The sequence below is a fragment of the Nocardioides sp. Soil_C_8 genome (genome assembly GCF_057656315.1).
The window spans coordinates 55,902-111,344 of sequence record NZ_JBDGKQ010000005.1 but is presented as its reverse complement, the minus strand read 5'-3'; the positions used below and the strand labels follow the sequence as shown (position 1 = coordinate 111,344).

Here is a 55,443-nt window from a genome sequence, read left to right as displayed (position 1 = left end):
GCCAGCATCTCGGTCGTGCGCGAGGGGTCGACGTGACGGGTGACGGACACGGTCACGGGGGCGCTCATGAACTCAAGTGTCGGGCGCTGGGGCTGTCCGCGCGAAGCCGGCAGCGACGAGATCCCCGCCACGCCGGTGCAGGTCTGAGGCACCTCGGTCGCCGACGGACCACCTCAGGCAGGCGAAGGCCAGGCGGAGATAAGGCGTCTGCCCGATGTGGGGCAGGGGGTCTTAGCCGCAGCGTGGAGTCATCCACCAGCACCCGGTCAGGAGCCCGTCATGAACAGCACCGCCATCGACACCACCGCCCGCATCGCCGGCTTCCACCGCGCCGACGTCGCCCGCGAGGTCGCCGCGGCCCGCGCCGCACGCCGTACGCGCCAGCCGGCCGAGCCGGTCGTCACCGAGGTGCCGTCGCCGCGCCGCAACGGGTGGAGCCGCTGGTTCCCGGTGCCCCGCCCGGCCCACTGATGCCGGTCGCACGTGCCGACCGTCCACCCGTGGCCAACGGCCTCCTCGCCTGCGACCATCGGCAGATGGTCGGGAGGCTCGTCGGCCGCGAGGCCGAGCTGGACCGGATCGCCGGGGCTGTCATGAGCACCCGCGGCGGCACCAGCCGCTGCCTGCTGGTCACCGGCGAGGCCGGCATCGGCAAGAGCCGGCTCGTCGCCGAGGCCGTGGGGAGCCTCGGCGACGCGCTGGTGCTCACCGGCCACGCCGTCGACATGACGACGGGAGAGATCCCGTTCGGCGTCGTCGCCGACACCCTGCGCGACCTCGTTCGGGTCGCCGGTGTCGACGTGTTGCGGCCCTCCGAGCGGGACGTGCTTGCGCCGCTGCTCCCCGGCGCTGCCCCGCGCCAGCAGGTCGAGCGCGTGCAGCTGCTGTCGACCTTCCTCGACCTGCTCGAGCGGCTGGCCCGCGAGCGCACCCTCGTGTGGGTCGTCGAGGACCTGCACTGGGCCGACTCGGCGACGCGGGACCTGGTCGGTCTGGCGGCGCGGACCCTGCCCGCGGGCCTGCTGATCGTCGCCACGGTGCGCACCGACGACCCGGAGCGCACGCCGTCCGCCGAGGCCGCGCTGACGTCGTACGTCGCCGGGCTGGCGCGGACCCCGGGGTGCGAGGTGCTGCCGCTGGCACGCCTGAGCACGGACGCCGTGCAGCGACAGCTCCGCGACCTGCTCGGCTCGCGCCCGTCGGCCGAGGTCGCCAGCCGCGTGGAGCGGCTCAGTGACGGCATCCCCTTCGTGGTGGAGGAGCTGGTGGCCGCCGCGGGACGGCCGGAGCTGACCACCGTGGCTGCCGTCGCCGCGGGGCGGCTGGGGAGCCTGGACCCCGAGACGCGGCGGCTGGTGGAGGCCGCGGCGGTCGGCGACGGCCACCTGCGGATCAGCCTGCTCGAGCAGGTCCTCGACGCCACCCCCGATGAGCTCGACGCGGCACTGGTGGAGGCGCAGCACGCGGGGATCCTCACGACCGACCCCGACCGCGACCTGGTGGGCTTCCGGCACGCGCTGCTGCGCGAGGCGACGAGCCGGGAGACCGGACCGGGTGCCCGGCGCTCGTGGCACCGCAGGTGGGCCGAGGTGCTGGAGGACAATCCCGGCGTGCTGGCGGGCGACCCGGCGCTCCTCGCGATCGCCGAGCACTGGCACCAGGCGCGCGACGTACGACGGGCGCTCGCCGCCACCGTCGCGGCGCTCCCCGCGGCCGAGCGGGTGTGCCGACCGGATGAGGAGACGGCGCTGTGGGTCCGCGTGCTCCGAGCCTTCGGTGAGGTGCCCGACGCGCCGGAGGTCGCCGGCATGTCGTTGCGCGACGCGTTCGCCCGCAGCGCCGTCGTCGCGCACGCGTCCCGGCGCCTCGGCGACTGGGTCGACGCAGTGCCGGCGCAGCTGCTGAGCCCCGTCGAGCGGCGCTACTTCTCGCTGGAGCACGAGGTCCACGGCAAGGGCGAGGGCAACGCGCACCCGCAGGACGAGATCGCCGCCATCGCCGACCTCGTCGAGGACGACCCGGTGGACCTCCTCTCCGTCCAGATGTGGTCGATCCTGGGGTCGGCGATGACGGACGACCCGGCGCGAGGCGAGCGGTTGTGCCTCGACGCGCGACGCGCCGCCGCCGTCCTGGGCAACATCCGTCTCAGCGTCGCGGTCGCGGCGACGGACTCCTACCGCGCCCAGGTCAACGGAGATCCCGAGCGGGCGGCTGCGTCGCTGCGCGAGGCGCTCGCTGAGTTCGGGCACGAGCGGTGGGACGGCGTCTTCCACCTCTGGGGCAACCTCGTGTGGTGCGAGACGATCTGCGGACACCACGAGGCGGCTGACGCTGCCGCCACCGAGTCGCTGCGCCGGTTCGACCACCCGTTCCTGTCCGTCAACGTGTGGGAGCACCTGGTCGAGAACGCCGCGTCGACGTGGCTGCTCACCGGCCAGTGGGCGCGTGCCCGGGCGCTGCTGGAGGAGTCCGCGCCCTGGTGGGCCGACGACCTGCGCTGCAGCAACCTCCACCTCACCCTGCTCGACCTCGCCCAGCAGGGGGCTGCCGACGTGTCGAGGTGGCGGCGCTACGCCGGTGCGCCCGCCAAGAGCGGCGCTCCGGAGTGCATGATGCGCCAGGCCGTCGCCGCCAGCGCCGCGGCAGCAGGCGACCTCCGGCAGATGCGCGCCGACCTGGCACCGCTCTGGCAGGGCGACCGCCTGGTGCTGGACAGCGACCACCTCTGGCAGTGCGTCCTCCTCGCCGCGCGGGCCGAGGCGGATGCCGCTCCGGAAGCGACCCCGGGCGACCTCGACGAGGCGCGCGAGCACGTCGCGGCGCTCGAGGAGGTGGCCGAGGTCCTGCGCCGTTTCGGCCCCCTAGGCGAGGTCTGGCCCGTCGACCTCGCCGCCCAGCTCGACCGCTTCCACGGGCGTGACGCGCGGCCGGCACTGCGGGCAGCACTGGAGGGGTGGGTGCGGATCGGGCACGTCCCGGACGCGGCCGTGACCCACCTGTCGCTGGCCGAGCAGGAGGCGGCCCAGGGCGACCGCGACGCCGCCCGGCACCACCTCGTCGCCGGTCGCGGGATCGCCGAGCAGTTCGAGGCGCGGCCGCTGCTCGCGCGCGCGGACGCGCTGGCGGAGAGGTGGGCGATCGGCCCGCGCGAGCGTCGTACGGACGGCGTGCTGACCGAGCGCGAGGTCGAGGTGCTCCGGCTGGTCGCCGAGGGCCTGACCAACGGGCAGATCGGCGTGAAGCTCGTCATGTCACCCAAGACGGCGACCGTCCACGTCTCGCACATCCTCGCCAAGCTCGGCGCCGCCAACCGCACCGAGGCGGCAGCCACGGCACGACGGCAGGGACTCCTGGGCTGACGCCCTCTGGCGCGGCATTGTCTAGTGATTTAGTCTACTAAGTCACAGCACCTCGTCCCCGGGAGGGATCGTGCCCCGAGCACCACGCCCCGACTTCCTCGTCATCGGCGCCCCCAAGGCCGGCACCACCGCGCTCCACGCCGCACTCGCGCAGCACCCCGACGTCTTCGTCTCCGACCCGAAGGAGCCGAAGTACTGGCTGTGCGACGGCGCGCCGCCGCCGGCCTGGCGGGGCCCGGGCGACAAGCACTCGCAGCAGGAGTGGATCTGGCGCGCGGACCGCTACTTCCCGCTGTTCGCCCCGGCCGCGCAGCACCAGGCGCGCGGCGAGAGCACGCCGTTCTACCTGTGGAGCCGCGGCGCGCACCGCCGCATCGCAGAGGACCTCCCCGACGTGCGCCTCGTCGCCGTGGTCCGCGACCCGGTCGACCGCGCCTACAGCAACTGGATGCACCTGTGGTCCGACGGCCTCGAGCCGGAGGCCGACTTCGTGTCGGCGTTCGGCCGCGAGGACGAGCGCGTGCGGGCCGGCTGGGCGCCCTTCTGGCGCTACCGCGAGCTCGGGAGGTACGGCGAGCAGCTCGCGCACCTGCACCGCTACGTCGACCCCGAGCGCATCCTCGTCATCCGCTACCGCGACCTCGTCGACGCCCCTGGAGCCACGGTCGACCGGGTGAGCCGGTTCCTCGGGATCCGAGAGGGCCTGGTCGACTCGATCCCCCGCGACAACTCGCGCAGCTTCGTCCCGCCCGGCTGGCGACCCAAGGTGTTCGGGCCGGTCGTGCGCAGCGGAGCGCGGCTCGGGCAGTTCGCGCCACCGCAGGTGTGGCGGGCGATCCACCCGCTGTCGCTGGGCCTGCTCGGCGACCACCGCGACGCGCACCGGCCCCGCCTCGACGCGACCAGCCGGCAGCACCTGATCGAGAGCTACGCGGACGACATCGCGCTGCTCGGCGAGCTCACCGGCCAGGACTTCGGCGACTGGCTCAACCCCGAGAGCCGCGGCTCGTTCGCCCAGCGCTCCGCGACGGTCACCCGCCTCGTCGAGCGCGAGAGCGACCCGACCCCGCCGTCCGGCGAGGCAGACGGAGTGGCCCGCGAGGTCAGCGCACGCAGGTGACGAGGTCGTGCGCGCCGTCGGGGCGCGCGGCCTCGACGTAGTAACGCACGCGGCCGTCCGGCAGCGGCACGGCAGTGGCATAGCGGAACGCGCCGTCGGAGTGCGGGGAGGCGATCGGCGGCTGGTCGAGCCGGGTCAGCGCGGTGCCGTCCCAGGTCGCCACCCCGGTGGTCTCGAACCAGTTGGACTCGGCGTCCGGCCGGCCGTCGTACAGCACCGTGCCGTCCGGCAGCACCGCACTCACCCGCGCGCCGCGGGCGTCCCACCGACCCTCGCGGCCGGCCAGCACCTCGCCGTGGTCCTCCCACGCCAGGCCGTCGACGCTGGTGAGCCGGCGGGTGGTCATCCGGTCCTCGTGGCCGGGCTCGTCGAGGGGGTGGCAGCACAGCCACATCTCGTAGCCGTGGTGGCCCACCGTGATGACAGGGTCCTTGACGCCGGTGTCGCGGTCGCCGTCGTGCACGCGACGTCGTACGCCGTCGGGCAGCCCCTCGACCGTGTCGGCGGACAGGCTGTCCACCCACCAGTGCTTGGAGCCGGGGGTCGCGCAGGACAGGTAGAGCCGCCAGCCGCCCTCGCGCAGCGGCACGAGCACCGGCCGCTCGAAGGACTCGGCGCCGAAGGCCTCGCGCGCCACCTCGGCGACCGGCTCGAAGGTGACGCCGTCGTCGGAGCGGGCGACGACCACCGAGACGCCACGCCCGTCGGTCAGCGGGCGGCGGACCCGCCAGGTCAGCCAGAACACCCCGTCGACCAGCACGGCGCTCGCGGCCCCGGCCCAGTTGCCGGCGCCCGGGCCGGGGGCGGGGACCACGACCTCGACGTCGTCGTAGGTCGGCGGCGCTGATGTCACGGTCGTCATGCGCCCACGATAGTCGACAAGATCACTACAGTTCGAGAGCGCGGCCGGTGACGTCAGCCGGTGACCTCGAACGACGAAGCGCCGCTCGGCGCCGCGTCGCGGGCGGCGACGTCGCGCACCCGCGCGGACGGCGGACCGTGCCGGCACCACTCCACGAGCGCATCGACGGCGTCGTCCTCGCCCTCGGCGTGCACCAGGACAGTGCCGTCCACCTCGTTGCGCACCCAGCCCACGACGCCGAGCTGCCGGGCCCGCTCCTGGGTGTGCCACCGGAATGCCACGCCCTGCACCTGTCCGGTCACCCGCGCCTGGATCGCCTTCATGACCCCATCCTGCCCCTCCCGTCGGGCGGTCCCCCGTGCTGGCACCGGGTGAGAGGCTGGCTCGGATGACCCAGGACGAGCAGGCCGCGCGCCCGAGCGGCGACGAGGCGGCGTACGAGCCGGACCCGCGGCGCTGGCGCGTGCTCGCCGTGTCCCTCGTCGTCGGCTTCATGTCGCTGCTCGACGTCACGATCGTCAACGTCGCCGTGCCGTCCATCCGGGCCGGGCTCGACACCTCCGCCGCGACCATCCAGTGGGTGGTGTCGGGCTACGCGCTGGCCTTCGGCATGACGCTCGTCGCAGGCGGGCGCCTCGGCGACGCCTACGTCCGTCGCCGGATGATGACCATCGGGCTCGTCGGCTTCGTCGTCTCCAGCGCCGCGGTCGGGCTCGCCCCGAACGCGGCAGCCATCGTCCTGGCCCGGCTCGTGCAGGGCGCCAGCGCCGGCCTGCTCACGCCGCAGAACTCCGGGCTCATCCAGCAGCTCTTCCGCGGCGCCGAGCGCGGCCGGGCCTTCGGCATGTTCGGCTTCACCGTGGCCGTCGCGTCGGCCACCGGGCCCCTCATCGGCGGCCTGCTGATCGGCCTCCTCGGCGAGGAGAACGGCTGGCGCTCCCTCTTCCTGATCAACGTGCCGATCGGCTTGGTCGCACTGGTGCTGATCCGCTGGCTGGTGCCCGACAACCACGTTGGCGCCGGCCCCGAGGGCGAGCCGAAGGACTCCCGCATCGACCTGGTCGGGGCGGCACTCCTGGGGCTGGCCGTGCTGGCCGTGCTGTTCCCGCTGATCAGCCTCGAGGGCGGCGCCGGGCGGCCGCTGCTCGTGCTGCTGGCCTTCCCGCCACTGGCATGGGCGTTCGTGCGGTGGGAGGCGCGGACCGTCCGGCTCGACCGGCCGCCGCTGCTCGACGTGTCGTTGCTGCGCGGGCTGCCCGGCTACGCCAACGGCCTGCTCGTCGGCACCCTCTACTTCACCGGCTTCACCGGCATCTTCCTGGTGCTCTCGGTGCACCTGCAGGAGGGCGAGGGCTTCTCACCGCTCCAGGCCGCCTTGCTCATGACGCCGTTCGCCGTCGGCGCCGCCACCACCTCGCCCCTCGCCGGCCGGCTCGTCGGCCAGCTCGGACGACGGGTCACCCTCGTCGCGCTCGGGGTGATGATGACCGGCACCGCGCTCGCGGCCTGGCTGGTGACCTCGCCGACCGACACCCTGTGGTGGACGCTCGCGCCCGCGATGTTCCTCGCCGGCATCGGCGGCGGCGGCGTGATCTCGCCCAACTTCACCCTGTCGCTGGCCGAGGTGCCGCCCGCGATGGGCGGGGCGGCCGGCGGCGCGCTCCAGACCGGCCAGCGGATCGGGTCGGCCCTCGGCGCCGCGCTGCTGATGACCGTCTACCAGGCTGTCGGCACCGCGACCTCGGCGCCGGTCGCGGCCCGCGCGGCCCTCCTCGCGGCCCTCGCCGTGCTGTCGCTCGCCTTCGCCGCCGCCGTCCGCTCGTGGCGGCTCGGCGACTGACGTACACCGTGCAGGCAGTTCGGCCGCACGAAGGCTGCGCTGAGCGTGCCGACGGGCGGACGAACCGCGAACTGCCTGCGTGGTGTCAGAGGATCGCGCCCGGCGAGTACGACGCCGCGGCGGGGTGGTGGGCCGCGAGCGCCTCGACCCGGGCGACGACCGCGCGGGTCTGGGCGACGGCAGCGCCGGTGAACTCGATCGGGTCGGCGACGAGCGCGTCGATCTGGTCCCTCGTGAGCCCGAGCCGCTCGTCGGCGGCGAGCTTGGCGAACACGTCGTTGTCGGCCTGGCCGGCGCGCATCGCGAGCGCGGTGCCGACGGCCGCCTCCTTGATCGCCTCGTGAGCGGCCTCGCGGCCGACGCCGTTGCGGACCGCCGCCATCAGCACCTTGGTCGTGGTGAGGAAAGGCAGGTAGCGGTCGAGCTCGCGCTGGATGACGGCCGGGAACGCGCCGAACTCGTCGAGCACGGTGAGGAAGGTCTGGAAGAGCCCGTCGGTGGCGAAGAACGCGTCTGGCAGCGCGACGCGGCGCACGACCGAGCACGAGACGTCGCCCTCGTTCCACTGGTCGCCGGCGAGCTCGCTGACCATCGAGAGGTGGCCGCGGACGATGACGGCGAGGCCGTTGACGCGCTCGCACGAGCGCGTGTTCATCTTGTGGGGCATCGCCGACGAGCCGACCTGGCCCTCCTTGAACCCCTCGGTCACCAGCTCGTGGCCGGCCATCAGCCGCACGGTGGTGGCGAGGTTGGACGGGCCGCTGACCAGCTGCACCAGCGCGGAGACGACCTCGAAGTCGAGCGAGCGGGGGTAGACCTGGCCGACGCTGGTCAGCACCTGCTCGAAGCCCAAGTGGCGCGCGACCCGCTCCTCGAGCTCCTCGAGCCGGGAGGCGTCGCCGTCGAGCAGGTCGAGCATGTCCTGGGCGGTGCCCATCGGCCCCTTGATGCCCCGCAGCGGGTAGCGCGCGAGGAGCTCCTCGATCCTCTGGACCGCGATCAGCATCTCGTCGGCGATCGTGGCGAAGCGCTTGCCGAGGGTGGTGGCCTGGGCGGCGACGTTGTGCGAGCGGCCGGCCATCACGGTGGCCTCGTGCTCGGCGGCGAGCCGGCCGAGGCGGACCAGCGTGGCGACGGCGCGGTCGCGCAACACCTCGAGCGAGCGGCGTACCTGCAGCTGCTCGACGTTCTCGGTGAGGTCGCGCGAGGTCATCCCCTTGTGGATGTGCTCGTGACCGGCGAGGGCGGAGAACTCCTCGATGCGGGCCTTGACGTCGTGGCGGGTGACCCGCTCGCGTGCGGCGATCGAGTCGAGGTCGACCTTGTCGACGACCGACTCGTAGGCCTCGACGACGCCGTCGGGCACGGCGATGCCGAGGTCGCGCTGGGCCTTGAGCACCGCGATCCAGAGCTGTCGCTCGAGGACGATCTTGTGCTCGGGCGACCAGATCTCGGCGAGATCGGCGCCGGCATAGCGGGTGGCCAGGACGTTGGGGACGGTCACGTCCCGATTGTCCCATCCGCGGGGGTCCAGCCGTCCCACGGTGCCCACCAGCGGACGTCGCGCTCGAGGAGGTCCGCGACCTCCGCGGCCGCTGCGAGCGTCGCGTGGAGCTCGTGCTGCGTGATCCGGCCGGACGCCAGGCACGGGGCCAGGTGCTGCACGTCCTTCCAGCGCCACGCGCCGTCCGGATCGATGACGACGTCGAGCTGGAGGTCGTTGACGTCGACCCCGTCGGCGGTGCGCACGACCGGGGTCTCGAAGTTGACGTACCAGGACAGGAAGGCGCCGTCGGAGGCGAAGAACTTCCAGACGGAGTACCAGTCGCCGGTGCGTCGCAGCTTCAGCACGTTGGTGCCGGTCCAGGCCTCGAGGTGGCCCCACGGGTGCGGCACCGGGTGCGCGGGGAAGGCCATCGGCGTCCCGTCTACCTTGACCGTCGCGAGCACCACGCCGTCGTCACCGACCACGCGCTCGTCCCACGACGCCCACTCGGCACCGTGCAGCACCTCGCGCACCCGCATGTCGGACCCGACCGCGAACGGCTCAGTCACGGGACGCGGCACCCTCGACCACCCCGAGCGGCTCGGCGGCGATGTCACGGCGCCACTGGGCGCCCGGGAAGCTGATGGTCGAGATGCCCTCGTACGCCTTGGCGCGGGCGTCGGCGACGTCGGCGCCGGTCGCCCGGACGGCGAGCACCCGGCCACCGGCCGTCACCAACCCGGCGTCGGTCCGTGCGGTGCCGGCGTGGATCACGTCGACGTCGTCCTCGACGGCCAGGGTCTCGGTGCCGACGACGACGTCGCCCGTGCTGGAACCCTCGGGGTAGCCCGCACTCGCCATCACCACCGACACCGCGGCTCCGTCGGCGAAGGTCGGCTCGGGCACCGCGGAGAGGTCACCGTCGGCGGCGGCGCGCAGCAGGGTGCCGAGCGGTGAGGTCAGCAGGGCGAGCACCGGCTGCACGTCGGGGTCGCCGAAGCGGCAGTTGAACTCGATGACCTTCGGGCCGGCAGCGGTCAGCGCGAGCCCGACGTAGAGGCAGCCGACGAACGGCGCACCGCGCTGCTGCATCTCCGCCAGCGTCGGCGCGACGACGTCGGCCATCACGGTGTCCACGACGCCGTCGGGCAGCCAGGTCAGCGGGGCGTAGGAGCCCATGCCGCCCGTGTTGGGTCCGAGACCGCCGTCGAAGATGCGCTTGAAGTCCTGCGCCGGCAGCAGCGGTCGTCCCACGGTGCCGTCGCAGACGACGAAGATCGAGAACTCCGGTCCGTCGAGGAACTCCTCCACGACGACGCGGCCGCACCCGGCGGCGTGGGCCAGCGCCTCGTCGCGGTCAGTCGTCACGACGACGCCCTTGCCCGCCGCGAGCGCGTCGTCCTTGACGACGTACGGCGCCCCGAAGGCGTCGAGGGCCGCGGCGACCTCGTCCGGCGTCGTGCAGGTGCGGGAGCCGGCGGTCGGCACGCCGGCGGCCGCCATGACCTCCTTGGAGAAGGCCTTGGACCCCTCGAGGCGGGCGGCGTCGCGGGACGGGCCGAACACCGCGATCCCCGCTGCGCGGACGGCGTCCGCGACGCCTGCGACCAGCGGGGCCTCGGGACCGACGACCACCAGCTCGGCGCCGATCGACGTGGCGAGGGCGGCGACGGCCGGGCCGTCCATCGGGTCGACAGGATGCAGGGTGGCCACCTCGCCGATGCCGGGGTTGCCCGGGGCGGCGTGCACCTCGGTCACCGCGGGATCGGCGTCGAGGGCGAGCGCGAGGGCGTGCTCGCGGCCGCCGGTGCCGACGACGAGGGTCTTCACCCGTGGACCACCACGGTCTGCTCGCGGCCCGGTCCCACCCCGACGCCCCAGATCTTCGCGCCCGACATCTCCTCGAGCGCCTGGACGTAGGCCTGGGCGTTCTTGGGGAGGTCGTCGAAGGAGCGGCAGCCGGAGATGTCGCTCTTCCAGCCGTCGAAGAACTCGTAGACCGGCTTCGCGTGGTGGAACTCGGTCTGCGTCATCGGCATCTCGTCGACCCGCTCGCCGTCGATCTCGTAGGCCACGCACACCGGGATGCGGTCCCACGCGCCGAGGATGTCGAGCTTGGTGAGGAAGAGCTCGGTGAGGCCGTTGACGCGGCTGGCGTAGCGGGCGACCACGGCGTCGTACCAGCCGCAGCGACGGGTGCGACCGGTGGAGACGCCGATCTCCCCTCCGAGCGTCTGCAGCTGGACGCCGTCCTCGTCGAAGAGCTCGGTGGGGAACGGGCCGGAGCCGACGCGCGTCGTGTAGGCCTTGATCACGCCGATGACCCGGTCGATCCGGGTGGGCCCGATGCCGGCGCCGACGCAGACACCGCCGGCGACCGGGTTGGAGGACGTGACGAAGGGGTAGGTCCCGTGGTCGACGTCGAGCATGGTGGCCTGGGCGCCCTCGAAGAGCACTGTCTGGCCGGCGTCGAGCGCCCGGTTGAGCAGCAGCGAGGTGTCGCACACCATCGGCTGGAGCCGGTCGGCGTAGGACAGCAGCTCCTCGACGACCGCGTCGACCTCGATGGCACGCCGGTTGTAGACCTTGGTGAGGAGGTGGTTGCGCACGTCGAGGGCGGCGTCGATCTTCTCGCGCAGGATCTTCTCGTCGAAGAGGTCGGCGATCCGCACGCCGACGCGGTTGATCTTGTCGGCGTAGGCCGGGCCGATGCCGCGGCCGGTGGTGCCGATCTGGTTCTTGCCGAGGAAGCGCTCGGTGACCTTGTCGATCGTGGCGTGGTAGCTCGCGATCACATGGGCGTTGGCGCTCACCTTGAGGTCGGCCACCTCCACGCCGCGAGCGACGAGGCCGTCCAGCTCGCGGAACAGCGCCTCCGGCGAGACCACGACGCCGTTGGCGATCACGGAGGTGGCGCCGGGCGTGAGGATTCCGCTCGGCAGCAGGTGGGTGGCGTACTTCTCGCCGTTGACCACGATGGTGTGGCCGGCGTTGTGGCCGCCGCTGGTGCGGACCACGAAGTCGATGGGGTCCGTGGTGGCCAGCAGGTCGGTGGCCTTGCCCTTGCCCTCGTCGCCCCACTGGGCGCCGAGCACGACGATCGCGGGCATCTCAGCCCTCCTCTGTCATTCGGCAGAAAGAAAACAGCTCCGGCACAAGGCACCGGAGCTCTTGCGACGCCACGTTACCGCACCCCGGACCGCATCCCCGACCGTCGGCTAGGGTCCGGACGTGCGCTCCCTGCTGGTCATCACCAACGCCGACGCCGGCACCTCCGACGAGGAGCGGCTCGCCGAGGCCCTCGTCGTCCTCCGGGAGAAGGCCTCGGTCGAGGTCGCCAAGACCTCCAACCCCGGCGAGCTCGACGGGGTCCTCCACCGCGCCGGCGGTCGTACGGTCGTGGTGGCCGGCGGCGACGGCAGCCTGCACGCCGTCGTGACGGCACTGCACAAGCGCCGCGAGCTCGACCAGACGACCCTCGCGCTCCTCCCGATGGGCACCGGCAACGACTTCGCGCGCGGCAACGACATCCCGCTGGAGATCGAGGACGCGGCGCAGCTCGTGCTGTCCGGCGAGCCCCGCCAGGTCGACCTCATCGTCGACGAGACCGGCAACGTCGTGGTCAACAACGTGCACGTCGGGGTCGGCGCGCAGGCCAGCCGCAAGGGCGCGAAGTGGAAGACCCGGCTGGGCGCCGTCGGCGTCGGCAAGGTCAACCTCGGCAAGCTGGGCTACCCGATCGGCGCCGCGCTCTCCGCCTTCCACCCGCCCAACTGGCGCCTGCGCGTCGAGCTCGACGGCGACGTGGTCAACGACGTCGACCGGCCGGTGTTGATGGTGGCCATCGGCAACGGCGGCAACGTCGGCGGCGGCACCGAGCTCAACCCCGACGCCGACACCGAGGACGGGCTGCTCGACGTGATGATCAGCCGCGCCGTGAAGCCGAGCGCCAAGCTCGGCTACGTCCTGCGGCTGCGCAAGGGCGAGCACGACGAGCGCGACGACGTGGTCACCCTGCGCGGTACGTCGGTGAAGGTGAGCGGCGACGAGTTCTGGCTCTCCGCCGACGGCGAGATCTCCGGGCCCGAGCGCAGCCGCAGCTGGCGCCTCGAGCGGGCGGCGTACACCATGATCCTGCCGCGCTGACCGTCACAGCCAGCCGCGGCGGACCGCCTCGACGCCCGCCTGGAAGCGGGTGTCCACGCCGAGCTCGGTCATGAGGCCCGCGATGCGTCGCCGGACGGTGCGCAGGCCGATGCCGAGCTTGCGGGCGATGACCTCGTCGGTGGCCCCCGCCATCAGCTGCTCGAGCAGGAACTGTCTCCCGTCCGGGCTCACCCGGCCGGCCTCGAGCTCGGGCACCGGCGCGGCGCGGTCCCACAGCGACTCGAACCACATCGTCAGCGCCGCCACGATCGAGCGCTGACGCACGTGCACCCGCGGCTCGTCGGTGAAGCCGATGGGCTCGGGGATCACGGCGTGGCTGTCGCCGAAGATGAACAACCGGGTGGGCACCTCGGAGATGATCCGCACCTGCTCCCCCAACCCGGCCCGCACACGGAGGGCGTCGGGCGCCTCCGTCACCGCGCGCGCGGGATAGATCGCGCGGGAGCGGCGACCGGTGGCCATCGCCTCGGCGAGCAGCTCGCTGACCTGGGACTCGCGCGGCATGGCCCAGGCGTCGGGGCGCAGCCACAGCATGTCGCCCCGGCTGGTGCGCAGCATCAGCTGCAGCAGCTCCAGCGGGTTGCCGCCCGAGCTCAGCTCGCCGTCGAGCGGGTGGACCTCGGTGACGTGGCGCGGGTCGGGGCGCGTCGTCGAGGCCACGAGGTGCGGCACAGCGCTCGAGAGCTGGGCCAGCATGGCCGCCGACGACGCCGCCGAGCGCGCCTGGCGCAGCACCAGCTCGGAGACCGCGTCGGCCAGGGGCGGCACCACGATCCGCTCGTCCGACACCACGACCAGCCCGCGCTCGACCAGCGGGGCGAGGCTGCGCACCAGCTGGTCGGGCCGCTCCTGCACCAGCTGCGCGACCCCGACGACGGTGTGCCCGGACACCGGGGCCAGCCGGAAGTAGAGCTGCTCGGTCCTGCGGTCGAGGCCGAGGGCCGCTAGGGCAGAGGACGGGTCGCCGGGCATGGTGGCAGTTTAGTGCCATCGGCACTCATGATCCGCGTGGCAACGAACGGCCAGTCGATACTGTCCTCGCCGGCCGCCGCGGGGGTGTGCGGCTGGCCCGCTCCTCGGAGCACGGCGTCGGAGCCGCCACGGGGGTCGGCTCCGGCGCCATACGGCGTCCCTTAGCCTTGCGCGCATGGCGCGAGGACGGCAACAGGGTGATCCGGTCGACTGGGTGACGCGCGCGGCGGACGACGCCGTACGCCACGCGGGCGAGGGCAACCTCGTGACCGTCGCGTCCGGTGCGTCCCCGAGCGGGCCGATCCACCTGGGCAACCTGCGCGAGTTCATCACCCCGCACTTCGTGGCCGAGGAGCTGCGGCGCCGCGGCGTCCCGGTCCGCCACCTCCACTCGTGGGACGACTTCGACCGGTTCCGCAAGGTGCCCGCCGGCGTGCCGGCCGAGTGGGCCGACCACATCGGGCGCCCGCTGACCGCCGTGCCCGACCCCTGGGAGTGCCACCCCAGCTGGGCCGACCACTTCAAGGCACCCCTCCAGGAGTCGCTGCGCGAGCTGGGCGTCGAGATGGAGGAGATCTCGCAGACGCAGATGTACACCTCCGGCGCCTACCGCGAGCAGGTCCTCGAGGCCGTCTCCCGGCGTGACGAGATCGAGGCGGTCCTGGCCAAGCACCGCACCAAGAAGGTCGCCCCCGCCGAGGACGCGTCCGAGCAGGAGGCCGCCGACCTCGCTGACTCGGTCGCCAACGAGGACGACGAGGAGGGCGACCCCACCGCGGCCTCCTCGGCCGACGCGATCGCCCGCTTCCCCTACCGCCCCTACTGCCGCCAGTGCGGGCGCGACACCGTCACCACGACGGCGTACGACGACGCCACCACGACGCTGTCCTACACCTGCTCCTCGTGCGGCTTCGAGGGCACGACCGACCTGTCCACCGACACCGACGGCAAGCTCGTCTGGAAGGTCGACTGGCCGATGCGGTGGGCCTACGAGAAGGTCGACTTCGAGCCCGCCGGCCGCGACCACATGACTCCCGGCTCGTCCTACACCGTCGGCACCGAGATCGTGTCGTCGATCTTCGACTGGAAGGCGCCCGCCCGGGTCATCTACGCGTTCGTCGGCTTCGCCGGCGTGCAGAAGATGTCGTCGTCGGCCGGTGGCGTGCCCACGGCCACCGACGCGCTGCGCATCCTCGAGTCGCCGATGCTGCGCTGGCTCTACGTCCGCCGAGCGCCCACCCAGGCCTTCGACATCGACTTCGGCGCCTCCGTCGTGCGGCTCTACGACGAGTGGGACGCACTGGGCCGCAAGGCCGCCGACCCGACCAGGGCCGACGTCGCGACGCTCGCGTGGCACCGCGCGTCCGAGACGGCGTCCGCCGGCCGCCTGCCCACCCCGGCGGTCCCGGTCCCCTTCCGGGCCCTGTCGTCGGTCGCCGACGTGACGGCGGGGTCGGCCGACCTCATCTCGCGCATCATCGAGTCGTCGGGCTACGCCCACGACTCCGTCGCCGACCTCGAGCCGCGGCTGTCCAAGGCGATGCAGTGGACCGCCGAGCACGTGCCCGCCGACGAGCGCACCACGGTGCGCGAGGCTCCGGACACCGAGCGGCTGTCCTCGCTCAGCGAGGACGAGGAGCTGTGGCTGCGGATCTTCCTCGACCGGCTGCCCGACGACGGCGACCTCGACGCCGTCACGTCGGTCGTCTACGGCACGCCCAAGGTCGCCCGCGGCCTCGGGTTCGACGACGCCCCCACCGACCAGGTGAAGGCGGACCAGAAGGACTTCTTCCGGCTGCTCTACAACCTCCTGGTCGACGCCGACCGCGGCCCGCGCCTGCCCACCCTCGTGCTGGCCCTCGGACCGGCGAAGGTGCGGCAGCTGCTCGGCGCCTGAGCCGGCTTCCGGAAATTCGGGTAAGTCCCTCTACCGTCGCTTGCCCTCCGCCGAGGGGTGGTGCCATGCAGGAAAGGCACCAACCCCCGGAGGACTGTCATGCTCACCAACGCACTCGGCTCGGTCCGGCGCGGTGTCCCGGCGATCGCCATCGCCGGCACCCTCGTCGTCGCCGCGGCCACCAGCGGCGCCACCGCCGCCCTCGTCATCACCGGCAACGACATCGAGAACGGCACGGTGACCACCAAGGACATCAAGAAGAACAACCTGACGTCCAAGGTCATCAAGAACGGCACACTCAAGAAGGAGGACCTCTCATCGGGCGCCGTCTCGTCGCTTCGCGGCGCAACCGGTCCGGCCGGCCCCACCGGCGCGCCTGGCATCTCCGGCTACCAGATCGTGACGGAGACCAAGTCGCTGCCTCCGATGTCGACCACCGAGGCGTCAGCCACGTGTCCCGCGGGCAAGCGGGTGCTGAGCGCGGTCGGGTGGCTCACGACCACGTACGAGGGCGCGGCGGTCAACATCGGCGCGACCAGCGCCACGGCCGCCGCCTTCAACAGGAACGAGCTGGCCACTGCCACGCTGACCATCCAGGTGGTCTGCGCGTTCGTCAGCTGACCTGTCGCGGTGGCCGCGTCAGCGGCGGAAGCCGACCGGGTCGCCGAGGTAGTGCTCGAGGTCGGCGCGCACGGCGTCGCTGATGGTCCACGCCGACTGGGCGTGGTGGTCCCAGAGCACGTTGACGCACTCCCAGACAGCTGCCGGGCCGCCGCCCGCCTCGACCCGGAGCTCGGCCGCGACGGTGAAGGACGAGCGGCCGATCCGGGAGACCCACAGCGAGGCGAGGAACGGCTGGTAGGGAACGAACCGCATCTCGGAGTGGTACTCGATCGTCTGCGAGGCGACGAGCTCGGAGACGTCCGGGGCGGCGCCGTGGAGCAGCCCCGTCGCCCCGGCGGGGAGGCCCGGCAGGCGGGCGAAGCGGAGGAACTCGTAGCGCGCCTCGTCGAGCACCCGGACCGCCTCGACGTTGTCCACGTGACCGGCGAGGTTGATGTCGCGGTAGCGCGCCTGGATCTCGGTCGTGAAGGTCTGGGCCATGGGAGAAGTCTCTCGGACCCCCACCTAGGGTTGGCCCATGACCTCCGGTTCCTTCGGCGGCGACCTGATGGCCGGTCCCCCGCCCACCCACCTGCCCGCCGACCCCGCCGACGCCGAGCTCGCCGGGGGCGACGCCCCTGCGGCCGTCGTACGCCGCCACCCGGACTCCCCTGCCGCCTGGGCCGCCCTGGCACAGCAGGCCCAGGAGGCCGGTGCCGACGACGTGACCGTCTACGCCTACGCCCGCGTCGGCTACCACCGCTCGCTCGACCGGCTCCGACGCAACGGCTGGAAGGGCCACGGCCCGGTGCCGTGGGAGCACGAGCCCAACCGCGGCTTCCTGCGCTCCCTCGCGCTCCTCGCGCTGGCCGCCCGGGCGATCGGCGAGACCGACGAGTGGGAGCGCTGCTCGACCTTCCTGCGCGACTCCAGCCCCACCGCGGCCGACGAGCTGCTGGGCTGACGCCCGACCGTTCGTCGCCCCAGACCGACCGCTGGTCGCGACACCCCGAGGGAGGGGTGACGGTCGTCACCGCGCGAGTAAGGTCGCGCGGGTGAAATCCGGGAATCCATCACCTCAGTCGCGCCCTGAAGACCCGGGCGTCCCCCCGACCGACAAGGGCAAGATGGCGCTCGCCGCCGTCCTGCTCGCGATCCCGATCGTGGTGCTCCTCTGGGTGCCCCACTACGCCAAGGAGGACCCGAAGCTCTTCGGGTTCCCCTTCTTCTTCTGGTACCAGTTCCTCTGGGTGTTCCTCTGCTCGGCCCTGACCTACACCGCCTTCCGGCTCACCCTCTCGGCCCGCGGCAAGACCACGCACAAGGTGGGTGAGGACCGATGACCCCCCACCTCACCGTCATGGCGTCCGACACGAGCGGCGTCAACTGGGTCGCCCTCACCGTCCTGATCGCGCTCTTCGCCCTCGTCACCGTGGCCGGCTTCATGGCCACCCGCTTCAAGCAGGCCGACTCGATGGAGTCCCTGGAGGAGTGGGGCCTCGGCGGCCGGAAGTTCGGCACCTGGATCACGTGGTTCCTGCTCGGCGGCGACCTCTACACGGCGTACACCTTCGTCGCCGTCCCGGCTGCGATGTTCGCCACGGGTGCGGTCGCCGGCTTCTTCGCCGTGCCCTACACGATCATCCTCTACCCGATCATCTTCATCTTCATGGCGCGGCTGTGGTCGGTGAGCCACCGCCACGGCTACGTCACCCCGGCCGACTTCGTCCGCGGCCGGTACGACGACCGCGGGCTGTCGCTGGCCGTCGCGGTCACCGGCTTCGTGGCCACCATGCCCTACATCGCGCTGCAGCTCGTGGGCATCCAGGCGGTGCTCGAGGTGGCCGGGCTGGGCGGCGGCGACAACATCATCGCCAAGGACGCACCGCTGTTCATCGCCTTCGCGGTGCTGGCGGCGTACACCTACTCCAGCGGCCTGCGGGCCCCGGCGGTCATCGCGTTCGTCAAGGACATCCTCATCTACCTCGTCATCATCGTCGCGGTGATCTACCTGCCCGGGCAGGTCGGCGGCTGGGACGCGATCTTCGGCGCGGCCGAGGACAAGATGGCCACGACCAACGCCGCCTCGGTCGAGGCCGGTCTCCCGCCGACGGCGTCGTTCATCCCCGGCTCGGCGGCGTTCTGGGCGTACGCGACCCTGGCCCTCGGCTCGGCGATGGCGCTGTTCATGTACCCCCACTCGGTCACGGCGTCGCTGTCGTCCAACTCGCGCAACACGATCCGCCGCAACGCCTCGATCCTGCCGGCGTACTCCTTCGTGCTCGGCCTGCTGGCCCTGCTCGGGTGGGTCGCCATCGCCGCCGGCACGCAGCCGATCGGGCTGGACGGCGAGCCCAACGCGCAGCTGGTGATCCCGCAGCTGTTCGAGGACATGTTCCCGTCGTGGTTCGCGGGCGTCGCCTTCGCCGCGATCGCGATCGGCGCCCTGGTGCCGGCCGCGATCATGTCGATCGCCGCGGCCAACACCTTCAGCCGCAACATCTACAAGGAGTGGATCAACAAGACCGCCACCCCGGCGCAGGAGGCGAAGGTCTCCAAGCTGATGTCGCTGGTGGTGAAGGCGTTCGCGCTGATCTTCGTGCTCACGCTCGACAAGCAGAACGCCATCAACTTCCAGCTCCTCGGCGGCATCTGGATCCTGCAGACGTTCCCGGCCATCGTGTTCAGCCTCTTCACGCGCTGGTTCCACCGCTACGGGCTGCTGCTCGGGTGGGCGGCCGGCATGGTCTACGGCACGATCGAGGCCTACAACGTCGTCAACCCCGTCACCGGCAAGCACTTCGGCGGCTCGACGGCGCTCATCCCGGGCCTGGAGAAGATGGGCTACATCGCGGTGACCGCGTTCGTGCTCAACGTGGTCGTCGCCGTCGTCGTGACGGCGGTCCTGAAGGCGACCAACGTGTCCAACGGGCGCGACGAGACGATCCCGTTCGACTACTTCGCCGACGCCGACGACCCGCGGGTGCAGAAGGACCTCGCGGAGCACGGCAGCCACGACTCGCCCTACGGCGACGCGGACGACATCCCCGGCAACGCAGGGGCGCGCTAGCGGCGTACGCCACCCACCACCGCCCGAGCGGTGCGTGAGGAGGACCTCCGGCACACGGAACCCTCCTCGCGCACCGCTCGTGGCACGTCCGGGGGTGCGGAATCGATGTCGGCCCCGCGGTGTTCACTGGGATCGTGACTGCACCGACTCGGGCCGAGGCGCCCACCGACGAGACGCACGCGTGGCCGGCCCTCTGGGCCCTGTGCATCGGGTTCTTCATGATCCTGGTCGACACCACGATCGTCAGCGTCGCCACCCCGGCGATCATCGAGGACCTCCAGGCCGGGGTGAACGAGGTCGTGTGGGTGACGAGCGCCTACCTTCTTGCCTACGCCGTCCCGGTGCTGATCACCGGGCGGCTCGGTGACCGCTACGGCCCGAAGAACCTCTACCTCGTCGGGCTGACGGTCTTCACCGTCGCCTCGCTGGCGTGCGGCCTGACGACGACGATCGAGGGCCTGATCGCGGCGCGGGTGGCGCAGGGCCTCGGCGCGGCGATGATGACTCCGCAGACCATGGCGGTCATCACCCGCATCTTCCCGATCGAGCGACGCGGCTCGGCGATGGCGCTGTGGGGGGCCGTCGCCGGCGCCGCCACGCTGGTCGGCCCGATCCTGGGCGGCGTGCTGGTCGACAGCCTCGGCTGGGAGTGGATCTTCTTCGTCAACGTCCCGGTCGGCGTCGTCGCCTTCGTCCTCGCCTGGCGGCTCGTGCCTCGCCTCGAGACCAACCAGCACCGCTTCGACTGGCTCGGCGTCGCGCTGAGCGGGGTCGGCATGTTCCTGCTCGTCTTCGGCATCCAGGAGGGCGAGCAGTACGACTGGTCGACCATCACCGGACCGATCACCGTGTGGCACCTCATCATCGGCGGCGTCGTTGTCCTCGCCGCCTTCGTGTGGTGGCAGCACCGCAACCGCAACGAGCCGCTCGTGCCGCTGAGCCTGTTCGAGGACCGCAACTTCTCGGTGTCCAACCTCGCCATCACGACCGTCTCGTTCGCCTTCACGGCGATGGGGTTCCCGCTCATGCTGTGGGCGCAGCTGGTCCGCGGCTACTCCCCGACCGAGGCCGGCCTCGTGCTGGCGCCGATGGCGATCGTGTCGATCGTCCTCGCGCCCGTGGCGGGGCGCCTGACCGACCGGCTGCACCCGCGAGTCCTGACGCTCGGCGGCTTCGCGGCGCTCGGCGTCGCGCTGCTGGTGCTCAGCCTCGTCCTCGCTCCCGACACGCCGCTGTGGGTGCTGGTGCTGGTGTTCTCCCTCATGGGCGTGGGCAGCTCGTTCCTCTGGGGCCCGCTCGCCACGACGGCCAACCGCAACCTCCCCCCGCAGCGCGCGGGCGCCGGGTCGGGGGTCTACAACGCGACGCGCCAGGTCGGGGCCGTGCTGGGCTCGGCCGCGATCGCCGTGCTCATCGACGCCCGCCTGGTCGCCAACGGGCTGGCCTTCTCCCCGTCCGAGGGGTCGGCCGGCGGCGGGGCGCTGCCCGCGCAGGTGGCCGGGCCCTTCACCGACGCGATGGCGCAGTCGCTGCTGCTGCTCCCGGCGGTGCTGCTGCTCGGCCTGGTCGCGGTGTGCTTCTTCGAGCGGCCGCGCCACTTCGGCGCCCGCCCGGGCGCGCGCGAGCAGGAGCCGGCCGCCGCGGCGGGCCCGGCTGCCTGAGCCCCTTGTCGTACGCAGGAACCCGCGAAGCACCGAGCGGTGCGTGAGCCACGTTTCCCGCCGTGGGAACGTGGCTCACGCACCGCTCACACGATGATCAGTTGCCGAGCGAGGTCCCCGCGGACCGGAGGTTCTGGCAGGCCTCGACGATGCGCTCGGCCATGCCGGCCTCGGCGGCCTTGCCCCACGCGCGCGGGTCGTACTGCTTCTTGTTGCCGACCTCGCCGTCGACCTTCAGCACGCCGTCGTAGTGGGCGAACATGTGCGCCGCGACGGGGCGGGTGAAGGCGTACTGGGTGTCGGTGTCGACGTTCATCTTCACCACGCCGAAGTCGACAGCGTCGCTGATCTCCTGGGCGGTCGAGCCCGAGCCGCCGTGGAAGACGAGGTCGAAGGGTCGCGCGTCGGAGCCGAGCCCGAGCTCCGAGGCGGCGGCCTCCTGGGCGGACTTGAGGATCTCGGGGCGCAGCTTGACGTTGCCGGGCTTGTAGACGCCGTGCACGTTGCCGAAGGTCAGGGCGGTCATGTAGCGACCGCGGTCGCCGGCACCGAGGGCCTTGATGGTGGCGATGGCGTCCTCGGGGGTGGTGTAGAGCTGGTCGTTGATCTCGTTGGCGACGCCGTCCTCCTCGCCACCGACGACGCCCACCTCGATCTCGAGCACGACGTTGGCCGCGGCGCACTTGGCCAGCAGCTCCTCGGCGATCGTGAGGTTCTCGTCGAGGGGAACCGCCGAGCCGTCCCACATGTGCGACTGGAACAGCGGCGCCTCACCGCGGGCCACGCGCTCGGCCGAGATGTCGAGCAGCGGGCGGACGAAGCCGTCGAGCTTGTCCTTGGGGCAGTGGTCGGTGTGGAGCGCGATGTTGACCGGGTAGTTCTTCGCCACCTCGGCGGCGTAGGCGGCGAACGCGACGGAACCGGTCACCATGTCCTTGACCGAGGGGCCGGAGAGGTACTCCGCGCCCCCGGTCGAGACCTGGATGATGCCGTCGGAGCCGGCGTCGGCGAAGCCCTTGAGCGCGGCGTTCAGGGTCTGGGAGGACGACACGTTGATGGCCGGGTAGGCGAAGGACTTCTCCTTCGCGGCGTCCAGCATCTGGGCGTACACCTCGGGAGTGGCGATGGGCATCTCTGGATCTCCTCTGAAGCGGTCAGGCAGGCGCCCTCAACCCTAGTGGCTACCCATGAGTCCGCCCCGGGCCGACCGGTCGTCTCACGACCTGGCCCACGGGCGTGACAACCGGTGCGGCCTCCGCCCCGTCTTCCCGGGTGGAACACTCACCGCAGGGGGACGCAGCATGAGCACCGACATCGACTGGCAGCACGAGCTGGACAGCTCGTTCGGCGCCGGGCACGACGTGCCGCCCGGGCACTACGTCGCTGCGGGACGCAAGGCCGTACGCCGCCGGCGCGCGACCGCCGCCGTCCTCGCGGCCGCACTGGTGATCGGCGGGGGCACCGCGTGGGCGGTCGCGCCCGGCGCCACCACGCGGTCGGACGCTCCGATCGCGGACGAGCGAGCCGACAGCACCCAGCGCGAGATCGCCTCGCCCGACGTCGCCTCGGAGAAGCTGGCACGCGAGCGCAAGCTGGAGCGGATGAGGCGACAGGCCGCGAAGCCCGACTTCCTCGGCGAGCCGGCGACCCTCGACGCCGACGGCCTCGTGCTCGCGCCCGGAGCCGGCCCCGTGCTGGATCGCGTCCCGAACCCGATGGGCTACACAGCGGCGCAGGGACAGTCGCTCGGCATCCGGGTGATGTTCGAGGGCCGGGAGAAGTACTCGCTCCTCACCCGCTACTCCGACGGCGGCACCTCGGTGGGCACGAACGACGCCACCGGCGACTTCGCCGGCTGGCTCGCAGGCCGGGTGGCGAGCCAACGCACCCTGGACGTCGCCAACGGTGTGTTCCGCGCACCGGCCACCACCGGCACCGACCCGTCGCGCTGGCTCCGCCTGCAGCCCGACGGCGACGTCGTGGCCGGCAAGGAGGCCGTCCTCCTCGAGGAGCGGGCCACCGCGGACCTGGGCGACTTCGCCCTGGGGGCCGACCGCACTGCCGCGGTACGGGTGCTGGTCGACGAGGTCGCGCGGTTCGCCGCCTACCGCGTCGTGGACGGCAGCCTCGAGGTCGTCGCGGCACCCGGTTCCTTCGACTCGATGAACGCGTTCATCGACTGGGCCCGCGAGCAGTACGCCTCGGACGAGGGCATGCGATGAGGGCCGCCGACCGCGACGCGGCGTTCAGCGAGTTCGTCGCCGCCCGGCAGGCCCACCTGCGCCGGATCGCGTACGCCCTGTGCGGCGACTGGCACCGAGCCGACGACCTGCTCCAGACCGCGCTCACCAAGCTCTACGTCGCGTGGCCCCGCATCCGCACGCAGGGGGGCGAGGAGGCCTACTGCCGCCAGATCATGGTGCGCGCCAACATCGACGAGTCCCGCCGGCCGTGGCGCCGCGAGCGGCCCACCGACGACCTGCCGGACAGCGGTGCACCTGAGCCGACCCCCGTCGAGGAGCGGTCGGCGCTCTTCGACGCACTCCAGGGGCTGCCGGAGCAGCAGCGCAAGGTCGTCGTCCTGCGCCACTGGCTCGGGCTGTCGGTGCGCGAGACGGCGACCGAGCTCGGGATCAACGAGGGGACCGTCAAGAGCCACAGCAGCCGCGGCCTGTCAGCGCTCGAGGCGGTGCTGGCCCCTCAGCGCTGAACCTGGAGAGGGGGTGGAGGTTGCACCCTCCCGGGCGCTGGCGCTCGCCCCTCGTCAGGCCTAGGTTGACGTATGTGGCACGCCGTCCCGGACCCAGAACCGCCGTCCTCGTCGGGATGCTGGCGGCTGCCGTCGGGACGGGTGCGCCCGCCGCGCAGGCCGCCGACCCGATGGTCGGGGCGCCGGTCGTCGGCCAGTGCCACGACATGAGTGCCGACGAGCTGGCCGCAGCGTCGTACGACGAGGCCCCGGTCGACTGCGCGACCACCCACACCGCGACCACGATCGCCGTGGCGCAGCTCCCCGACGGGCTCGGCCTCGGCGGTCGCCGCCTCGAACGGTTCGCGCTCGAGACCTGCTTCGGAGCCCAGCGACAGGCGCTCGGCACCACCGCTCGCGGCGTGCGGTTGACGGCGTACGACATCGGCTGGTTCGTGCCGACCGCCGAGCAGCAGGCGGCCGGCGCACGGTGGGTCCGGTGCGACCTGGTGCTCGGCAACGCCGGCGACCTCCAACCGCTCCCCGCCAACGTGCGCGTCGGCAAGCGCCGGGCTGATGCGTCCGTGGCGCGGTGCCTGGCCGGCCGTGCTGCTCGCGTCACCACCTGCACGCACCCGCACACGTTCCGTGCCACGTCCGCGCTGCGCGTCGACGGAGCGCGCTACCCCGCGCGCAAGGCACGCGAGCGCATCGGCACGGACCGCTGCCGCAAGGCGGTCTCGACGTTGTCCTACCGCTTCGGATGGCCGGCGAAGGCCGCCTGGCGCGCCGGCGACCGCACGCTCGTCTGCTATGCGAGGACGACCAGCTAGACCTTGGGAGGAGCCGGGTCCGGGGTGCCGTGGGGACATCCCGGGCCCGGTCGGGGTCCCCGGGCGGCGGGCCTCAGCCGCGCCAGGCGTCGCCGCCTGTGAGGTCGGCGTGCTCCCGCACCCAGCTGTGCATGGCGATCGCCGCGGCCGAGCTGGCGTTGATGGACCGGGTCGAGCCGAACTGGGCGATGGAGAAGGTGCCGTCGCACACCTCGCGCGCCGACTCCGACAGCCCCGGCCCCTCCTGGCCGAAGAGGAAGCACACCCGCCGCGGCAGCTGCATCGTCTCGAGGTGGAGCGACCCGGGCAGGTTGTCGATGCCGAGCAGCCGGACCGGCCCGCCCCGGTCGGCGGGGATCGCGTGGAGGTACGACGCCAGGCCGGCGGCGTCCGGGTGGTGCCGGACGTGCTGGTAGCGGTCGGTCACCATCGCGCCCCGGCGGTTCCAGCGGCGGTTGCCGACGATGTGCACCTCGGCGGCCAGGAAGGCGTTGGCGGTGCGGACGATCGTGCCGATGTTGAAGTCGTGCTGCCAGTTCTCGATCGCGACGTGGAAGCCGTGCCGCCGCGTGTCGAGGTCGGCGACGATGGCCGCCATCGTCCAGTAGCGGTAGCGGTCCACCACGTTGCGGCGGTCGCCCTCGCGCAGCAGGTCGGGGTCCCACTGGTCGCCCACGGGCCACGGTCCCTCCCACGGACCCACGCCGACCTCGGGCGGACCGTGCGGCATCGGGTCGTACGGCGCCCGCTCCTCCTGCTCGTGCATGCGGGGAATGCTAGGGGCGCGTTCTAGGGTTGCGCGGTGAGCACGTTGTGGGACCTGCAGTCCATCCTCATGTCGGGCGTCCACCCGATGCTCCTGGGCATCGACTGGATGGACCCCAACTGGCTGCTCGACCGCTTCGGCACCGCTCTGTTCTGGATCAGCCTGGTCATCGTCTTCGTCGAGTGCGGGCTGTTCTTCCCGATCCTGCCGGGCGACACGCTGCTCTTCGCGCTCGGCCTGTTCATCGCCACCGGCCAGCTCGACCTGTTCCCCGGCCCTCCGTTCGTCGAGCTGCTCATCGTGATGTCGGCGCTGATCGTCGCGGCCTTCCTCGGCAACGTGGTCGGCTACGAGATCGGCCGCAAGATCGGGCAGCCGCTCTACGAACGCGACGGCCGGATCATCAAGCGCCAGTACTTCGACCAGACCACCGCGTTCTTCGACCGCCACGGCAACAAGGCGCTGGTCATCGGCCGGTTCGTCCCGTTCGTGCGGACCTACATCACCGTCGTCGCCGGCGTGACCCGGATGGAGCGACACCGGTTCTTCCTCTGGAGCCTGATCGGCGCGGTCCTCTGGGTGGCCTCGATCTGCCTGCTCGGCTTCTTCCTCGGCGACGCGTTCCCGACCCTCGGCGAGAGCATCGACAAGCTGATCATCGTGATCCTCGCCTTCTCGGTGATCCCCATCGCGATCGAGTGGTGGCGCCACAAGCGCACCCACGCCCACGGTGCCGAGATCGGCCCCCACGACGGCGGTCCCGACCGCGACGTCATGGGTCGCGACGTCGACTGAGCGTCGTACTCCCCGCTGGCGGTGAGTGAGACACCTTCCGACGCCTGAAAACGTGCGTCACTCACCGCTCGGCGTACGACGCGCGGGCCAGCGGTGAGTGAGACATCTTCCGACGCCTGAAAACGTGCGTCACTCACCGCCCGCGCGCAGAAGGCCTCAGCCGCGGGCGGCGTCGAGGTCGGCGCGGGTCAGCACCGAGCGGACCTCGAGGCCGACGTCGGCGAGCGGGTCCTCGCCCTCGGGCGAGCGGTCGATCGCGCAGACGACGACCTCGACGGTCGCGCCCAGCTCGCGCAGCGCACGCGTGGCGTCGCGGACCGCACCGCCCGTGGTGATCACGTCCTCGATGATGGTGACCCGGCGGCCGGAGACGTCCGGACCCTCCGCGAGCTTGGCGGTGCCGTACTCCTTGGCCTTCTTGCGCACGAAGAGGGCCGGCAGCCCCGTCTTCGCCGACACCATGGTCGCGATCGGGATCCCGCCGAGCTCGAGGCCGCCGAGCAGCTCGGTGCCCTCGGGCAGCAGGTCGACCATCCGGGCGGCGACGCGGTCGAGCAGGGCCGGCTGGGCCTCGAAGAGGTACTTGTCGAAGTAGGTGTCGGCCACCTGCCCGGAGCGGAGCGTGAACTCCCCGGTCAGTCGGCAGGTCGCGTCGATGTCGGCAGCGAGGGTCGCGTCGGTGGTCACGGCACCCGACCCTAGCCGGGCCCGACCGCCGGAGAGCGCTGGGTAGCGTGGGCCCGTGCCCACCGCGAAGCCCCTCGCCGCCCGCCTGGCCCACATCCCGCCGACCGTCTTCAGCGAGATGTCCGCGCTCGCGGTGCGGACCGGCGCGATCAACCTCGGCCAGGGATTCCCCGACGTCGACGGCCCGCCGTCGGTGCTCGCCGCGGCGGAGGCGGCGCTGGAGGCGGGCGCCAACCAGTACGCCCCCGGCATCGGCGTACCCGCCCTCCGCGCAGCGATCTCCCGACACCAGCAGCGCCACTACGGGCTCGAGCCCGACCCCGACCGCGAGGTCGTCGTCACCACGGGGTGCACGGAGGCGGTCGCCGCCGCGCTGCTCGCTCTCGTCGACCCGGGCGACGAGGTCGTCGTGCTCGAGCCCTACTACGACTCGTACGTCGCGATGCTGGAGATGTGCGGCGCCCGCCGACGACCGGTGACGCTCCGGGCGCCCGCCGGCTCGAGGACAACACCGCGACCCGACCTCGACGAGCTGCGGAGCGCGGTCACCGACGACACCCGCCTGATCCTGCTCAACTCGCCCCACAACCCCACCGGCACCGTCCTGACCCGCGACGAGCTCCAGGTGGTCGCCGACCTCGCGATCCAGCACGACGTCGTCGTGGTGACCGACGAGGTCTACGAGCACCTGGTCTTCGACGACGCCCGCTCGGCCGAGGGGCACGTCCCGATCGCGACCCTGCCGGGGATGTGGGAGCGCACGCTGACACTGTCGAGCGCCGGCAAGTCCTACAGCTTCACCGGCTGGAAGGTCGGCTGGGCCACCGGACCGGAGCCCCTCGTCCAGGCCGTCCTCGCGGCCAAGCAGTGGCTCACCTTCACCTCCGGCTCACCGCTCCAGCCCGCGGTCGCCCACGCGCTCGACCACGAGCCCGACTGGCCCCTCGAGCTCGCCCGCGACCTGCAGGGCCGTCGGGACCTGCTCTGCGACGGGCTCACCGCCGCCGGGCTGGCCCCGCGGGTGCCGGAGGGCACCTACTTCGCCACGACCGACGTCAGCCACCTCGGCTGGCCCGACGGGCGCGCGTTCTGCCTCGCACTTCCCGAGCTCGCCGGCGTCGTCGCCATCCCCACGCAGGGGTTCTACGACGACCCGGAGGCCGGCCGCCAGCTCGTGCGCTGGGCGTTCTGCAAGGAGCGCGACGTGATCAGCGAGGGCGTACGCCGCCTCGCGGCGGCCGACCTGTCGCGCTGACGTCGTCCGCGGTCAGCGGCCGGGGTAGTCCCGCGGCGGGTGCTCGGACCCGTCCTCGTCGCTCGGCCGCGGCTGGCCGAACGGGTTGTCCTGGCTGCCCTGGCCGTAGGGCGTGCTGCTCGGCGGCGGGTACTGCGGCGACGACTGCTGGCCGGACTGCTGGTCGGGCTGCGAGCCGTACTGGTTGCCGTAGGGGTTGCCGTACTGGTCCCCCTGCTGCCCATACTGGCCGCCGTACTGGCCGCCGTACTGGCCCTGGTAGCCCGGGTAGGCGCCGGCCGACGACTGGCCCTTGAACCAGTCACCGGCTCCTCCGACGAAGAGCAGCACGATCACCGCGATCGAGGCGACGAGCGTGACGACTGAGACACCGCTGCCCGCGCCGAGCAGTGAGAACAGCGCCACCACGGCGCTGGAGATGACGAGCAGGATCCGCGAGACGTTGGAGCGGCGCAGGACGAGGACCGCCAGCACGATGGCGATGATCGCCCAGATGACCAGGCCCAGGATGACGGCGACCAGCACGCCCACGGCAGCGTCGGCGTCGATGTTGGCGTCCTGGAACTCCGGGACGCGCTCCATCTCGGTGATCACCTGGTCGCGGGCGACGAACAGCCCGAGCCCGGTGAAGCCGAACAGCGCGGCGGTGATCGCGGAGAAGACGATCGTGATCCACGCGGCCGCGGTCACGGTGCCGGGACGCCGGCCGGCCGGCGCCTGGCCGTAGGACGGCTGCTGGCCGTACGGGGAGGGCTGTCCGCCCGGCTGCTGCCCGTAGGGGTCCTGGCCGTAGGGGTCCTGGCCGTAGGGCTGGTGCGTCGGTCCTGTCATGCCCCTATCTCACCATGTCGGCGGTTGGCCCGGGTCGAGCTGGAACCACCGCCGCACGTCGCCGCGGCGCAGGCACACCACGGTCGCCACGGCGGCTGCGGCCGGCAGCAGGACGAGCGGGGTGTTCAGCACGAGGGCGAAGCAGGCCCCGGCGCTGAAGGCGGCGCTGACCATGAGGCCGCGCCGCGCCCACTCGCGGCGGGCCATCGCGAAGCCCGCCAGCACCAGCGCGACGGCGCACCACACGACGAAGAGGCCGGCGAGCGCGTAGACGGTGGTGCGCACCTGCTCCAGGCTCAGGCCGTCGTCGAGCATCTCCGGCTGCTGCTGCTCGAGGACCTGGCGCAGGAACTCCGGGGAGAACCCGGCGATCACCAGCCACAGGAGCGAGATCCCGAGCAGGCCACCGGCGGTGACGACCGTGATGACGAACGCCGCGACCATCGCTCCCGGCCGGGCCTGGAGCAGCTGGCGGCGCTGCCAGTCCGCGGGAGGTGCGGCGTACGGCGCCGGGGCGGGCTGGTGCTGCTGGCCGTAGGGCTGGCCGTACGGCGACTCCGCGGGCCGGTCGACCGGGTGCTGCTGGGTGGGCGGCGCGGGCTCGCCGAACGGGCGGCTGGCCGGCGGCGGGATCGAGGGCGGGGTGCCGGAGGAGGTCGAGGGATCGTCCCCGCCGGCGGGTGGCCGGCCCCACGGGTCGGCCGGTCCCGACGCACCGGGGGCGCCCCACGGCGTACGGCCGGAGGCGTCCCGGTCGGCGGTCCCCCGGTCCTTCGCCGGAACCGGGTCCGGCGGCGTCCAGCTGCCGGTGGCGAACCACTCACGGGCGGGATGCATCCAGAGCATCGCCGCACCGGCGGCGACGAACGAGCCGGCCAGGCCGCCGGCCGGGATCCCGGTGAGGAACACGACCACCGCGAACAGGGTCAGGGCCAGCCGGGAGGAACGGTCGGGCTTGCGGACGTACCACCCGAGGATCGCGGTCGCGCACGCGCAGGCCGCGGCCACCATGCACGAGACCCGCAGCATCTCGGTCGTGCTCGACACGGTGAGGCCGAGCGAGGTGAACGGCGCCTCGGCGAGGACGTCGCGGATCGCCTCCTGGGTCTCGAGCGAGCGGAGCGAGGTGACCCGCTCCCACGCGGTGAGGAGCACCACCACCGACGAGAACATGACGATGCCCGAGGCCAGGCTGACCTGGGGCGGACGCTGCTTGGTGGGCTGGCTCACCCGGCCATTGTCCCAAGTAGTGCCCAACTCCCCCGATCCGCACCCCGGGGCCCCCGTGCGGGATCTCTCAGGGTCGTCCTCAGGGGCCGGCGGGGTGCCGTCCCCGATGCGCCGGAGGCCCCGGCGCGGCGAGGGTTGGACCCATGATCAGCGTCGAGCACCTCACCAAGCAGTACGGCCCGTTCACGGCCGTCGACAACGTCTCCTTCACGGCCGCCACGGGCCGGGTCACCGGCTTCCTCGGCCCGAACGGCGCCGGCAAGTCCACGACCATGCGCATCATGGTCGGCCTCACCCGGCCGAGCACCGGTCAGGTCACCATCACCGGCCGCGACTACCGCGAGCTCGTCAACCCGGGCCTCGAGGTCGGCGTCCTGCTGGACGCCTCCGCGCAGCATGCCGGTCGCACCGGCCGCGAGATCCTCGCGATCGCCGCGCAGACCATGGGCCTGCCGAAGTCGCGGGTCACCGAGACGCTCGCCCGCGTCGGGCTCACCGAGACCGAGGCCGAGCGCCGGGTCCGCAACTACTCCCTCGGCATGCGCCAGCGCCTCGGCATCGCGACCGCTCTCATCGGCGACCCGCAGGTGCTCATCCTCGACGAACCCGCCAACGGCCTCGACCCGGCGGGCATCCGCTGGATGCGCGACCTGCTCCGCGGCTTCGCCGACCAGGGCGGCACCGTGCTGCTGTCCTCCCACCTGCTCCACGAGATCGAGGTCATCGCCGACGACATCGTCGTCATCGGTCAGGGCCGGATCGTCGCCCAGGGCAGCAAGGCCGAGCTGCTCGCCGCGGCCGGCACCCTCGTCCGCACCGCCGACCCCGCCCAGCAGGACCGCCTCGCCCGCGCCCTGCACGAGGCGTCGGTCGTCACCACCCCCATCGACGGCGGCCTGCGCGCCGACGCCGACCCCGAGCTCGTGGGCGAGGCGGCACACCGTGCCGGCGTCGTCCTGCGCGAGCTGCGCGCCGCCGACGGCGCCGGCCTGGAGGAGATGTTCCTCGAGCTCACCGCCGAGACCGCCCGCGAAGGAGCAGCAGCATGACCACCCAGATCCACGAGGCGACCACGGTGCCCGCCGTCGCCCCCGCGACCACACCCGCGGCACCCGCCGCGCCCCGCGTCGTGCGCCCCATCCCGATGACCCGCCTGGTCGGCGTCGAGCTGCGCAAGATGTTCGACACCCGCGCGGGCTTCTGGCTGATGGCCAGCGTCGGCATCGTGACCCTCCTCGCCACGGCCGCGGTGATCCTCTGGGCGCCGGACGAGGCGATCACGCAGAACACCTTCTCGTCCGCGATCGGCATGCCGCTCTCGGTCGTGCTGCCGATCATCGCGGTGATGGCGGTGACCTCGGAGTACAGCCAGCGCACCGGCCTGACGACGTACACCCTGGTCCCCTGGCGCGGACGCGTGCTCACCTCGAAGGCCGTCACCACCTTGCTCGTCGGCGTGGTCGCGATGTTCGTCGCGCTCGCCGTCGGCGCCGTCGGCAACCTCGCCGGCTCGGCGATCACCGGCCTCGACGCACAGTGGGACATCTCGCTCAGCCAGTTCGGCAACATCATCCTGGCCAACGTGCTCGGCATGCTGATGGGCTTCATGCTCGGCACGGTGTTCCGCTCCACCCCGGCCGCGCTCGTCGGCTACCTCGTCTACTCCTTCGTGCTGCCGATCGCCTTCGGGACGCTGGCCGCCTTCCAGGAGTGGTTCGCCGACCTGCAGCCCTGGGTCGACGTCCAGTTCGCCATCACCCGCCTCTTCGACAACACGATGACCACGGAGTACTGGCAGCAGCTCGGGGTCACCACGCTCGTCTGGCTCTGGATCCCGCTGGCCATCGGCCTCCGCGCGATCCTGCGTGCCGAGGTGAAGTAGATCCCCTCTACTGCCTCAGGCAGATCAGCGGCTGCCGGTCGGGGGACCGGCGGCCGCTGATGTCTGTCGTCGGACGCGATATCTGAGGACGGGTTGGACGGATGGAGGACCTCGATCGGACCACGACGTCCTCAGATATCTCGTTCGGGTTCTGACAGGCTGGCCACATGCACCCCGACGCCTGGCTGGTCGTCATCGACCCGCAGCGGATCTTCGCCTCCCCGGACAGCGAGTGGGGGTCGCCGATGTTCCCCGACATCGTGGAGCCCGTACGACGCCTCGCGTCCGCCGCGGGCGAGCGCACCGTGGTCACCCGCTGGGTGCCGGCCCCCGAGCCGCAGGGCAGCTGGGCGGCGTACATGCGGGCGTGGCCCTTCGCGGACGTCCCGGAGGGCGACCCGCTGCTCGAGCTCGTGCCGGAGGTGCAGGGCCTGGCGAGCGAGGTGGTGTCGCTGCCGACCTTCGGCAAGTGGGGCTACGCCCTGCAGGCCGTCACCGGACCGCTCCCCCACCTGGTGCTGGCCGGGGTGAGCACCGACTGCTGCGTCGTGTCGACGGCGCTGGCGGCGGCGGACGCCGGCGCGACCATCACCGTCGTCACCGACGCGTGTGCCGGCTCGACACCGGAGAACCACGAGGCGGCGATGACGGTGATGTCGCTCTACCCGCCGCAGATCACCCTGGCCACGACGGAAGAACTGCTCAGGTGAGCCGGGTCATCCACACCGGCCAGGCCCTCGTCGACGTGGTGGTCGAGGTCCCCGACCTGCCGGACCGCGGACAGAACGTGATGGCCGCCTCCGCGACCGACTACGCGGGTGGCACGGTCACCGTCCTGCTGGCGGCGGCCCGGTTCGGTGCCGAGTGCGTGCAGGCCGGCGCCGTCGGCACCGGTCCCCACGGCGACCTGATCCGCGCCGCACTGACCGATGCAGGGATCGGGGTGTCCGCACCGCCGGTGGAGGGACTCGACACCGGCATCTGCGTGGTCATGGTCGAGCCCAGCGCCGAGCGCACCTTCGTGACCACGCTGGGTGCCGAGCGCCGGATCAGCGTCGAGTCGCTGGCCACCTCGGACCCGCAGCCCGGCGACCTGGTCTGCGTCACCGGCTTCTCGCTCGCCCTCGACAGCACGCGCGACCCCCTGCTCGCCTGGCTGCCGACGCTGCACCCCGACGTGGTCGTGGTGCTCGACCCCGGCGCCGCCTTCGCGGGCCTCGACCCCGACGTCCGGTCGGCGATGCTCGAGGTGACCGACGTCTGGTCGAGCAACGCCGAGGAGGCCGAGGACGTCCTGCGAGCCGTCGGCGAGGACGCGCCCGACGACCTCACCGCGCTCACGGCAGCGGTCGTCCCACTGCTGCGCGGCGACGCCGTTGCGATCGTCCGTGACGGTCCGGAGGGCTGCGCCGTCCACGTCGCCGGCGCGACGACGTACGTCCCGGGGTTCCCGCAGACGCCCGTGGACACCAACGGTGCGGGCGACACCCACACCGGCGCGCTGCTGGCCGAGGTGGCTGCCGGTACGCCGTGGGAGGAGGGCTGTCGCCGGGCCAACGCGGCCGCCGCCATCAAGGTCACCCGGCGCGGCCCGGAGTCGGCGCCGACCGCGGCCGAGGTGGACGCCTTCCTCGCGGCCGCGGACGGATCGGCCTAGGAGCGTCGCCCCCGCGTCTCGCGCAGCCTGCGCCCGCGCTCGATGTCCTCCTGCTCCTTCTCGGCGGCCTTGTCCGACTTGCGGGTGTCGCGCGGCGGCAGCTGCAGCTCCTCCTCGGCCGCGATGCCCGCCTGGAGCTGACGGCCGCGCTCGAGCTCGGCGTCGAGCTCGGCACCGAACAGGAGCGCGAGGTTGGTGATCCACAGCCACAGCAGGAACGCGATGACGCCGGCCAACGAGCCATAGGTCTTGTCGTAGCTCGAGAAGTTCGCGACGTAGAAGCCGAACGCAGCCGAGGCGATGATCCACACCACGATGGCGACCACCGCGCCGACGCTGATCCAGCGGAACTTCGGCTGCTTCACGTTGGGGGTGGCGTAGTAGAGCAGCGCGACGATGAGCACCACGACGGCCAGCAGCACCGGCCACTTGGCGATGCTCCACACCGTCACGGCCGTCGACTCCAGCCCGATCGCGCTGCCGACCGCCTCGGCGGCGGGGCCGGTCAGCACGAGGCCCACCGCCACGAGCGCGGCCAGCAGCACCGTGACGAGCGTGATGAGGAGCATGACCGGGCGGAGCTTCCAGATCGGGCGGCCCTCGTCGATCTCGTAGATGCGGTTCATCCCGCGGCTGAAGGCGTTGACGTAGCCCGAGGCCGACCACAGGGCGGTCAGGAGGCCGATGACGAGCGCCAGCCCGGCGCCCTGGCTCGACGCCAGCTGGTTGATGGTGGGCTCGAGGGTGTCGGCGGCCGACGAGGCGCCGATGTCGCGCAGGATCTGCAGGAGCGTGTCGACGGTCTGCTGCTGCTGGCCGACGAGCCCCACGAGCGAGAGCAGCGCGATGATGCCGGGGAAGAGCGCGAGGACCGCGTAGTACGTCAGCGCGGCCGCCAGGTCGGTGCACTGGTCGTCCATGAACTCGCGCACGGCCTTGCGCAGGGAGTAGCCCCAGGTCGGCTTGGCGATGTCAGTGGGCGAGTCGGGCTTGCCGGGCGCGTCGGGCGCGGGGGCGGTCCGCTCGCGCTCCTCGCTCGTGGACTCGCCGTCGGTCGAGGCAGATCGGTTCGTCATGTCACCCCAGTGCCCGCGCAGGCGCGGCCCATGCGGGGTCCGGCCACTGCCGGGTGGGACGCTCGACCCGCACCCGGGTGCTCCCCGCCGGCAGCGTGGGCATCCGCGACGCGTCGGCCGTCCCGGGGCTGACCTCGAGCTCCAGCCCGGCCAGCACCCGGACCGTCTCCGACAGCAGGCGCAGGGTCAGCGACTCACCGGGGCACCGGTGGCCCGACGGGTGGCCGCCGCCCTGGGGCACGAGGTCGAAGGCGGTCTCGGCCGCGACCTCGTCGTGGTCGAGGAAGCGGTCCGCGTCGAACAGGCGCGGCGCCGGCCAGCGGCTCGCGTGGTGGTCGATGCCGATCACGTCGAGGAGCAGCCGGTCACCCTTCCGCACCCGGACGCCCGAGACCTCCGCCGGGCGCTGGGCCAGCGCAGTGAGGGCCGGTACGAAGGGCGAGGTACGACGCACCTCCTGGGCGAAGGCGTACCGCTCGTGCACCGCCTCCGGCGCCACCAGTCGCCCGCGCTCCTCCGGGGGCACCGAGGCCAGCGCCAGCCCGGCGAAGCAGCCCAGCCAGCTGACCGCGACCGTGGGGCGCAGCACGTTGAGCAGCTCCACCGCGGCGACGCGGTCGTCGAGGTCGGCGGCGGCGAACATCTGGAGGGCGCTTCCGGACACGGGGCTCGTACGTCCCTCGCGCGCGTCACGGACCGCGGTCCGGGCCCACCGCTCGGCCCACCGGCGGGCGCGCCAGCCGCGGGCGTACGCCGGTCCGGCGAAGCCGAAGCCGTCGACGATCTCGGCCAACCGGCGGCTCACGAGGTCGGCCTCGCGGCGCGAGACGTCGAGGCCGGCCCAGTGCAGGGTCGCGGCGCCGTAGACACTCACCAGCTCGCGGTGCAGGTCGACCTCCCGCCCGGTCCAGCCGCCGGCGCGGGTGACCAGGGCAGACCGCACCTCGTCGACCAGCGACCCGAGCCGGTCGGGGTCCAGCACGTCGAGGAACAGCCGCTTGCGGTCCCGGTGCTCCGTCCCGTCCAGCCCGTGCACGGCACCGCGCCCGAAGAGCAGCCGGGCAAGGGGCGGCGGGACCGCTCCCGCGCGGCGGGCGAGCGACTCGTCGTAGAACGCCCGCGCCCCCTCGGGGTCGCCGAGCACGACGGTGCGGCGTCCGAGCAGCCGCGAGACGTAGGTGTCCGCCCCACCACGGGCGGTGCGGTCACGGGCGACGGCGTCGTAGCCGTGGCGCGCCAGCAGGATTCCGAGATCGGTCATCCCTGCTTGTTCCCGGGCCGGGCGCCGGGCATGCGTGACCCGTCAGGACACGTCGTGCAGCAGCCGGGCGAAGCGACGGTTGACGTCGCGGGTCGCCTCGGCCGCGGCCGTGCTCACGTGGCCCTGGTCCATGAAGCCGTGGATCATCCCGTCGTAGCGGACCGCGTCCACCCGCACTCCCGCTGCGGAGAGCGCGGCGGCGTACGCCTCCCCCTCGTCGCGCAGCAGGTCGCACTCGGCGGTCGCGACGACGGCCGGCGGCAGGCCGGCGAGGTCGCCGTGCAGCGGCGAGTGCCGCGGGTCGCCCGGCGTGGACGTCTCGCCGGAGAAGTAGAGGGTGTTGATGTAGTCGGTCATCGCCGCCGTGAGGAGGTGGCCGGTGCCGAACTCGTCCTTCGACGGGTGGTGCCCGAGGAGGTCGGTCGCCGGGTAGATCAGCAGCTGTGCGGCGATCGCGACCTGCCCGCGCAGCTCCTGGGTGGCGATGGCGGCGAGGTTGCCCCCGGCCGAGTCGCCCGCGACGGCCAGGACGTCGGAGCCGCCGTACGACCCCAGCTCGGCCGCGACGACGCGGACAGCGCGTACGGCGTCGTGGGTGGCGGCGGGCCAGGGGTGCTCGGGCGCGAGGCGGTAGTCGACGCTCACGAGGACCGCGCCGGTGTCGCGGACCAGCCGGCGCACGACCTGGTCGTGGGTGTCCACGTCGCCGCGGAACCACCCGCCCCCGTGGAAGTAGACCACCGTCGGCACGGGACCCTCGGCGGCGGCGGGCCGGTAGACCCGGACCGGCAGGTCGTCGACGTGCTCGTCGGTCACCGCGCCGATGCGTACGACGTCCTCCGGCCGCACGCTGTCGACGCGCAGCGCCCGCATGCCGGCCCGCGCCTCGGCGATGCTCATCTCCGAGACGGGCCGGCCTCGCTGCCGCTCGACCTCGCCGACGAAGACGGCGAGGTCGGGGTCGAGGGCCACCTCAGTGCTCCGTCACCGGACGAGGCAGGGGCGCTTGGGGTCGAAGGCCCAGTCGTCGACGAGGTACTGCATGGCGACGGCGTCGTCGCGCGCGCCGAGGCCGTGCTCGAGGTAGAGCGCGTGCGCCTCCGCCAGGCGGTCGCGGTCGATGGTCACGCCGAGGCCCGGCGTGCTCGGCACCTCGATCGCACCGTCGCGGATCTCCAACGGCGAGGTCGTCAGGCCCTGGCCGTCCTGCCAGATCCAGTGCGTGTCGAGCGCGGTGATCTCGCCCGGGGCGGCAGCGCCGACCTGGGTGAACATCGCCAGCGAGACGTCGAAGTGGTTGTTGGAGTGCGAGCCCCAGGTCAGGCCGAAGTCGTGGCACAGCTGGGCGACCCGGACCGAGCCCGCCATGGTCCAGAAGTGCGGGTCGGCGAGCGGGATGTCGACGGCGTTGGTGCGCACCGCGTCGGCCATCTGGCGCCAGTCGGTGGCGACCATGTTGGTGGCCGTGCGCAGGCCGGTGCGGCGCTTGAACTGCGCCATCACCTCGCGCCCGGAGTAGCCGCCCTCGGCACCGCACGGGTCCTCGGCGTAGGCCAGGACGTCGTCCTTGCCCTGCAGCAGCCGCACGGCGTCCTCGAGCAGCCAGCCGCCGTTGGGGTCGAGGGTGATCCGGGCGTCGGGGAAGCGCTCGTGGAGCGCGGTCACGGCCGCGACCTCCTCCTCGCCCGGCAGCACGCCGCCCTTGAGCTTGAAGTCGGCGAAGCCGTAGCGCGCCTGCGCTGCCTCGGCGAGGCGGACGACCGCCTCGGGGGTCATCGCCTCCTCGCGCCGGACCTTCTCCCAGTCGTCCGCACCGTCGTGCTCGCGGAGGTAGGGCAGGTCCGTCCGGTCGGGGTCGCCGACGTAGAACAGGTAGCCGAGCATCGGCACGCTGTCTCGCTGCTGGCCCTCGCCGAGCAGCTCGGCGACGGGCACGCCGAGCGCCTGGCCGGACAGGTCGAGGAGCGCCGACTCGAGCGCCGTGACCGCGTGGATCGTGGTGCGGAGGTCGAAGGTCTGCAGGCCGCGGCCGCCGGCGTCGCGGTCGGCGTACGCCGTGGCGACGCGTCGCAGCAGGGAGCGGAAGCTCGCGACCGGCTGGCCGACGAGGATCTCGGCGGCGTCGGCGATCGTCTGCCGGATCGCCTCGCCGCCCGGCACCTCGCCGAGGCCCTCGCGGCCCTCGGAGTCGGTGACGATCGCGATGTTGCGGGTGAAGAACGGGCCGTGGGCACCGCTCAGGTTGAGCAGCATCGAGTCGTGCCCGGCGACCGGGACGACGTCGACCTTCGCGATGGTGCTCATGCCTCGAGCTCTCCGTCGAGACGGCGGCGCAGGCCCCACGGGTTGTCGTCGCGGACGGCGGCGGGGAGCAGCGCGGCTGGGACGTCCTGGTAGGCGACCGGACGCTGGAAGCGCTCGATGGCGAGGCTGCCGACGCTGGTGCTGCGCGAGTCGGACGTCGCCGGGTAGGGGCCGCCGTGGACCATCGCGTGGCCCACCTCGACGCCGGTCGGCCAGCCGTTGAAGAGCACCCGGCCGGCCTTGAGCTCGAGGACCGGCAGGAGCGCGGCGGCGTCCTCGGTGTCGGCGTCGGTGGCGTGGACGGTCGCGGTGAGCTGGCCCTCGAGCCTTTCGAGGCGGGGCAGCAGGGCGGCCACGTCGTCGTACCTCACCACGACGCCGGAGGCACCGAACACCTCGTCGGTCACGGTGCTGTCGTCGATCGCGAGCAGCTCGGCGGGCACCTCGTAGACCACCGGCGCGGGGGCGTGCTCGCCGGCCGCGGAGCCCTCGCCGACGACGCGGATGCCCTCGGTGCCGCGCAGGCTTGCTGTGCCGCTGGCGTAGGCCTCGGCGATGCCCGGGGTGAGCATCTGCTGTCCGGCGGCGCCGCTGACGGCCTCACCGGCCGCGCGCAGGAACGCGTCGCCCTGCTCGCCGGACGGCAGGAAGAGCAGGCCCGGGTTGGTGCAGAACTGGCCGGAGCCGAGCGTGAGGCTGCCGACGTACGCCTGGGCGAGCGCGGTGACGTCGCCCTCCAGCGCGCCGGGGAGCACGACGACCGGGTTGATCGACGACATCTCGGCGTAGACCGGGATCGGGACCTCGCGCTCGGCGGCGGCACGGACGAGGGCGAGGCCCCCGCCACGCGAGCCGGTGAAGCCGACCGCGGTGATGCGCGGGTCGGCGACGAGCTCCTGGCCGGTCTCGATGCCGCCCAGGACGAAGGAGAACGTGCCGGCGGGCAGGCCGGACCTCTCGACGGCGCGGGTGATGGCGCGGGCGACGAGGGTGCCGGTGACCGGGTGGGCGGGGTGGCCCTTCACCACGACGGGGCACCCGGCGGCGAGTGCCGAGGCGGTGTCACCGCCCGCGGTCGAGAAGGCGAGCGGGAAGTTGCTCGCCCCGAAGACCGCGACCGGGCCCAGCGGCACCATCCGCTGCCGGATGTCGGCACGCGGCAGGGGGGCACGGTCCGGCAGCGCCGGGTCGATGCGCACGCCGAGGTGGTCGCCCTGGCGGACCACGCCCGCGAACATCCGCAGCTGGCCCGTCGTGCGGCCGACCTCACCGGTAATCCGCCCCTCGGGCAGCCCGCTCTCGCGGACCGCCTCGGGGATGATCGCGTCCTTGTCGGCCTCGATCTCGGCGGCGACCGCCTCGAGGAAGGCGCCCCGCTCCTCGGGGGTGGTGGCGCGGTAGGCGGCGAACGCCTCGGCGGCGGCCGCGGTGGCGGCGGCGACGTCGGGCTGCTCGGAGTCGGTGCCGGCGATGATCGAGGTGGCCTGGTCAGACATGGGTTCCTTCGAGATCGGGGTTGGTGGGGGTCAGGCGTTCGAGCCTGCCACCTTGTCCACGAGGGTCTGCAGCTCGTCGCGCTCGGCGTCGGTCAGGTCCGACAGCGGCGGGCGCACCGGGCCGGCGGGGCGACCCACGGCGGCGAGACCGGCCTTGACGATGGAGACGGCGTAGCCGGACTCGCGGTCGCGGATCTTCGTGTAGGGGATGACGAAGTCGTTGAGCATCGCGTAGACGGCCTGCTGGTCCTGGCGGCGCACGGCGGCGTAGAAGTCGAGCGCGAACTGCGGCACGAAGTTGAAGATCGCCGAGCTGTAGGTGGTGACGCCGAGCTGCAGCAGCGGCAGGGCGAACATCTCCGCGGTGGGCAGTCCACCCACGTAGACGAGGCGGTCGCCGAGCTGCGCGTAGGTGCGGGTCATCTGCTCGATCGAGCCGACGCCGTCCTTGAAGCCGACGAGGTTGTCGTTGCGGGCGCACGCCTGCTCGAGGGCGTCGGCGCCGAGCACGGCGTTGGCGCGGGAGTAGAAGACGACGCCGAGGTTGGTCGCCGCGCACACCTGGCTGATGTGCTCGACGAGGCCGCGCTGGCCGGCCTCGGTGAGGTACGGCGGCATGAGCAGGATGCCGTCGGCACCGGCGGCCTCAGCGGCCTTGACCTGGGCGACCGCGTTGACGGTGGACCCGGTGGCGGGCGCGAGCACGGGGACCTTGCCGGCGGCGCCGGCGATGGCGGCGCGGACGACGCGGTCGGTCTCCTCGGGGCTCAGCGAGAAGCCCTCGCCCGTGCCGCCGGCCGCGAACAGGCCGGCCACGTCGTAGCCGCTGAGCCACTCGAGGTGGGAGCGGTAGGCGGGCTCGTCGAACTGCAGGTGGGCGTCGAAGTGGGTGACGGGGAACGACAGCAGGCCGCTGCCCAGGGTCTCGACGAGCTCGGTCGGGCTGTACTTCGTCACGCTTCGTCCTTCGGTCGGCCGTGGGTCCCATGTCCCACGGATGTGGCGGTGCTCACCAACCTAGGAAGACCTGACGATGCCTGTCCAAGCCCGTTTCTGAATCCAGTGATGCCTTGGCGGTATCTATCTACGGAAGGACCGGCGGTCGAGCCAGCGCGGGACGCTCTCGCGGTACGCCGCGTAGTCGGCGCCGAACTTCTCCACGAGGGCGCGCTCCTCGGCGGCGACCTGGAAGCGGTCGATGACCGCCACGAAGGTGACGACCGGGAGGACGCCCGCCCACGAGCCCCTGCGGAGCGCGTTGGCGACGAGCAGGCCGGCCATGCCGACGTACATGGGGTTGCGGGTGACGGAGTTGGGTCCCGAGACGACGAGCGACGTGGCCTTCGAGGGCTCGAACGGCTCGACCGTCGTGCCCTGCGCCCGGAACCGGCTCGCCGCCCCGCCGGCCAGCGCAACCGACGCCGCCGCCGTGACCGCCGCAGCCGAGCGCCGCAGTCCGGACGCCGGCGGCGCGCCGCGCGACAGGCCCTGCTGGGACAGGCCGGCGACGAGGGCGAGCAGCGGGGGCGGCGGGCGCTTCATGGCACCACCGTGCCACGGCCAGCGACCGGTGCGCAGCCCCGCGGCCGCCGGGTCCTCCCGTACGGTGCGCCTGTGACCCCGGACGTCCTCCTCGTCGGCGCCGGCGACCTCGGCGCCGCGGTCGGCCTGCGCCTGGCCGACCTCGGCCACGGCGTGCTCGCGCTGCGGCGGAACGCCTCGCAGGTGCCCGCGCCGCTCGCCGGCCGCTCGGTCGACCTCACGCACGAGGCGCCCGACCTGTCCGACGTACGCCCTCGCCTCGTCGTCGTCGCGCTCACCGCGCGCCCGCGGACCGAGGAGTCCTACCGGGCGACGTACGTCGACGGGATGGCGCGGGCGCTCGATGCGCTGCCCGAACCGCCCGAGCGGGCGGTGCTGGTCTCGTCGACCGCGGTCCACGGCAGCCACGACCTCCCGGACGTCGAGGACGAGACGGCGCCCGCGGCCCCCTCCGACGGCCCCGGCCGGATGCTCGTCGCCGCCGAGGAGGCCTTCCACGCGCGCGTCCCGCACGGCAGCGTGCTGCGGCTCTCGGGGTTGTACGGCGGCAGCAGCACGCGGCTGCTCGACCAGGTCCGCGAGGGCCGGATCGAGGACCCGCACCGCTGGACCAACCGGATCCACCGCAGCGACGCCGCCGCGGCCGTCGTGCACCTGCTCACGATGGCTGCCACGCCCGAGCGGCTCTACCTCGGCACCGACGACACGCCCGCCCAGCTCGGGGACGTGGCGGCGTTCCTCGCCGCACGCCTCGGCGCTCCCGCTCCCCCGCCGGCCGACCCGGCGCAGGGCCACGGCAAGCGACTGTCCGACGCGCGGCTGCGGTCGACGGGCTGGGCGCCGGCGTACCCGTCCTACCGGGAGGGCTACGCAGCGGTCGGCAGCTGAACGACATCCCCGATCGTGGCGATGGACCTGCCGGCCGGAAGCGGCACACTGCAGCCATGGCGGTCATGTCCTCGGAGGCCGGGTCCCGGCTCGCGCAACCGCGCCACCGTTCGGGCCTCGCGCTCCTGACAGCCCTGCTCGCCACGGTGCCGTACGCCGTCTGCCTCGCACTGCCGTACTACGTCAACGGCGTCCACCAGCGCCCTGCCGGCGAGACGGTCTACGCCTACGACCTGTCGCTGATGTGGCCGTACGACACCGCGCTGGGCGGGCTCGTCGGCTTCGTCGCGGTCGTCGGGGTGCCGACGGCGCCGTTCGTCGCGGGCGGGGTGGCGCTGTGGTCGGCGTTCATGGCCTGGACCTGGCGGCGGACGCTCAGCCCGCGGGAGGTCGTCCTCTACGTCTCCGCGGCGACCGTCGGGGTCGCCACGATCGCGTGGCTGGCGACCCCGCTGGCCAACGAGCTCCTCATGTGGTTCTGGGACTGACCCGCGGGCCTCACATCGTGACCGGGTTGCCCCCGGTGACCGCGATGACCTCACCGGTGACGTAGCTCGACTCGGGCGAGGCGAGGAACACGTACGCCGTCGCCACCTCGGCCGGCTGCCCGGCGCGGCCGAGCGGGGTGTCCTCCCCGAAGGACGCGATCTTGTCGTCGGGCATGGTCGCCGGGATCAGGGGCGTCCAGATCGGGCCGGGCGCGACCGCGTTGACGCGGATGCCCTTCTCGGCGACCGCCCTCGACAGCCCTCGCGTGAAGTTCACGATGGCCGCCTTGGTGCTGGCGTAGTCGAGCAGCGCGGGCGAGGGCTGCGAGGACTGGATGGAGGAGGTGTTGATGATCGACGACCCCGCCTGCATGTGCGGGAGCGCCATCCGGCACAGCCAGAACATCGCGTAGACGTTGGTCCGCATCACCCGGTCGAGCTGCTCGGTCGTGATGTCGGCGATCCCGCCCGGCTGGGCCATCTGGTAGGCCGCGTTGTTGACGAGGATGTCGATGCGGCCGAGCTCGGCGACGGCCTTGTCGACCAGCGCCTGGCAGGCCGACTCCTCGACGAGGTCGGTCGGCACCAGCACGGCGCGGCGCCCGGCGTCCTCGACGATCCGGGCGGTCTCGCGGGCGTCGTCCTCCTCGCCCTCCAGGTAGGCGATCACCACGTCGGCGCCCTCACGCGCGAAGGCGAGCGCGACGGCACGACCGATGCCCGAGTCCCCGCCGGTGATCACCGCGACCTGGTCGAACAGCCGGTCGTGACCGACGTACGACTCCTCGCCGTGGTCGGGCTTCTCCCCCATCTCGCCAGTGACCGAGTCCTCGTCGCCGGGCTTCGGCAGCTGCTCGCCCTCGGTGTCGGGCTGCTCGTGCACCTCGGTGGGGTCCTGCCGGGTCTGGTCGGCCTGTCCGTCGCTGCTCATCGTCGTCCTCCGTCGCGGGGTGCGTGGTCCGCCCCTGTACCCGGCACCGTCCGGTCGATGCAATCCCCCCTACGGAGTGAGCCGAAGGTCTCTGGTGCGGCGTCGGCGAGCCGACCTACGGTGCACGGACCTGTCGATCGCTCGGCTCGCCGGGCACAACTGATGTGGAGAAACATGTCTGCACGACGTTGGACGGCCGTCCTGACCGGACTGGCCCTTCCTCTCGGGATCGTCGCCACCACCACCTCGTCACCGGCGAACGCCATCCCCACCGAGTCCCACTGCGGCACCGAGGCCTCCGGGTCGGGCAACAACGGATTCGTCGACCACGCCCAGCTCAGCCGCTCGCTGGCCAGCATCGAGCGCACCACCAAGGGCCTCGTCGACGTCGAGGTCGTGGGCGAGAGCAACCAGGGCCGCGAGATCTACTCGGCTCGCGTCGGCGAGGGCGACACGGTCGTGTTCGTCGAGTCCCAGATCCACGGCAACGAGAACCACGGCACCGAGGCGCTGCTCGACCTGCTGCGGCGCTGGGGCGGCTCGACGCCCGAGGCCGCGGCCCTCCGCGAGGAGGTCACGATCGTCGCCATCCCGCGGCTCAACGTCGACGGCGGCGAGCGCGACACCCGCCAGAACGAGATGACCTGGGCCGACGTCGTCGCCGCGTTCCCGCAGCTCGCGGGCGTCGCGCCGGCCTGGAACTACAACGCGCGGGTCGGCGGCTTCGACGTCAACCGCGACTTCAACCCGGACCTCGACTACGTCCCGCAGCCGGCCGACTTCCCGGGCAACAGCGCCGACACCGGCTGGTACATCACGCCGGAGTCCCAGACCGTCCGCGACGTCTACCGCGGCCTGGAGGACGAGTTCGGCACGGTCGACTACTTCGTCGACCTGCACAACCAGTGGTCCTGCTACGCCACCGAGGACCTCGAGCAGATGTCGCCGCTGTCGATCTCGGCGAAGTTCATCGACGACCCGGCCGAGTTCGGCTCCTGGCCGAAGTTCGACATGGAGGCGTCCGAGCGGGCCAACGTCGCGGTCTACGAGGCGCTGCAGGGCTACGGCAAGTCCGGCTACGGCGCCGTCACGCTCTACCCGCAGGACACCAACCTGCCCGGCACCGCGCTCGGCTCGTTCGCCCTGCGCGGCAGCGCGGTCGTGCTCTTCGAGACGTCGAGCCAGACGCAGTACGACGGCATGAAGCGCAACGGCATGCTGCGCAAGCAGATCGAGATCGGGCTCGGCGGCCTGGTCGACTCGGTCGCCGACGGCTCGATCGACACGCTCGACCCGTCGGTCTACGACACGATCCCGCAGCGGGTCTACCTCCCCGCCGACTGACGGCGGCACGTCGTGGAGGATCCGAGCCACCAGGTGACTCGGATCCTCCACGATCCTGCGTCAGCCGGTCGCCATCAGCCGGGTGAGGGCCTCGAGACCGGGCGCCGTGGCCGCCGCGAGGCGGTCACGGACCCGGTCGAGCTCGTCGGAGCCGGCATGCTCGGCGGCGATGCGTGCCGGGTTGATCGCCACCGTGTTGGCCCACTCCGCGATGTCGGGCTCCGCACCCAGTGTCATCGACGCCCGGGTCCCGCGGACGTTCATGTCCGCCCACTGCGCCAGCGAGTTGCCGAAGCGCGACGGCGGGCACAGGCGGTTCTTCTCGTCGTCGTCGCGACGGGTGGCCTCGACGTAGCCGGTCACCGCCGCACCGAAGCACGGGAACCCAGCACGCACCGGCTGGATCGTGATGACCTCCGGCTGCCAGACCGGCACGAGCGGCGGGTTCTTCAGGCCGTCGGCGGCGCAGTGCACCACGACGGCGTCGTCCGCGACCCGCACCGTGGTGCCGTCCTCCATCTCGAGCCGACCGCGCTCCACGTTGCGCAGGTGCCCGTGGCGTACGACGTGGCCGATGGACCGCAGCAGCGCCAGCTCCCACTCGCCGAGCGTCGGGGCCTTCGCCATGGTCGGCGTGACCGACGGGTCGATGCGCAGCATCACGCCGGCGTCCTCGAGCCGCAGGAACAGCTCGTCGAGCGACGACGAGGTCGCCGCCTCCTCGAACGTCGTCGCCGGCACCCCGAGGTAGACGGCCGGGTCGGGCTGGATCAGCGCGCGGTTGAGCATCCACGGCTCCCGCGGTCGCACCCAGCAGATCGCGTCGGGGTCCACGCCCTGGCCGAGCAGCCACACGCAGGCGTCGGTGGCCGTCTTGCCCGAGCCGACGACGACGTACTGGCTCGGGGCCTCCTCGAGGCGCACCACGTCGTTGACCGTGACGGCGCGCGCGTCGTCGGCGACCGAGAACGGTGCCGACGACTCGGCCGGGATGCTCGGCGACAGGTAGTGCGCGTCGACCACGCGGCACGACGCCGGCACCTCCCACGTCCGTCCGGAGATCCGCGAGACGACCGTGCGGCCCACCACCTCGCACCCGGTGAGGACCTCCACCCGGCCCGTCCCGCGCAGCCGCTCGACGATCCGGGCGTAGTAGTCCACGATCTCGGGCTGCGAGGCGCGGACGTGCAGGCCCGCCTCGGGCCCCTGCTCCTGGATGCGGCCACCGAGCACCGTCGACGCGACGCCGTAGAACGTCGAGGCCTGGTGCAGCCGGACGAACGGGTAGTCCTCCAGCCAGTGCCCGCCCGCGCCGTGGCGACGGTCGACGATCGCGACGCGTGCGTCGGAGTGGTCGACCAGCGCATCGGTGAAGGCCATCCCCATCGCGCCGGCACCCACCACGAGGTGGTCGACGTCCAGTGTGCGAGTCATGGACACACGCTGGCACACCTTGAGGGCTTGCGCCCGGGGTGGCCGGTTCCGGTCCAGACGTCACCTCCGCGAAACACGAGCCCGCCACACTGGCGCCGTGCACATCACCCGCGCCGACTTCGGCGACCCCCGGCTGGCGGCGTTCCTGCAGGCTCACCTCGACGACATGGAGCCGACGGCGCCGCCGGAGAGCCGGCACGCGCTCGACCTGAGCGCCCTGCAGGGGGACGGCGTACGGCTCTGGGTCGGCGCCGACGGCGACGGGGTCCTCGGCACGGTCGCCCTCGCGCCGGTCGAGGAGGGGCACGAGGAGCTGAAGAGCATGCGGACCGAGCCGCGGGTGCGGGGAACGGGCGTGGCCACGCGGCTGCTCGCCCACGCGCTCGGCGACGCCCGCGACCGCGGGGTGTCGCGGGTCTCGCTCGAGACGGGCTCGATGGAGTTCTTCGCACCTGCCCGCCGGTTCTACGCGCGGTCCGGCTTCGTGGCGTGCGAGCCGTTCGGCTCCTACGTCGAGGACCCGCTGAGCAGCTTCATGTCGCTGGAGCTGGGTCCGCGCTGACGCGCTCGCCGTAGGCCGGGAGGGTCACCGTGGCCGTCGTGCCGCGGCCGCGCTCGGAGTCGATGTCCACCGAGCCGCCGTGGCGGGCGACGATCCGCGCGACGATGGCGAGGCCCAGGCCGGTGCCGGGGCGTGACAGGGCGGCCGGGTTGGTGGAGCGGAAGAACTCGCGGAACAGGTGCTCCTGGTCGGGCGGGGAGATGCCGATCCCCGTGTCCTCGACGGTCGCGACGACCGCGTCACTACGCTGAGCGACGCGCACGGTCACCCGACCGCCGGGGTCGGTGTACTTGATCGCGTTGGACGCGAGGTTGGTGAGCAGGCGGTGCAGCTCCTCGGGCTCGCCGGGCACGAGCACCGGTTCGTCGGGCAGCTCGGACTCGCAGGTCACCCCGCCTGCCGTCGCAGCGGCGTGGCACTCGTCGGCGACGTCGTGGACCACGCGGCGCAGGTCGACCGCGATGGGGTCGAACTCGCGGTGTGGGTCGGAGACCTGGGCCATGGTGAGCATGTCGTCGATGACGGCTCGCATCCGGGTGGCGCCGCGGGTCGCGGCCGCGACGGACCGGCGGCCGTCCTCGTCGAGGCCGGCGGTGTCGAGGAGCTCGAGGTTGGCGCTCATCGAGAAGAGCGGGTTGCGCAGCTCGTGGCCCATCGTGTTGACGACCTCGACGCGGTAGCTGTCGAGCTTGCGGAGCCGGTCGGCGATGGCCCGCTCGAGCTCGAGCTGGCGGGCCTTGCCGACCGCCAGGCCGAGGTCGCGGCCGATGTCGCGCGCGGCCTCGATCTCGATGTCGGTCCAGCGGCGCGCGTCGGAGACGCGGGTCAGGACCAGGAAGCCCACGCACTCCCGGCCGACGCCCAGCGGGACGAAGAGCACGGACCCGATGCCGATCCGGTCGAGGAAGCCCAGCAGGCGCTCGGCGTCGTCGCGGGCCAGGCCGGGCTGGTCGAGGCTGTCGCGGGAGAAGGGCGCGACGTACTGGTCGGCCCAGTAGCGCTGGGCCAGCCGCACGACCACGTCGTCGATCTCGTCGAAGGGCGGCGCGTCGTAGCTGTCGCCGACGGCGTAGGACGTCGTGGTGGACCCGACCCCGTCCGGGTTGAAGGCCGTCAGCCACATGCCGACAGCGTCGAAGCACGCCACGACCGCGGACCGGCACGCCTCCAGCACCAGCTCGAGCGTCGGCTCACCCAGGGCCTGGCGGACGATCGCGCGCGCCTCCGTCGCCATCCGCACCTGCTCGCTGAGCTCCTCGCGCTCGAGCGCCAGGAGCACGAGCGTGCGGGCGAGTCCGGCGTAGCGCGTGAGCACCTCCATCTTCTCCGGCGACGGCAGTCGGCCGTCGTCGGGGATGTCGACCGAGAGCAGGCCCCGCAGCCGCCCCTGGTCGTCGTGGAGCGGCGCGGCGAGGAGGTCGAGGGGGTGCCAGGCGTCCTCGCCCTCGAGGGGGGTCACGTCCGGGATGTGGCTGTAGGAGAGCGCCTCCTCGCTGGCCCGGTCGTGGGGCACGAAGCGCCACACGCCCCACTCGTCGGCGTCGCGGAGCTCGTTCTCGATCGACTCCGCCGGCACCTGTGTGCCGACGAACCCGTCCTCGACCCCGGCCGCGGCCACCACCTCGAACTGGCCGTCGCGGCGCAGCGTCAGCGACGACTGGGCGAACCCGGCGAGGGTGGCGACGCCCTCGACGAGGACCTGCAGGTGCTGGCGCGTCTGCTCGTCGGCCCACGGGGAGTCGGCAAGGCGCCGTCCCCGATCCGGTTCGTCGTGCATCTCACTCCCAGCGTCGCGTCGCCCTCGCGGCACCCCCGACTCTAAGCCTCCTGTCCTGACGAGCGCAGGGCTTCCTTGACACTGTGGAGAAACAGGCGCCCTCGACGCGGTCAGCCGGGGTGACCGGTCACGACGTCGAGCACGCGGCGTACGACGGGAGTCACCGCCTCGCGCGACCAGATGGCGTGCAGCTCGACCGGCCGGTCGGGGTCGGCGTCGACCCGGGTGTCGCCACCGTGGTGGGCGAGCTCCTTGAAGACCACGCCGTCGACGTGCAGCGACGCCGCGGACGCGGGCGCCAGCGTCACCCCCCGCTCGGCGGACACGAGGAGCATCGCCGTCAGCACCTGGTGCACCCGCTGGTCGATGCGGGGATGGGCGTTGGCGAAGAAGCGGACCGACAGCTCGTGGAAGTAGCGCGACTGGTCGGGGTTGTAGCCGATGACCGTCTCGCCCTCGAAGTCGTCGGAGGTCAGCGGCCGTGCGATCTCCGCGAGGGGGTGCGTCACCGGGACGACGGCCATGAAGGGCTCACGCAGCACGACGCGGGAGCGCAGCAGCGAGGTGTCGAACGGCGGTCGGGCCAGGCCGATGTCGAGCTCGCCGCGCCGGATGCCGTCGACCTGGGCGTTGGTGACCCGCTCGGAGAGCACGACCTCCACGTCGGGGAGCTCGGCGGTGAGGCGCCGGAGCAGCGGACCGAGGATCGAGATCGCCGACACCGCGGTGAAGCCGAGGCGTACGACGCCGGCAGCGCCTGCGTCGACCCGCCGCGCGAGGTCGCCGGCGCCCTCGACGAGGTTGAGCAGCCGGTAGGCCTCGTCGAGGAACGCGAACCCGGCGCCGGTCAGCTCGACGCGTCGGTTGTCGCGCTCGAGGAGGCGGGCGCCCACCGACTTCTCCAGCTTCTGGATCTGTCGCGACAGCGGCGGCTGGGTCATCTGGAGCCGCTCGGCGGCCCGCCCGAAGTGGAGCTCCTCGGCGACGGCGACGAAGGATCGGACCTGGTCGAGGGTGATCACCGGGCGAGGGTACGATGCACGAGATGGATCAGTCCATGCCGAATTGGGCTTGGACCGGCATCGAAGCGCAAACCTAGTGTCGGTGGTCACATCCCGAACAAGGAGCACCTCCATGCGCAAGCAGACCTTCAGCCTGGCGGCCGTCGCCGCCGGCGCTGCCCTTGCCCTGTCCGCCTGTGGCGGCGTCCAGACGACGGCCGGTGGCGGCAGCGACAGCGGCGACTACCCGACCGGGTCGGTCAACATGCCGGTCGGCGCGTCCGCCGGAGGCTCCTCCGACCTGATCAGCCGCCAGATCTCCCAGGGCCTCTCCGACGAGCTCGGCGGCTCCTTCCCCGTGATCAACCGCGAGGGCGCCAACGGCGCGCTCGCCGCCGCCGAGGTCGCCAAGGCCGAGCCGGACGGCTCGACCATCTCGGTCCAGAACGCCTCGCTCTTCGCCATCACGCCGCTGGCCGTCCCGGAGGACCAGGTCACCAGCATCGACGACTTCGACGTCGTCCAGGGCGTCTCGCGCGACGACTACGTCCTCGTCGCGAGCAAGGGCTCGGGCTTCGACTCCATCGACTCCTTCAAGGACGCCGACGGCAAGATCACCTACGGCACCACGGGTGTCGGAACGGGCGCCCAGCTCGCCTGCGCGCTGACCTTCAACGTCAACAAGACGCCGGCCGAGGCGATCCCCTTCGACGGCGGCGCCCCCGCGCTCACCGCCCTCCTCGGCGACCAGGTCGACACCGCCTGCCTGCAGGTCGGCGAGGCGATCGAGAACATCCGCTCCGAGAAGATCGTCCCGATCGTCGTCTTCGGCCCCGAGCGCGTGGAGTTCCTCCCCGACGTGCCGACCGCCCAGGAGTCCGGCCTCGACGTCGAGGTCGCGCAGTACCGCTTCATGACCGTGCCGAAGGGCACGCCGCAGGACGTCCAGGACTCGATCGCCGAGGCCATGCAGGCGACGTTCGAGACGTCGGAGTACCAGGACTTCAACGAGCAGAACAACCTCACCCCCATGGAGATCTCGGGTGACGAGGTCGTCGCCCAGCTCGAGGAGGACAAGCAGCGCTACGCCGACCTGGTCGAGGAGTACGGCATCGACCTCGGCGACGCCAGCTGATCCCGGGCCGGTCCCGGGCTGGTCCCGGAACCTCCCGGGACCGGCCCGCACCACCCCCACCGAGGGAGACCCCCGCCCTCAATCGCACGGAGACGAGACCCACATGAGCGAGACCCAGCCCCGTCCGGCTGCGCCAGGAGCCACCCCGGACGCCGCGGACGTCGAGCAGGAGCGCGACATCCTCGCGGAGATCAAGGCCGAGGTCGCCCAGGACCTCGCCGACGAGCGACCGCCCGCGGGAGGCCCGGCGTACCAGGTGGTCTCGGCGACCTTCGTGCTGCTGGTCGGCCTCGCCGGCGCCTGGCTCTCCTACGGCTACGGTCTGGGATCGCTGCGACGCCCCGGCCCCGGCCTGTGGCCGTTCATCATCTCGTGCCTGATCGTCGTCCTCGCCGTGGTGCTCCTGGTCGTGGGCCGCCACCTCGACGACACGGAGAAGTTCACCCGGTCGAGCCTGCTCGTCGCCGTCGGCGCCGCGACGTTCGTGGCCCTCGGCTTCCTGCTCCCCGTCATCGGCTTCGAGATCCCCGCCGTCCTCCTCGGCATCGTCTGGCTCCGCTTCCTCGGCGGCGAGTCCTGGCGCAGCACGATCGTCATCTCGGTCCTCACGACCGCGGCGTTCTACGGGCTGTTCCTCTACGCCCTCTCCGTCCCGCTGCCCCACCTGATCGCCCTCTGATCGCCATCTGAGCGCAGGGAAGAGAACACCATGGACCTCAGCGCCTTCCTCGACGGCTTCGGCGTCGTCACCCAGCCCGGCAACCTGCTCTACTGCCTGATCGGCGTCGTCGTCGGCATGCTCATCGGCGTCCTGCCGGGCCTCGGCCCGGCCGCCACGATGGCCATCCTGCTGCCGGTCGTCTACAGCGCGCACGACCCGGTCGCGGCGATCATCATGCTCGCCGGCATCTACTACGGCGCCCAGTACGGCGGCACGATCACGTCCGTCCTGCTGCGCATCCCCGGTGAGGCGAGCTCCGTCGTCACCGTGTTCGACGGCTTCGCCCTGGCCAAGCAGGGCAAGGCGGGCACCGCGCTCGGCATCGCCGCCATCGGCTCCTTCATCGGCGCCACCATCTCGATCATCGGCCTGACGCTGCTGGGCCCGATCGTGGCGGAGTTCGCGCTCGACTTCGGCCCGCCGGAGTACGCCGCCCTGGCGCTGCTCGGCGTGCTGCTGGTCGCCACCATCGGCAACGGCAACACCGTCAAGGCCCTCGCCGCCGCCGCGGTCGGCCTCCTCCTGGCCACCGTCGGCAGCGACAGCTTCACCAGCGCCGACCGGTTCACCTTCGGCAGCCTGAACCTCGAGGACGGCATCGACTTCGTCGTCGTCGCGATGGGTCTCTTCGGCGTCGGCGAGATCCTCTACAACCTCGAGGAGCGCTACGGCAAGCCGCACGTCCCGGCCGCGATCGCGAACATCTGGCCGTCCCGCAAGGACCTCAGGGAGGCCGGTCCGGCCATCGGCCGCGGCTCGTTCATCGGCTTCGTCCTCGGCGTCCTGCCCGGCGGCGGCGCCGTCATGGCCTCGCTCGCGGCGTACGCCGCCGAGAAGCGCGTGGCCAAGAAGCCCGAGCGCTTCGGCCGCGGTGCCATCGAGGGCGTCGCCGGCCCGGAGTCGGCCAACAACGCGGCCGCCACGTCGTCGTTCATCCCGCTGCTGACGATCGGCATCCCGGCCAACGCCTCGATGGCGATGCTCTACGCCGCGCTCCTCGTCGTCGGAGTGACGCCCGGCCCGCAGCTGATCGACGAGCGCCCCGACCTCTTCTGGGGCGTGGTGAACTCGATGTACATCGGCAACCTGATCCTGCTGCTGCTGAGCATCCCGCTCGTCGGCATCTTTGTCCGGATCCTGCGCGTGCGGCCCGCGATCCTCGCGCCGATCACCGCGCTCATCACGATCCTGGGCGTCTACACGATCCGCAACTCCGTCTTCGACATCTTCCTGATGATCTTCTTCGGCGTCGTCGGCTACCTGATGAAGAAGACCGGCTTCGAGCCCGGCCCGATGGTCCTGGCGTTCGTCCTCGGGTCGCTGATCGAGTCGAGCTTCCGCCGCTCCATGCTGATCTTCGAGGGCGACGCGACGGGCTTCGTGACCCGCCCGATCTCCGGCACCATCCTCGCCTTCGTCGTCGTGGTCATCGCCTTCCCGCTGATCAAGAAGGCCTTCCGCCGCAGCACCCCGGCCACCGACAGCACCACCCCCGAGACCGTCCAGCGAGAGGACTCCCTGCGATGACCAGCCCGTCGACGATCGTGATCGGCTACGTCCCCACCCCGGTCGGCGAGGCCGCCCTCGCGGCCGGCCTCGAGGAGGCCAAGGCCCACGGCGACGAGGTCGTCGTCCTCAACAGCCCGCGCCGCCGCTCGACCGTCGACGGCGAGCTCATCGACCAGGCCGCCGCCGACGAGCTCGTCGCGCGCGCCGCTGCGGCCGGCGTGACGGCCCGCGTCGACCAGTCCGACCACGGCGACGACATCGTCGAGACCTTCACCAAGGTCGCCGAGGCAGCCTCCGCCCGCCTCGTCGTGATCGGCCTGCGCCGCCGCTCCCCCGTCGGCAAGCTCGTCACCGGCAGCGACGCCCAGCGCCTGCTCCTCGACCTCGACGTGCCGATCCTGGCCGTCAAGCCTCCCCGGTGATCCCGGAGATCCCGAGGTGAGCCACAGCCGCATCTCCCGGGTCGTCGTCACGCCCGTCGCGTTCGAGGACCCACCGCTGCTCAACGTCGTCGGCGTCCACCAGCCCTACGCCCTGCGGGCGATCGTCGAGCTGCACACGGACTCGGGCCTCCTCGGGCTCGGCGAGACGTACGCCGACGAGGCGCACCTCGCCCGGCTCTCCGCGGTCGCCGAGGTGCTCCCCGGCCACGACCCGTACGACCTCCACGGGCTGCGCCGCCTCGTCACCGACGTGCTGGGGCGCGAGACCGGCGGGGGCGGTGCGTCGTTCGGCGGCATGCTCGACGTCGACTCGGCCGTCGACACCGTCTACTCCCCCTTCGAGGTCGCCTGCCTCGACCTGCAGGGGCACGAGGCCGGCGTGCCGGTCAGCGACCTGCTCGGCGGCGCCGTCCGCGAGGCCGTGCCGTTCAGCGGCTACCTGTTCTACAAGTGGGCCGGGCACCCGGGCTTCCCCGACGACGCGTGGGGCGAGGCGCTCACGCCGTCGCAGCTGGTCGAGCAGGCCCGCCGGATGGTCGACGGCTGGGGCTTCGGCTCGCTCAAGCTCAAGGGCGGGGTGCTGCCGCCCGAGGACGAGTGCGAGGCGATCGAGGCGCTGCGCGACGCCTTCCCCGACCTGCCGCTGCGGCTCGACCCCAACGGCGCCTGGACGCCGGAGACGTCGCTGAAGGTGGCGGCCCGGCTGGCCGGGGTCGTGGAGTACCTCGAGGACCCGACCCCCGGCATCCCCGGCATGGCGCAGGTCGCGGCCGGCACCGACGTACCGCTCGCGACCAACATGTGCGTCATCGCGATGGAGCACCTGCCGCCCGCGATCGCGCAGGACGCGGTGCAGGTCGTGCTGTCCGACCACCACCTCTGGGGCGGGCTCCGGAAGTCGGCCCTGCTCGGTGGGATCACCGAGGTCTGGGGCATGGGGCTGTCGATGCACAGCAACTCCCACCTCGGCGTCTCGCTCGCCGCGATGGTGCACCTCGCCGCCGCGACGCCGAACCTCACCTACGCCTGCGACACCCACTACCCGTGGAAGACCCAGGACGTGGTCGCCGACGGCGTGCTGTCGTTCGTCGACGGCTCGGTCGCCGTGCCGACGGGCCCCGGGCTCGGCGTCTCCCTCGACCGCGACCGGCTGGGTGAGCTCCACGAGCTCTACCTCTCCTGCGGCGTGCGCCGGCGCGAGGACACCGTCTACATGCGCTCCATCCAGCCGGACTTCGAGGTCAACACCTCCCGCTGGTGACGTCGAGTCGGCGCATCTGCTCGCCCCAGCGACGTCGAGTCGGCTCGTCTGATCGGCAGGGAATCATTATTCGTCCTTGACTTATATAAGCGAGAGAGCAATGATCCTGCCATGTTCGACGCAGTCAAGCACCTGGGCGCGGTGACCCGCGCCGTCGAGGACAGCACCCACGAGGGCACGCCCGTCAAGGTCGTGGTCGCCTCCCGCACCTACCCCACCGACGTCAACGACCTCTGGCAGGCCGTCACCGACCCCGAGCGCATCCCGCGCTGGTTCGCCCCGGTCTCCGGCGACCTCCGGCTCGGCGGCCGCTTCCAGGTCGAGGGCAACGCCGGCGGCGAAGTGACCGCCTGCGACGAACCGAAGCACTTCGCCATCACGTGGGAGTTCGGTGGCGACACGTCGTGGGTCGACGTCCACCTCGAGGAGGCGGCCGACGGCGCCACGCTGACCCTCCGCCACGCGGCCGACGTGCGGGACAACCCGCACATGGCGACGTACGGCCCGGGTGCCGTCGGCGTCGGCTGGGAGCTCGGGCTGATGGGGCTGGCCGAGCACCTCGCGACCGGTACGACGATCCCGCACGAGGAGGTCGAGGGCTGGGGCGC

The 55,443-nt window shown here is 72.5% G+C and carries 55 protein-coding genes (2 of these 55 running past the window's edge); 30 read left to right on the top strand and 25 right to left on the bottom strand.

All coding sequences use genetic code 11. The annotated features are described in order from the left end of the window. Window positions 1-68: the 5' portion of an antibiotic biosynthesis monooxygenase gene (locus AC3A3L_RS20025; protein ID WP_487641805.1), read on the bottom strand. 481 nt of this gene lie to the left of the window's left edge; the window shows 68 of its 549 coding nt (coding positions 1-68); its start codon is at window positions 66-68; its stop codon lies off the left edge, out of view. Between the two features lie 211 nt (window positions 69-279). Between AC3A3L_RS20025 and AC3A3L_RS20020 the strand changes: the two genes are divergently transcribed. From AC3A3L_RS20020 to AC3A3L_RS20010, 3 genes are all read left to right on the top strand, one after another. After that, on the top strand, window positions 280-471 hold the full coding sequence (locus AC3A3L_RS20020; RefSeq protein ID WP_487641804.1) for a hypothetical protein: 192 nt from the start codon (window positions 280-282) through the stop codon (window positions 469-471). Window positions 472-500: 29 nt separating this feature from the next. After that, window positions 501-3,359 carry an ATP-binding protein gene (locus AC3A3L_RS20015; protein ID WP_487641803.1) on the top strand — a complete coding sequence of 953 codons (2,859 nt, stop codon included), beginning with the start codon at window positions 501-503 and terminating at the stop codon, window positions 3,357-3,359. Between the two features lie 70 nt (window positions 3,360-3,429). Further along, on the top strand, window positions 3,430-4,479 hold the full coding sequence (locus tag AC3A3L_RS20010) for a sulfotransferase family protein (protein WP_487641802.1): 1,050 nt from the start codon (window positions 3,430-3,432) through the stop codon (window positions 4,477-4,479). Here the strand turns inward: AC3A3L_RS20010 and AC3A3L_RS20005 are convergent. Beyond that, the gene (locus AC3A3L_RS20005; RefSeq protein WP_487641801.1) at window positions 4,463-5,341 is read right to left on the bottom strand and encodes a hypothetical protein; all 879 of its coding nucleotides are present in this window, start codon (window positions 5,339-5,341) and stop codon (window positions 4,463-4,465) included. The two genes, AC3A3L_RS20010 and AC3A3L_RS20005, sit on opposite strands and share 17 nt — an antisense overlap. Before the next feature lie 53 nt (window positions 5,342-5,394). Next, complete coding sequence (locus tag AC3A3L_RS20000) at window positions 5,395-5,664, bottom strand: acylphosphatase (protein WP_487641800.1); 270 nt, start codon at window positions 5,662-5,664, stop codon at window positions 5,395-5,397. Between the two features lie 65 nt (window positions 5,665-5,729). Between AC3A3L_RS20000 and AC3A3L_RS19995 the strand changes: the two genes are divergently transcribed. Next, a complete protein-coding gene (locus AC3A3L_RS19995; RefSeq protein ID WP_487641799.1) occupies window positions 5,730-7,181 on the top strand; it encodes an MFS transporter in 1,452 nt (483 codons plus the stop codon). A gap of 85 nt (window positions 7,182-7,266) precedes the next feature. On the opposite strand, the gene purB is transcribed toward AC3A3L_RS19995, so the two are convergent. Genes purB through AC3A3L_RS19975 form a run of 4 tightly spaced genes read right to left on the bottom strand, consistent with a single transcriptional unit; the run spans window position 7,267 to window position 11,777 of the window. Next, window positions 7,267-8,685: an adenylosuccinate lyase gene (purB, locus tag AC3A3L_RS19990; RefSeq protein ID WP_487641798.1), complete on the bottom strand. Its 1,419-nt coding sequence runs from the start codon at window positions 8,683-8,685 to the stop codon at window positions 7,267-7,269. Next, entirely contained in the window at window positions 8,682-9,236 is a 555-nt protein-coding gene (locus AC3A3L_RS19985; protein WP_487641797.1) for a ribonuclease FAU-1 family protein, read from the bottom strand. Before AC3A3L_RS19985 ends, purB begins: the two co-directional genes overlap by 4 nt. Then, window positions 9,229-10,497: a phosphoribosylamine--glycine ligase gene (purD, locus tag AC3A3L_RS19980; RefSeq protein WP_487641796.1), complete on the bottom strand. Its 1,269-nt coding sequence runs from the start codon at window positions 10,495-10,497 to the stop codon at window positions 9,229-9,231. Before purD ends, AC3A3L_RS19985 begins: the two co-directional genes overlap by 8 nt. Then, on the bottom strand, window positions 10,494-11,777 hold the full coding sequence (locus AC3A3L_RS19975; protein ID WP_487641795.1) for an adenylosuccinate synthase: 1,284 nt from the start codon (window positions 11,775-11,777) through the stop codon (window positions 10,494-10,496). The genes purD and AC3A3L_RS19975 overlap by 4 nt, the downstream gene beginning before the upstream one ends. A gap of 121 nt (window positions 11,778-11,898) precedes the next feature. On the opposite strand from AC3A3L_RS19975, the gene AC3A3L_RS19970 reads away from it, so the two are divergent. Continuing rightward, a complete protein-coding gene (locus tag AC3A3L_RS19970) occupies window positions 11,899-12,813 on the top strand; it encodes a diacylglycerol/lipid kinase family protein (RefSeq protein ID WP_487641794.1) in 915 nt (304 codons plus the stop codon). Window positions 12,814-12,816: 3 nt separating this feature from the next. Here the strand turns inward: AC3A3L_RS19970 and AC3A3L_RS19965 are convergent, their stop codons facing one another. Further along, the gene (locus AC3A3L_RS19965; protein WP_487641793.1) at window positions 12,817-13,806 is read right to left on the bottom strand and encodes a helix-turn-helix transcriptional regulator; all 990 of its coding nucleotides are present in this window, start codon (window positions 13,804-13,806) and stop codon (window positions 12,817-12,819) included. A 175-nt stretch (window positions 13,807-13,981) separates the two neighbouring features. On the opposite strand from AC3A3L_RS19965, the gene lysS reads away from it, so the two are divergent. Together lysS and AC3A3L_RS19955 are read left to right on the top strand one after the other, a co-directional pair. Then, on the top strand, window positions 13,982-15,703 hold the full coding sequence (lysS, locus tag AC3A3L_RS19960) for a lysine--tRNA ligase (protein WP_487641792.1): 1,722 nt from the start codon (window positions 13,982-13,984) through the stop codon (window positions 15,701-15,703). 99 nt (window positions 15,704-15,802) lie between these two features. After that, complete coding sequence (locus tag AC3A3L_RS19955) at window positions 15,803-16,324, top strand: hypothetical protein (RefSeq protein ID WP_487641791.1); 522 nt, start codon at window positions 15,803-15,805, stop codon at window positions 16,322-16,324. Window positions 16,325-16,342: 18 nt separating this feature from the next. Here AC3A3L_RS19955 and AC3A3L_RS19950 read toward each other — a convergent pair whose 3' ends face one another. Beyond that, window positions 16,343-16,807: an acyl-CoA thioesterase gene (locus AC3A3L_RS19950; RefSeq protein ID WP_487641790.1), complete on the bottom strand. Its 465-nt coding sequence runs from the start codon at window positions 16,805-16,807 to the stop codon at window positions 16,343-16,345. Window positions 16,808-16,844: 37 nt separating this feature from the next. Here AC3A3L_RS19950 and AC3A3L_RS19945 point away from each other — a divergent pair, with 37 nt between their 5' ends. The 4 genes from AC3A3L_RS19945 to AC3A3L_RS19930 all read left to right on the top strand — a co-directional run bounded on the left by AC3A3L_RS19945 (window position 16,845) and on the right by AC3A3L_RS19930 (window position 21,037). Then, the gene (locus AC3A3L_RS19945) at window positions 16,845-17,270 is read left to right on the top strand and encodes a DUF3151 domain-containing protein (protein WP_487641789.1); all 426 of its coding nucleotides are present in this window, start codon (window positions 16,845-16,847) and stop codon (window positions 17,268-17,270) included. 163 nt (window positions 17,271-17,433) lie between these two features. Beyond that, on the top strand, window positions 17,434-17,649 hold the full coding sequence (locus tag AC3A3L_RS19940; RefSeq protein ID WP_487641788.1) for a DUF3311 domain-containing protein: 216 nt from the start codon (window positions 17,434-17,436) through the stop codon (window positions 17,647-17,649). Further along, on the top strand, window positions 17,646-19,376 hold the full coding sequence (mctP, locus tag AC3A3L_RS19935) for a monocarboxylate uptake permease MctP (protein ID WP_487641787.1): 1,731 nt from the start codon (window positions 17,646-17,648) through the stop codon (window positions 19,374-19,376). Before AC3A3L_RS19940 ends, mctP begins: the two co-directional genes overlap by 4 nt. A gap of 134 nt (window positions 19,377-19,510) precedes the next feature. Beyond that, window positions 19,511-21,037 (top strand): DHA2 family efflux MFS transporter permease subunit, encoded by a 1,527-nt coding sequence (locus tag AC3A3L_RS19930; protein ID WP_487641786.1) that lies wholly within the window; start codon window positions 19,511-19,513, stop codon window positions 21,035-21,037. A gap of 97 nt (window positions 21,038-21,134) precedes the next feature. Here the strand turns inward: AC3A3L_RS19930 and fbaA are convergent, their stop codons facing one another. Next, on the bottom strand, window positions 21,135-22,169 hold the full coding sequence (gene fbaA, locus AC3A3L_RS19925; RefSeq protein WP_487641785.1) for a class II fructose-bisphosphate aldolase: 1,035 nt from the start codon (window positions 22,167-22,169) through the stop codon (window positions 21,135-21,137). Between the two features lie 169 nt (window positions 22,170-22,338). Between fbaA and AC3A3L_RS19920 the strand changes: the two genes are divergently transcribed. From AC3A3L_RS19920 to AC3A3L_RS19910, 3 genes are all read left to right on the top strand, one after another. Next, window positions 22,339-23,259, top strand: a complete 921-nt coding sequence (locus tag AC3A3L_RS19920; RefSeq protein ID WP_487641784.1) for a hypothetical protein — start codon at window positions 22,339-22,341, stop codon at window positions 23,257-23,259. Next, window positions 23,256-23,747 carry a SigE family RNA polymerase sigma factor gene (locus tag AC3A3L_RS19915; RefSeq protein ID WP_487641783.1) on the top strand — a complete coding sequence of 164 codons (492 nt, stop codon included), beginning with the start codon at window positions 23,256-23,258 and terminating at the stop codon, window positions 23,745-23,747. The genes AC3A3L_RS19920 and AC3A3L_RS19915 overlap by 4 nt, the downstream gene beginning before the upstream one ends. A gap of 74 nt (window positions 23,748-23,821) precedes the next feature. Next, complete coding sequence (locus AC3A3L_RS19910; RefSeq protein WP_487641782.1) at window positions 23,822-24,559, top strand: septum formation family protein; 738 nt, start codon at window positions 23,822-23,824, stop codon at window positions 24,557-24,559. 73 nt (window positions 24,560-24,632) lie between these two features. Here the strand turns inward: AC3A3L_RS19910 and AC3A3L_RS19905 are convergent, their stop codons facing one another. Beyond that, the gene (locus AC3A3L_RS19905; RefSeq protein ID WP_487641781.1) at window positions 24,633-25,325 is read right to left on the bottom strand and encodes a TrmH family RNA methyltransferase; all 693 of its coding nucleotides are present in this window, start codon (window positions 25,323-25,325) and stop codon (window positions 24,633-24,635) included. Between the two features lie 36 nt (window positions 25,326-25,361). On the opposite strand from AC3A3L_RS19905, the gene AC3A3L_RS19900 reads away from it, so the two are divergent. Then, window positions 25,362-26,120: a DedA family protein gene (locus AC3A3L_RS19900; protein ID WP_487641780.1), complete on the top strand. Its 759-nt coding sequence runs from the start codon at window positions 25,362-25,364 to the stop codon at window positions 26,118-26,120. 156 nt (window positions 26,121-26,276) lie between these two features. On the opposite strand, the gene pyrE is transcribed toward AC3A3L_RS19900, so the two are convergent. Further along, complete coding sequence (gene pyrE, locus AC3A3L_RS19895) at window positions 26,277-26,807, bottom strand: orotate phosphoribosyltransferase (protein WP_487641779.1); 531 nt, start codon at window positions 26,805-26,807, stop codon at window positions 26,277-26,279. Window positions 26,808-26,862: 55 nt separating this feature from the next. Here pyrE and AC3A3L_RS19890 point away from each other — a divergent pair, with 55 nt between their 5' ends. Next, complete coding sequence (locus AC3A3L_RS19890) at window positions 26,863-28,062, top strand: pyridoxal phosphate-dependent aminotransferase (protein WP_487641778.1); 1,200 nt, start codon at window positions 26,863-26,865, stop codon at window positions 28,060-28,062. Between the two features lie 12 nt (window positions 28,063-28,074). Here the strand turns inward: AC3A3L_RS19890 and AC3A3L_RS19885 are convergent, their stop codons facing one another. Both AC3A3L_RS19885 and AC3A3L_RS19880 read right to left on the bottom strand, forming a co-directional pair. Further along, window positions 28,075-28,893, bottom strand: a complete 819-nt coding sequence (locus AC3A3L_RS19885; protein WP_487641777.1) for a hypothetical protein — start codon at window positions 28,891-28,893, stop codon at window positions 28,075-28,077. Window positions 28,894-28,902: 9 nt separating this feature from the next. After that, the gene (locus tag AC3A3L_RS19880) at window positions 28,903-30,123 is read right to left on the bottom strand and encodes a hypothetical protein (protein ID WP_487641776.1); all 1,221 of its coding nucleotides are present in this window, start codon (window positions 30,121-30,123) and stop codon (window positions 28,903-28,905) included. A 143-nt stretch (window positions 30,124-30,266) separates the two neighbouring features. Between AC3A3L_RS19880 and AC3A3L_RS19875 the strand changes: the two genes are divergently transcribed. From AC3A3L_RS19875 to AC3A3L_RS19860, 4 genes are all read left to right on the top strand, one after another. Further along, window positions 30,267-31,172, top strand: coding sequence for an ABC transporter ATP-binding protein (locus tag AC3A3L_RS19875; RefSeq protein ID WP_487641775.1), 906 nt, complete (start codon window positions 30,267-30,269; stop codon window positions 31,170-31,172). After that, window positions 31,169-32,005, top strand: coding sequence for an ABC transporter permease (locus AC3A3L_RS19870; protein WP_487641774.1), 837 nt, complete (start codon window positions 31,169-31,171; stop codon window positions 32,003-32,005). Before AC3A3L_RS19875 ends, AC3A3L_RS19870 begins: the two co-directional genes overlap by 4 nt. Window positions 32,006-32,172: 167 nt before the next feature. Further along, window positions 32,173-32,715, top strand: a complete 543-nt coding sequence (locus AC3A3L_RS19865; protein ID WP_487641773.1) for a cysteine hydrolase family protein — start codon at window positions 32,173-32,175, stop codon at window positions 32,713-32,715. Next, window positions 32,712-33,662, top strand: a complete 951-nt coding sequence (locus tag AC3A3L_RS19860; RefSeq protein WP_487641772.1) for a PfkB family carbohydrate kinase — start codon at window positions 32,712-32,714, stop codon at window positions 33,660-33,662. The genes AC3A3L_RS19865 and AC3A3L_RS19860 overlap by 4 nt, the downstream gene beginning before the upstream one ends. Here AC3A3L_RS19860 and AC3A3L_RS19855 read toward each other — a convergent pair. The 7 genes from AC3A3L_RS19855 to AC3A3L_RS19825 form a co-directional block, all read right to left on the bottom strand. Further along, a complete protein-coding gene (locus AC3A3L_RS19855) occupies window positions 33,659-34,738 on the bottom strand; it encodes a YihY/virulence factor BrkB family protein (RefSeq protein ID WP_487641771.1) in 1,080 nt (359 codons plus the stop codon). The genes AC3A3L_RS19860 and AC3A3L_RS19855 overlap by 4 nt on opposite strands. A gap of 1 nt (window position 34,739) precedes the next feature. Continuing rightward, window positions 34,740-35,999, bottom strand: a complete 1,260-nt coding sequence (locus AC3A3L_RS19850; protein WP_487641770.1) for a cytochrome P450 — start codon at window positions 35,997-35,999, stop codon at window positions 34,740-34,742. 42 nt (window positions 36,000-36,041) lie between these two features. Then, the gene (locus AC3A3L_RS19845) at window positions 36,042-36,971 is read right to left on the bottom strand and encodes an alpha/beta hydrolase (protein WP_487641769.1); all 930 of its coding nucleotides are present in this window, start codon (window positions 36,969-36,971) and stop codon (window positions 36,042-36,044) included. Window positions 36,972-36,983: 12 nt separating this feature from the next. Next, a complete protein-coding gene (locus AC3A3L_RS19840) occupies window positions 36,984-38,303 on the bottom strand; it encodes an enolase C-terminal domain-like protein (protein WP_487641768.1) in 1,320 nt (439 codons plus the stop codon). Further along, the gene (locus AC3A3L_RS19835) at window positions 38,300-39,799 is read right to left on the bottom strand and encodes an aldehyde dehydrogenase (NADP(+)) (RefSeq protein WP_487641767.1); all 1,500 of its coding nucleotides are present in this window, start codon (window positions 39,797-39,799) and stop codon (window positions 38,300-38,302) included. The genes AC3A3L_RS19840 and AC3A3L_RS19835 overlap by 4 nt, the downstream gene beginning before the upstream one ends. A gap of 30 nt (window positions 39,800-39,829) precedes the next feature. Beyond that, on the bottom strand, window positions 39,830-40,756 hold the full coding sequence (gene kdgD, locus AC3A3L_RS19830) for a 5-dehydro-4-deoxyglucarate dehydratase (RefSeq protein WP_487641766.1): 927 nt from the start codon (window positions 40,754-40,756) through the stop codon (window positions 39,830-39,832). Window positions 40,757-40,879: 123 nt separating this feature from the next. Beyond that, complete coding sequence (locus AC3A3L_RS19825; protein WP_487641765.1) at window positions 40,880-41,341, bottom strand: methyltransferase family protein; 462 nt, start codon at window positions 41,339-41,341, stop codon at window positions 40,880-40,882. 72 nt (window positions 41,342-41,413) lie between these two features. On the opposite strand from AC3A3L_RS19825, the gene AC3A3L_RS19820 reads away from it, so the two are divergent. Together AC3A3L_RS19820 and AC3A3L_RS19815 are read left to right on the top strand one after the other, a co-directional pair. Beyond that, window positions 41,414-42,229, top strand: coding sequence for an NAD-dependent epimerase/dehydratase family protein (locus AC3A3L_RS19820; protein WP_487641764.1), 816 nt, complete (start codon window positions 41,414-41,416; stop codon window positions 42,227-42,229). A gap of 56 nt (window positions 42,230-42,285) precedes the next feature. Next, window positions 42,286-42,717 (top strand): hypothetical protein, encoded by a 432-nt coding sequence (locus AC3A3L_RS19815; RefSeq protein ID WP_487641763.1) that lies wholly within the window; start codon window positions 42,286-42,288, stop codon window positions 42,715-42,717. Between the two features lie 10 nt (window positions 42,718-42,727). Here the strand turns inward: AC3A3L_RS19815 and AC3A3L_RS19810 are convergent, their stop codons facing one another. Beyond that, window positions 42,728-43,648 carry an SDR family oxidoreductase gene (locus AC3A3L_RS19810; RefSeq protein ID WP_487641762.1) on the bottom strand — a complete coding sequence of 307 codons (921 nt, stop codon included), beginning with the start codon at window positions 43,646-43,648 and terminating at the stop codon, window positions 42,728-42,730. Between the two features lie 174 nt (window positions 43,649-43,822). On the opposite strand from AC3A3L_RS19810, the gene AC3A3L_RS19805 reads away from it, so the two are divergent. Next, window positions 43,823-44,992: a M14 family zinc carboxypeptidase gene (locus AC3A3L_RS19805; RefSeq protein ID WP_487641761.1), complete on the top strand. Its 1,170-nt coding sequence runs from the start codon at window positions 43,823-43,825 to the stop codon at window positions 44,990-44,992. A gap of 60 nt (window positions 44,993-45,052) precedes the next feature. On the opposite strand, the gene AC3A3L_RS19800 is transcribed toward AC3A3L_RS19805, so the two are convergent. Then, window positions 45,053-46,426, bottom strand: coding sequence for an NAD(P)-binding protein (locus AC3A3L_RS19800; RefSeq protein WP_487641760.1), 1,374 nt, complete (start codon window positions 46,424-46,426; stop codon window positions 45,053-45,055). A 97-nt stretch (window positions 46,427-46,523) separates the two neighbouring features. Between AC3A3L_RS19800 and AC3A3L_RS19795 the strand changes: the two genes are divergently transcribed. Further along, window positions 46,524-46,988, top strand: coding sequence for a GNAT family N-acetyltransferase (locus AC3A3L_RS19795; RefSeq protein ID WP_487641759.1), 465 nt, complete (start codon window positions 46,524-46,526; stop codon window positions 46,986-46,988). Here AC3A3L_RS19795 and AC3A3L_RS19790 read toward each other — a convergent pair. After that, entirely contained in the window at window positions 46,960-48,765 is a 1,806-nt protein-coding gene (locus tag AC3A3L_RS19790) for a sensor histidine kinase (RefSeq protein WP_487641758.1), read from the bottom strand. The genes AC3A3L_RS19795 and AC3A3L_RS19790 overlap by 29 nt on opposite strands. Window positions 48,766-48,875: 110 nt before the next feature. Beyond that, window positions 48,876-49,787 carry a LysR substrate-binding domain-containing protein gene (locus tag AC3A3L_RS19785; protein WP_487641757.1) on the bottom strand — a complete coding sequence of 304 codons (912 nt, stop codon included), beginning with the start codon at window positions 49,785-49,787 and terminating at the stop codon, window positions 48,876-48,878. Window positions 49,788-49,899: 112 nt separating this feature from the next. Between AC3A3L_RS19785 and AC3A3L_RS19780 the strand changes: the two genes are divergently transcribed. The 6 genes from AC3A3L_RS19780 to AC3A3L_RS19755 all read left to right on the top strand — a co-directional run. Further along, the gene (locus AC3A3L_RS19780; RefSeq protein WP_487641756.1) at window positions 49,900-50,901 is read left to right on the top strand and encodes a Bug family tripartite tricarboxylate transporter substrate binding protein; all 1,002 of its coding nucleotides are present in this window, start codon (window positions 49,900-49,902) and stop codon (window positions 50,899-50,901) included. A 103-nt stretch (window positions 50,902-51,004) separates the two neighbouring features. Beyond that, on the top strand, window positions 51,005-51,580 hold the full coding sequence (locus AC3A3L_RS19775; RefSeq protein WP_487641755.1) for a tripartite tricarboxylate transporter TctB family protein: 576 nt from the start codon (window positions 51,005-51,007) through the stop codon (window positions 51,578-51,580). A gap of 30 nt (window positions 51,581-51,610) precedes the next feature. Continuing rightward, on the top strand, window positions 51,611-53,149 hold the full coding sequence (locus AC3A3L_RS19770) for a tripartite tricarboxylate transporter permease (protein ID WP_487641754.1): 1,539 nt from the start codon (window positions 51,611-51,613) through the stop codon (window positions 53,147-53,149). Further along, entirely contained in the window at window positions 53,146-53,553 is a 408-nt protein-coding gene (locus tag AC3A3L_RS19765) for a universal stress protein (RefSeq protein WP_487641753.1), read from the top strand. Before AC3A3L_RS19770 ends, AC3A3L_RS19765 begins: the two co-directional genes overlap by 4 nt. Window positions 53,554-53,569: 16 nt before the next feature. Next, window positions 53,570-54,835, top strand: a complete 1,266-nt coding sequence (locus AC3A3L_RS19760) for a glucarate dehydratase family protein (RefSeq protein ID WP_487641752.1) — start codon at window positions 53,570-53,572, stop codon at window positions 54,833-54,835. 111 nt (window positions 54,836-54,946) lie between these two features. Next, window positions 54,947-55,443 carry the 5' portion of an SRPBCC family protein gene (locus tag AC3A3L_RS19755; RefSeq protein ID WP_487641751.1) on the top strand. Its footprint extends 145 nt past the window's final position, so 497 of the gene's 642 nt are visible here — the first part of the coding sequence; it begins with the start codon at window positions 54,947-54,949; the stop codon falls past the right edge of the window.

What these genes read in the sequence shown, in the direction of transcription:
- AC3A3L_RS20020 (WP_487641804.1), top strand. Translation starts at nt 280, where the DNA reads ATGAACAGCACCGCCATCGACACCACCGCCCGCATCGCCGGCTTCCAC.
- AC3A3L_RS20005 (WP_487641801.1), bottom strand. Translation starts at nt 5,341, where the DNA reads ATGACGACCGTGACATCAGCGCCGCCGACCTACGACGACGTCGAGGTC.
- AC3A3L_RS20000 (WP_487641800.1), bottom strand. Translation starts at nt 5,664, where the DNA reads ATGAAGGCGATCCAGGCGCGGGTGACCGGACAGGTGCAGGGCGTGGCA.
- AC3A3L_RS19995 (WP_487641799.1), top strand. Translation starts at nt 5,730, where the DNA reads ATGACCCAGGACGAGCAGGCCGCGCGCCCGAGCGGCGACGAGGCGGCG.
- AC3A3L_RS19975 (WP_487641795.1), bottom strand. Translation starts at nt 11,777, where the DNA reads ATGCCCGCGATCGTCGTGCTCGGCGCCCAGTGGGGCGACGAGGGCAAG.
- AC3A3L_RS19965 (WP_487641793.1), bottom strand. Translation starts at nt 13,806, where the DNA reads ATGCCCGGCGACCCGTCCTCTGCCCTAGCGGCCCTCGGCCTCGACCGC.
- lysS (WP_487641792.1), top strand. Translation starts at nt 13,982, where the DNA reads ATGGCGCGAGGACGGCAACAGGGTGATCCGGTCGACTGGGTGACGCGC.
- AC3A3L_RS19955 (WP_487641791.1), top strand. Translation starts at nt 15,803, where the DNA reads ATGCTCACCAACGCACTCGGCTCGGTCCGGCGCGGTGTCCCGGCGATC.
- AC3A3L_RS19950 (WP_487641790.1), bottom strand. Translation starts at nt 16,807, where the DNA reads ATGGCCCAGACCTTCACGACCGAGATCCAGGCGCGCTACCGCGACATC.
- AC3A3L_RS19945 (WP_487641789.1), top strand. Translation starts at nt 16,845, where the DNA reads ATGACCTCCGGTTCCTTCGGCGGCGACCTGATGGCCGGTCCCCCGCCC.
- AC3A3L_RS19940 (WP_487641788.1), top strand. Translation starts at nt 17,434, where the DNA reads ATGGCGCTCGCCGCCGTCCTGCTCGCGATCCCGATCGTGGTGCTCCTC.
- mctP (WP_487641787.1), top strand. Translation starts at nt 17,646, where the DNA reads ATGACCCCCCACCTCACCGTCATGGCGTCCGACACGAGCGGCGTCAAC.
- fbaA (WP_487641785.1), bottom strand. Translation starts at nt 22,169, where the DNA reads ATGCCCATCGCCACTCCCGAGGTGTACGCCCAGATGCTGGACGCCGCG.
- AC3A3L_RS19920 (WP_487641784.1), top strand. Translation starts at nt 22,339, where the DNA reads ATGAGCACCGACATCGACTGGCAGCACGAGCTGGACAGCTCGTTCGGC.
- AC3A3L_RS19915 (WP_487641783.1), top strand. Translation starts at nt 23,256, where the DNA reads ATGAGGGCCGCCGACCGCGACGCGGCGTTCAGCGAGTTCGTCGCCGCC.
- AC3A3L_RS19905 (WP_487641781.1), bottom strand. Translation starts at nt 25,325, where the DNA reads ATGCACGAGCAGGAGGAGCGGGCGCCGTACGACCCGATGCCGCACGGT.
- AC3A3L_RS19885 (WP_487641777.1), bottom strand. Translation starts at nt 28,893, where the DNA reads ATGACAGGACCGACGCACCAGCCCTACGGCCAGGACCCCTACGGCCAG.
- AC3A3L_RS19875 (WP_487641775.1), top strand. Translation starts at nt 30,267, where the DNA reads ATGATCAGCGTCGAGCACCTCACCAAGCAGTACGGCCCGTTCACGGCC.
- AC3A3L_RS19870 (WP_487641774.1), top strand. Translation starts at nt 31,169, where the DNA reads ATGACCACCCAGATCCACGAGGCGACCACGGTGCCCGCCGTCGCCCCC.
- AC3A3L_RS19865 (WP_487641773.1), top strand. Translation starts at nt 32,173, where the DNA reads ATGCACCCCGACGCCTGGCTGGTCGTCATCGACCCGCAGCGGATCTTC.
- AC3A3L_RS19855 (WP_487641771.1), bottom strand. Translation starts at nt 34,738, where the DNA reads ATGACGAACCGATCTGCCTCGACCGACGGCGAGTCCACGAGCGAGGAG.
- AC3A3L_RS19850 (WP_487641770.1), bottom strand. Translation starts at nt 35,999, where the DNA reads ATGACCGATCTCGGAATCCTGCTGGCGCGCCACGGCTACGACGCCGTC.
- AC3A3L_RS19840 (WP_487641768.1), bottom strand. Translation starts at nt 38,303, where the DNA reads ATGAGCACCATCGCGAAGGTCGACGTCGTCCCGGTCGCCGGGCACGAC.
- AC3A3L_RS19835 (WP_487641767.1), bottom strand. Translation starts at nt 39,799, where the DNA reads ATGTCTGACCAGGCCACCTCGATCATCGCCGGCACCGACTCCGAGCAG.
- AC3A3L_RS19825 (WP_487641765.1), bottom strand. Translation starts at nt 41,341, where the DNA reads ATGAAGCGCCCGCCGCCCCCGCTGCTCGCCCTCGTCGCCGGCCTGTCC.
- AC3A3L_RS19815 (WP_487641763.1), top strand. Translation starts at nt 42,286, where the DNA reads ATGGCGGTCATGTCCTCGGAGGCCGGGTCCCGGCTCGCGCAACCGCGC.
- AC3A3L_RS19810 (WP_487641762.1), bottom strand. Translation starts at nt 43,648, where the DNA reads ATGAGCAGCGACGGACAGGCCGACCAGACCCGGCAGGACCCCACCGAG.
- AC3A3L_RS19805 (WP_487641761.1), top strand. Translation starts at nt 43,823, where the DNA reads ATGTCTGCACGACGTTGGACGGCCGTCCTGACCGGACTGGCCCTTCCT.
- AC3A3L_RS19800 (WP_487641760.1), bottom strand. Translation starts at nt 46,426, where the DNA reads ATGACTCGCACACTGGACGTCGACCACCTCGTGGTGGGTGCCGGCGCG.
- AC3A3L_RS19790 (WP_487641758.1), bottom strand. Translation starts at nt 48,765, where the DNA reads ATGCACGACGAACCGGATCGGGGACGGCGCCTTGCCGACTCCCCGTGG.
- AC3A3L_RS19780 (WP_487641756.1), top strand. Translation starts at nt 49,900, where the DNA reads ATGCGCAAGCAGACCTTCAGCCTGGCGGCCGTCGCCGCCGGCGCTGCC.
- AC3A3L_RS19775 (WP_487641755.1), top strand. Translation starts at nt 51,005, where the DNA reads ATGAGCGAGACCCAGCCCCGTCCGGCTGCGCCAGGAGCCACCCCGGAC.
- AC3A3L_RS19770 (WP_487641754.1), top strand. Translation starts at nt 51,611, where the DNA reads ATGGACCTCAGCGCCTTCCTCGACGGCTTCGGCGTCGTCACCCAGCCC.
- AC3A3L_RS19765 (WP_487641753.1), top strand. Translation starts at nt 53,146, where the DNA reads ATGACCAGCCCGTCGACGATCGTGATCGGCTACGTCCCCACCCCGGTC.